The sequence below is a fragment of the Trinickia sp. genome, assembly GCF_051953955.1.
In the GTDB taxonomy this organism is placed as follows: Bacteria; Pseudomonadota; Gammaproteobacteria; order Burkholderiales; family Burkholderiaceae; genus Trinickia.
Genome location: NZ_JBQCIF010000088.1, coordinates 1 through 55273 on the forward strand (window position 1 = coordinate 1; position 55273 = coordinate 55273).

Annotated in this window: 51 protein-coding genes and 3 pseudogenes (1 of these 54 cut by a window edge); 31 read left to right on the plus strand and 23 right to left on the minus strand. The window is 64.2% G+C overall.

What is annotated here, in order from left to right:
• Positions 1-549: 549 nt before the first annotated feature.
• Positions 550-1392, minus strand: a complete 843-nt coding sequence (locus ACTHNZ_RS17140; RefSeq protein ID WP_440543743.1) for an aldo/keto reductase — start codon at positions 1390-1392, stop codon at positions 550-552.
• Between the two features lie 183 nt (positions 1393-1575).
• Here ACTHNZ_RS17140 and ACTHNZ_RS17145 point away from each other — a divergent pair, with 183 nt between their 5' ends.
• A complete protein-coding gene (locus ACTHNZ_RS17145) occupies positions 1576-2325 on the plus strand; it encodes a GntR family transcriptional regulator (RefSeq protein ID WP_440543744.1) in 750 nt (249 codons plus the stop codon).
• 69 nt (positions 2326-2394) lie between these two features.
• On the opposite strand, the gene ACTHNZ_RS17150 is transcribed toward ACTHNZ_RS17145, so the two are convergent.
• Complete coding sequence (locus ACTHNZ_RS17150) at positions 2395-3840, minus strand: CoA transferase (RefSeq protein WP_440543745.1); 1446 nt, start codon at positions 3838-3840, stop codon at positions 2395-2397.
• A gap of 122 nt (positions 3841-3962) precedes the next feature.
• On the opposite strand from ACTHNZ_RS17150, the gene ACTHNZ_RS17155 reads away from it, so the two are divergent.
• Complete coding sequence (locus tag ACTHNZ_RS17155) at positions 3963-5195, plus strand: citrate synthase (protein WP_440543746.1); 1233 nt, start codon at positions 3963-3965, stop codon at positions 5193-5195.
• Positions 5196-5221: 26 nt separating this feature from the next.
• Here the strand turns inward: ACTHNZ_RS17155 and ACTHNZ_RS17160 are convergent, their stop codons facing one another.
• On the minus strand, positions 5222-5539 hold the full coding sequence (locus ACTHNZ_RS17160) for a DUF2917 domain-containing protein (protein WP_440543747.1): 318 nt from the start codon (positions 5537-5539) through the stop codon (positions 5222-5224).
• A 134-nt stretch (positions 5540-5673) separates the two neighbouring features.
• Between ACTHNZ_RS17160 and ACTHNZ_RS17165 the strand changes: the two genes are divergently transcribed.
• A complete protein-coding gene (locus ACTHNZ_RS17165; RefSeq protein WP_440543748.1) occupies positions 5674-7128 on the plus strand; it encodes a PLP-dependent aminotransferase family protein in 1455 nt (484 codons plus the stop codon).
• Positions 7129-7376: 248 nt separating this feature from the next.
• Positions 7377-8651 (plus strand): sensor domain-containing phosphodiesterase, encoded by a 1275-nt coding sequence (locus ACTHNZ_RS17170; protein ID WP_440543749.1) that lies wholly within the window; start codon positions 7377-7379, stop codon positions 8649-8651.
• A 40-nt stretch (positions 8652-8691) separates the two neighbouring features.
• Here ACTHNZ_RS17170 and ACTHNZ_RS17175 read toward each other — a convergent pair whose 3' ends face one another.
• A complete protein-coding gene (locus ACTHNZ_RS17175; protein WP_440543750.1) occupies positions 8692-9654 on the minus strand; it encodes a sigma-70 family RNA polymerase sigma factor in 963 nt (320 codons plus the stop codon).
• 258 nt (positions 9655-9912) lie between these two features.
• On the opposite strand from ACTHNZ_RS17175, the gene clpP reads away from it, so the two are divergent.
• The gene (gene clpP, locus ACTHNZ_RS17180) at positions 9913-10548 is read left to right on the plus strand and encodes an ATP-dependent Clp endopeptidase proteolytic subunit ClpP (protein WP_440543752.1); all 636 of its coding nucleotides are present in this window, start codon (positions 9913-9915) and stop codon (positions 10546-10548) included.
• Positions 10549-10622: 74 nt separating this feature from the next.
• Here the strand turns inward: clpP and ACTHNZ_RS17185 are convergent, their stop codons facing one another.
• The 4 genes from ACTHNZ_RS17185 to xseA form a co-directional block, all read right to left on the minus strand.
• Positions 10623-11426 carry a hypothetical protein gene (locus tag ACTHNZ_RS17185; protein ID WP_440543753.1) on the minus strand — a complete coding sequence of 268 codons (804 nt, stop codon included), beginning with the start codon at positions 11424-11426 and terminating at the stop codon, positions 10623-10625.
• A gap of 113 nt (positions 11427-11539) precedes the next feature.
• Positions 11540-12169, minus strand: coding sequence for a hypothetical protein (locus ACTHNZ_RS17190; RefSeq protein WP_440543754.1), 630 nt, complete (start codon positions 12167-12169; stop codon positions 11540-11542).
• Between the two features lie 302 nt (positions 12170-12471).
• Positions 12472-13050: a superoxide dismutase [Fe] gene (sodB, locus tag ACTHNZ_RS17195; RefSeq protein ID WP_440543755.1), complete on the minus strand. Its 579-nt coding sequence runs from the start codon at positions 13048-13050 to the stop codon at positions 12472-12474.
• 265 nt (positions 13051-13315) lie between these two features.
• A complete protein-coding gene (gene xseA / locus ACTHNZ_RS17200; protein ID WP_440543756.1) occupies positions 13316-14719 on the minus strand; it encodes an exodeoxyribonuclease VII large subunit in 1404 nt (467 codons plus the stop codon).
• A gap of 408 nt (positions 14720-15127) precedes the next feature.
• On the opposite strand from xseA, the gene lpxK reads away from it, so the two are divergent.
• The 5 genes from lpxK to ACTHNZ_RS17225 all read left to right on the plus strand — a co-directional run bounded on the left by lpxK (position 15128) and on the right by ACTHNZ_RS17225 (position 19066).
• On the plus strand, positions 15128-16147 hold the full coding sequence (lpxK, locus tag ACTHNZ_RS17205) for a tetraacyldisaccharide 4'-kinase (protein WP_440543757.1): 1020 nt from the start codon (positions 15128-15130) through the stop codon (positions 16145-16147).
• Positions 16128-16334 (plus strand): Trm112 family protein, encoded by a 207-nt coding sequence (locus tag ACTHNZ_RS17210; RefSeq protein ID WP_440543758.1) that lies wholly within the window; start codon positions 16128-16130, stop codon positions 16332-16334. Before lpxK ends, ACTHNZ_RS17210 begins: the two co-directional genes overlap by 20 nt.
• A gap of 63 nt (positions 16335-16397) precedes the next feature.
• Positions 16398-17216, plus strand: a complete 819-nt coding sequence (gene kdsB, locus ACTHNZ_RS17215) for a 3-deoxy-manno-octulosonate cytidylyltransferase (RefSeq protein ID WP_440543759.1) — start codon at positions 16398-16400, stop codon at positions 17214-17216.
• Positions 17217-17487: 271 nt separating this feature from the next.
• Complete coding sequence (gene adk, locus ACTHNZ_RS17220; RefSeq protein ID WP_440543760.1) at positions 17488-18150, plus strand: adenylate kinase; 663 nt, start codon at positions 17488-17490, stop codon at positions 18148-18150.
• Between the two features lie 157 nt (positions 18151-18307).
• The gene (locus ACTHNZ_RS17225) at positions 18308-19066 is read left to right on the plus strand and encodes a 3-hydroxyacyl-CoA dehydrogenase (RefSeq protein WP_440543761.1); all 759 of its coding nucleotides are present in this window, start codon (positions 18308-18310) and stop codon (positions 19064-19066) included.
• A 14-nt stretch (positions 19067-19080) separates the two neighbouring features.
• On the opposite strand, the gene ACTHNZ_RS17230 is transcribed toward ACTHNZ_RS17225, so the two are convergent.
• Both ACTHNZ_RS17230 and murJ read right to left on the minus strand, forming a co-directional pair.
• Positions 19081-19920: a SirB1 family protein gene (locus ACTHNZ_RS17230; protein WP_440543762.1), complete on the minus strand. Its 840-nt coding sequence runs from the start codon at positions 19918-19920 to the stop codon at positions 19081-19083.
• Between the two features lie 5 nt (positions 19921-19925).
• A complete protein-coding gene (gene murJ, locus ACTHNZ_RS17235; RefSeq protein ID WP_440543763.1) occupies positions 19926-21476 on the minus strand; it encodes a murein biosynthesis integral membrane protein MurJ in 1551 nt (516 codons plus the stop codon).
• A gap of 544 nt (positions 21477-22020) precedes the next feature.
• Here murJ and rpsT point away from each other — a divergent pair.
• The gene (gene rpsT, locus ACTHNZ_RS17240; protein WP_440543765.1) at positions 22021-22299 is read left to right on the plus strand and encodes a 30S ribosomal protein S20; all 279 of its coding nucleotides are present in this window, start codon (positions 22021-22023) and stop codon (positions 22297-22299) included.
• A gap of 223 nt (positions 22300-22522) precedes the next feature.
• Here rpsT and ACTHNZ_RS17245 read toward each other — a convergent pair whose 3' ends face one another.
• Entirely contained in the window at positions 22523-22852 is a 330-nt protein-coding gene (locus ACTHNZ_RS17245) for a DUF3579 domain-containing protein (RefSeq protein WP_440543766.1), read from the minus strand.
• Between the two features lie 225 nt (positions 22853-23077).
• Between ACTHNZ_RS17245 and argF the strand changes: the two genes are divergently transcribed.
• The gene (argF, locus tag ACTHNZ_RS17250) at positions 23078-24007 is read left to right on the plus strand and encodes an ornithine carbamoyltransferase (protein WP_440543768.1); all 930 of its coding nucleotides are present in this window, start codon (positions 23078-23080) and stop codon (positions 24005-24007) included.
• Positions 24008-24034: 27 nt separating this feature from the next.
• Here the strand turns inward: argF and murB are convergent, their stop codons facing one another.
• On the minus strand, positions 24035-25072 hold the full coding sequence (gene murB, locus ACTHNZ_RS17255) for a UDP-N-acetylmuramate dehydrogenase (protein ID WP_440543769.1): 1038 nt from the start codon (positions 25070-25072) through the stop codon (positions 24035-24037).
• A gap of 238 nt (positions 25073-25310) precedes the next feature.
• Here murB and ACTHNZ_RS17260 point away from each other — a divergent pair, with 238 nt between their 5' ends.
• Positions 25311-25796, plus strand: coding sequence for a YajQ family cyclic di-GMP-binding protein (locus tag ACTHNZ_RS17260; RefSeq protein WP_440543770.1), 486 nt, complete (start codon positions 25311-25313; stop codon positions 25794-25796).
• Positions 25797-26010: 214 nt separating this feature from the next.
• On the opposite strand, the gene plsY is transcribed toward ACTHNZ_RS17260, so the two are convergent.
• The 5 genes and pseudogenes from plsY to queG all read right to left on the minus strand — a co-directional run.
• Complete coding sequence (gene plsY, locus ACTHNZ_RS17265; protein ID WP_440543771.1) at positions 26011-26670, minus strand: glycerol-3-phosphate 1-O-acyltransferase PlsY; 660 nt, start codon at positions 26668-26670, stop codon at positions 26011-26013.
• An 80-nt stretch (positions 26671-26750) separates the two neighbouring features.
• On the minus strand, positions 26751-27242 hold the full coding sequence (gene ybaK / locus ACTHNZ_RS17270) for a Cys-tRNA(Pro) deacylase (RefSeq protein WP_440543772.1): 492 nt from the start codon (positions 27240-27242) through the stop codon (positions 26751-26753).
• An 86-nt stretch (positions 27243-27328) separates the two neighbouring features.
• On the minus strand, positions 27329-28321 hold the full coding sequence (xerD, locus tag ACTHNZ_RS17275) for a site-specific tyrosine recombinase XerD (RefSeq protein WP_440543773.1): 993 nt from the start codon (positions 28319-28321) through the stop codon (positions 27329-27331).
• Positions 28318-28803, minus strand: coding sequence for a methylated-DNA--[protein]-cysteine S-methyltransferase (locus ACTHNZ_RS17280; RefSeq protein WP_440543774.1), 486 nt, complete (start codon positions 28801-28803; stop codon positions 28318-28320). Before ACTHNZ_RS17280 ends, xerD begins: the two co-directional genes overlap by 4 nt.
• Before the next feature lie 271 nt (positions 28804-29074).
• Positions 29075-30208: pseudogene (gene queG, locus ACTHNZ_RS17285) on the minus strand (tRNA epoxyqueuosine(34) reductase QueG); the annotation flags it as partial.
• A gap of 17 nt (positions 30209-30225) precedes the next feature.
• On the opposite strand from queG, the gene tsaE reads away from it, so the two are divergent.
• From tsaE to trxA, 5 genes and pseudogenes are all read left to right on the plus strand, one after another.
• Positions 30226-30765: a tRNA (adenosine(37)-N6)-threonylcarbamoyltransferase complex ATPase subunit type 1 TsaE gene (tsaE, locus tag ACTHNZ_RS17290; RefSeq protein ID WP_440543775.1), complete on the plus strand. Its 540-nt coding sequence runs from the start codon at positions 30226-30228 to the stop codon at positions 30763-30765.
• Positions 30747-31299, plus strand: a pseudogene (locus tag ACTHNZ_RS17295) (AMIN domain-containing protein); the annotation flags it as partial. The gene tsaE and the pseudogene ACTHNZ_RS17295, both read left to right, overlap by 19 nt.
• 296 nt (positions 31300-31595) lie before the next feature.
• Positions 31596-32354 (plus strand): annotated as a pseudogene (locus ACTHNZ_RS17300) (N-acetylmuramoyl-L-alanine amidase); the annotation flags it as partial.
• Between the two features lie 74 nt (positions 32355-32428).
• Entirely contained in the window at positions 32429-33322 is an 894-nt protein-coding gene (locus tag ACTHNZ_RS17305) for a pirin family protein (RefSeq protein ID WP_440543776.1), read from the plus strand.
• Positions 33323-33381: 59 nt separating this feature from the next.
• Positions 33382-34230, plus strand: a complete 849-nt coding sequence (gene trxA / locus ACTHNZ_RS17310) for a thioredoxin (RefSeq protein WP_440543777.1) — start codon at positions 33382-33384, stop codon at positions 34228-34230.
• 78 nt (positions 34231-34308) lie between these two features.
• On the opposite strand, the gene ACTHNZ_RS17315 is transcribed toward trxA, so the two are convergent.
• Complete coding sequence (locus tag ACTHNZ_RS17315; protein ID WP_440543778.1) at positions 34309-35181, minus strand: tRNA threonylcarbamoyladenosine dehydratase; 873 nt, start codon at positions 35179-35181, stop codon at positions 34309-34311.
• Positions 35182-35348: 167 nt separating this feature from the next.
• Here ACTHNZ_RS17315 and pdxH point away from each other — a divergent pair, with 167 nt between their 5' ends.
• From pdxH to ACTHNZ_RS17330, 3 genes are all read left to right on the plus strand, one after another.
• A complete protein-coding gene (gene pdxH, locus ACTHNZ_RS17320) occupies positions 35349-35987 on the plus strand; it encodes a pyridoxamine 5'-phosphate oxidase (RefSeq protein WP_440543779.1) in 639 nt (212 codons plus the stop codon).
• Positions 35988-36142: 155 nt separating this feature from the next.
• Positions 36143-37357: a class I SAM-dependent methyltransferase gene (locus ACTHNZ_RS17325; protein ID WP_440543780.1), complete on the plus strand. Its 1215-nt coding sequence runs from the start codon at positions 36143-36145 to the stop codon at positions 37355-37357.
• 56 nt (positions 37358-37413) lie between these two features.
• A complete protein-coding gene (locus ACTHNZ_RS17330; RefSeq protein WP_440543781.1) occupies positions 37414-38607 on the plus strand; it encodes a DUF72 domain-containing protein in 1194 nt (397 codons plus the stop codon).
• A 65-nt stretch (positions 38608-38672) separates the two neighbouring features.
• On the opposite strand, the gene msrA is transcribed toward ACTHNZ_RS17330, so the two are convergent.
• Positions 38673-39224: a peptide-methionine (S)-S-oxide reductase MsrA gene (gene msrA, locus ACTHNZ_RS17335; RefSeq protein WP_440543782.1), complete on the minus strand. Its 552-nt coding sequence runs from the start codon at positions 39222-39224 to the stop codon at positions 38673-38675.
• Between the two features lie 287 nt (positions 39225-39511).
• Between msrA and ACTHNZ_RS17340 the strand changes: the two genes are divergently transcribed.
• Positions 39512-40024 (plus strand): flavin reductase family protein, encoded by a 513-nt coding sequence (locus tag ACTHNZ_RS17340; protein ID WP_440543783.1) that lies wholly within the window; start codon positions 39512-39514, stop codon positions 40022-40024.
• Between the two features lie 146 nt (positions 40025-40170).
• Here ACTHNZ_RS17340 and ACTHNZ_RS17345 read toward each other — a convergent pair whose 3' ends face one another.
• Complete coding sequence (locus ACTHNZ_RS17345) at positions 40171-40662, minus strand: Lrp/AsnC family transcriptional regulator (protein WP_440543784.1); 492 nt, start codon at positions 40660-40662, stop codon at positions 40171-40173.
• 116 nt (positions 40663-40778) lie between these two features.
• On the opposite strand from ACTHNZ_RS17345, the gene kynB reads away from it, so the two are divergent.
• Genes kynB through kynA form a run of 3 tightly spaced genes read left to right on the plus strand, consistent with a single transcriptional unit; the run spans position 40779 to position 43712 of the window.
• Positions 40779-41450 carry an arylformamidase gene (gene kynB / locus ACTHNZ_RS17350; protein ID WP_440543785.1) on the plus strand — a complete coding sequence of 224 codons (672 nt, stop codon included), beginning with the start codon at positions 40779-40781 and terminating at the stop codon, positions 41448-41450.
• 35 nt (positions 41451-41485) lie between these two features.
• Positions 41486-42736: a kynureninase gene (gene kynU, locus ACTHNZ_RS17355; RefSeq protein WP_440543786.1), complete on the plus strand. Its 1251-nt coding sequence runs from the start codon at positions 41486-41488 to the stop codon at positions 42734-42736.
• 25 nt (positions 42737-42761) lie between these two features.
• Complete coding sequence (gene kynA, locus ACTHNZ_RS17360; RefSeq protein WP_440543803.1) at positions 42762-43712, plus strand: tryptophan 2,3-dioxygenase; 951 nt, start codon at positions 42762-42764, stop codon at positions 43710-43712.
• A gap of 97 nt (positions 43713-43809) precedes the next feature.
• Here kynA and ACTHNZ_RS17365 read toward each other — a convergent pair whose 3' ends face one another.
• Together ACTHNZ_RS17365 and prs are read right to left on the minus strand one after the other, a co-directional pair.
• Entirely contained in the window at positions 43810-45570 is a 1761-nt protein-coding gene (locus ACTHNZ_RS17365; RefSeq protein ID WP_440543787.1) for a nicotinate phosphoribosyltransferase, read from the minus strand.
• Positions 45571-45603: 33 nt separating this feature from the next.
• Positions 45604-46452 (minus strand): ribose-phosphate diphosphokinase, encoded by an 849-nt coding sequence (prs, locus tag ACTHNZ_RS17370; protein WP_440543789.1) that lies wholly within the window; start codon positions 46450-46452, stop codon positions 45604-45606.
• A 119-nt stretch (positions 46453-46571) separates the two neighbouring features.
• On the opposite strand from prs, the gene ACTHNZ_RS17375 reads away from it, so the two are divergent.
• Entirely contained in the window at positions 46572-47273 is a 702-nt protein-coding gene (locus tag ACTHNZ_RS17375) for an NUDIX hydrolase (RefSeq protein WP_440543790.1), read from the plus strand.
• A gap of 106 nt (positions 47274-47379) precedes the next feature.
• Here the strand turns inward: ACTHNZ_RS17375 and ACTHNZ_RS17380 are convergent, their stop codons facing one another.
• Positions 47380-50178: a hypothetical protein gene (locus ACTHNZ_RS17380; protein WP_440543791.1), complete on the minus strand. Its 2799-nt coding sequence runs from the start codon at positions 50176-50178 to the stop codon at positions 47380-47382.
• 250 nt (positions 50179-50428) lie between these two features.
• Between ACTHNZ_RS17380 and ACTHNZ_RS17385 the strand changes: the two genes are divergently transcribed.
• The 5 genes from ACTHNZ_RS17385 to dalD all read left to right on the plus strand — a co-directional run.
• Positions 50429-50905 carry a Fur family transcriptional regulator gene (locus ACTHNZ_RS17385; RefSeq protein ID WP_440543792.1) on the plus strand — a complete coding sequence of 159 codons (477 nt, stop codon included), beginning with the start codon at positions 50429-50431 and terminating at the stop codon, positions 50903-50905.
• Between the two features lie 49 nt (positions 50906-50954).
• A complete protein-coding gene (locus ACTHNZ_RS17390; RefSeq protein ID WP_440543793.1) occupies positions 50955-51869 on the plus strand; it encodes a metal ABC transporter solute-binding protein, Zn/Mn family in 915 nt (304 codons plus the stop codon).
• Between the two features lies 1 nt (position 51870).
• A complete protein-coding gene (locus ACTHNZ_RS17395; protein WP_440543794.1) occupies positions 51871-52833 on the plus strand; it encodes an ABC transporter ATP-binding protein in 963 nt (320 codons plus the stop codon).
• The gene (locus ACTHNZ_RS17400; protein WP_440543795.1) at positions 52826-53608 is read left to right on the plus strand and encodes a metal ABC transporter permease; all 783 of its coding nucleotides are present in this window, start codon (positions 52826-52828) and stop codon (positions 53606-53608) included. The genes ACTHNZ_RS17395 and ACTHNZ_RS17400 overlap by 8 nt, the downstream gene beginning before the upstream one ends.
• A 268-nt stretch (positions 53609-53876) precedes the next feature.
• A protein-coding gene (gene dalD, locus ACTHNZ_RS17405; RefSeq protein WP_440543796.1) for a D-arabinitol 4-dehydrogenase crosses the window boundary here: on the plus strand, positions 53877-55273 show its 5' portion. The gene runs 7 nt beyond the window's last position; 1397 of the gene's 1404 nt are visible here — the first part of the coding sequence; it begins with the start codon at positions 53877-53879; its stop codon lies off the right edge, out of view.

The window sequence follows — 55273 nt, forward strand, 5'->3', positions numbered from 1 at the left end:
CCGGCGGTTCCGGCGGTTCCGGTGGCTCCGGTGGCTCCGGTGGCTCCGGCGGCTCCGGCGGCTCCGGCGGCTCCGGCGGCTCCGGCGGCTCCGGCGGCTCCGGCGGCTCCGGCGGCTCCGGCGGCGGACACGGTGGTACCGGTGGCTCGGGCAACGGCGGGCACGGTGGCTCCGGCTGCGGGTGCGGCTCGGGAAGCGGCCAAGGGTCAGGCGGTAACGGTTCGGGCAACGGCAACTCCGGCTCCGGCCACGGTTCCGGCGGAAGCGGAAGCAACGGCAATGGCAGCAACGGCTCGGGCGGAGGCCGGGGCCACTAGCATCGAATCGGGCACGCCGCGTCGTTCATCGACGCGGCGCTGCGCGAGAGCAGCATCCGCCGGCACAACCCCGCCCTCGACAATGCTCCGCTCCCCCTCGAGGTCCGCAACACATCCCCGCTCCGGGCCCGCGTCTCAAAGATGCATCATCACGGACCAACCAAGCAATCCAACGCGCATGGCCGAAATGTCCGCGAACGCACCGACGACCACCAGGCATCGCCGGCATCGATCACAACATTTCGAGCGGCACCTTCCGACGCGGCGGCCTGAACGCGTCGTCGATCATCCTCAACTCTCGTTCGCTCAGAACGACATCGAGCGCCTGGCGATTCGCGCGCACGTGCTCGACGGTGCCGGCCTTCGGAATCGCGCAGACATCGGCCTGAGCTAGCACCCATGCAAGCGCGATCTGCACAGCGGACAATCCCCGTTCGCGGGCAATATCGCCGAGTGCCGAATTCTTGGGCAAACGCATGTGATCGATCGGACTGTAGGCCATTGCGGGCATGCGACGCGCCCTGAGCCAAGGCAGCAAGTCGAACTCCGGCCCACGCCGCGCCACGTTGTAGAGAATCTGATTCGTCGCGCAAGCCTTCCCGCCGGCCTCGACGAGTTCCTCCATGTCGTCGACGTCGAGGTTGCTCACCCCCCAATGCCGTATCTTGCCGTCGCGCCGCAACGCTTCGAAGCCTTCGACCGTTTCCTCGAGCGGGATGCCGCCGCGCCAATGCAGCAGATACAAATCAAGGCGATCGGTTTTCAAGCGTTCGAGGCTCGCCTCGCACGACGCCACGACCCCGCGCCGGCTCGCATTGTGCGGATAGACCTTGCTGACGAGGAACACTTGCTCGCGCAGCCCCGCGAGCGCTTCCGCGAGCAACGCTTCGGTCGCCCCGTCCCCGTACATTTCGGCCGTATCGATCACCGTCATGCCGAGATCGATGCCGGCGCGCAGCGCATCGATTTCGGCGGAGCGGCGCTCGGGCCGCTCACCCATTTCCCAAGTGCCTTGTCCCAGGCGAGCGATGTGCTCACCGTCGGGCAGCGTGACGAAAGCATCGTTGCGCGTCATAGAACCCTCCCTCTCGACGATTGGCTAGCCGATTTAGTTTAGCCACTGCTGACGTCGTTTGCGCCTTCGTCTCCCCATAGTGAGTATCCGCTGCGCGCTGCCGCCGTCGATCCCACCGATAACCGGCCCTGACGATCGCCCGATGACATAAAATTGCCGCTTGCCCCTCGCCGCGCACATTCCATGAACAACGCTTCCGCCGAAGACCGCTGGCGCGATTTACGCCCGGACCCGGACAACGACACGCCGCTTTACCTTCAGCTCGCGCGCAAGCTCGGCCACGCCATTCACGAGAATCGCTGGAACGCCGGCGAAGCGTTGCCGTCCGAGCGCGTGCTATCCGACGCGCTCGGGGTGTCGCGCATTACTGCCCGCAAAGCCATCGCACTGCTCGTCGAGCAAGGGTTGATCCGCCGCACCCAAGGCGCCGGCAGCTTCATCACGCCGCGTTACGACGATCCGCTCTCGCGCCTGTCGAGCTTCAGCGAGATGCTGCGCCGGCGCGGCTTCACGCCGAGCTCGAAATGGATTTCGCGCGAGATCCAACCTGCGAGCCGCGACGAAGTGATCCAGCTCGGGTTGTCGCCGGCCGCAGCCGTCACGCGGCTAAAGCGCTTGCGGCTCGCCAACGGGATCGTCATGGCCGTCGAAAACTCCACGCTACCCGCGTCGATCATCCCCGATCCCCATGCGATCGGCGATTCGCTCTACAGCTATCTCGAACAGCGTGGCCTCGGGATCGTGCGCGCGCTGCAGCACTTCCGCGCCGTGAACGCGACCGAAGAAATCGCGCAGCAGATGAGCATCGCAACGCACGATGCACTGCTGCTCATCACGCGGATCGGCTACACGGCCGATCAACGCGCGATCGAGTTGACCGACACCTATTGCCGCAACGATTACTACGACTTCGTAGCAGAGCTTCGCAAGTAGGCGTGCGTAGAAGGCGGCTCGTGCCGCCTGCGCTAAGCGCTGAGTGCCCAACGCATCGAGGCGCAACCGCTAGGAGGACCAGCTCGCCGCATCAGTGCCGAGCGGCACCGGCGGGCGATCGAATCGCGGCGGCGTGGCCGACATCGATTCGGCCGGCCCGACAGCCAGCACCTTGCCGAACGGCGAAGCCATCGTTTGCATCTGATCGCGCACGTCGTCGAGCGACACGTCGGGGGCCCGCCATCCATCGGCAATCGTGCCGAGCGACTGCAACCACCGTCCGGTCTGAGCCAGCGAAACGCGCACGTGCCAACTGCCGCCTTCGACCGCGCGACGCATCAACGCCACCATCGCGCCGAACGCAGCGAGATAACCTGTCGCGTGATCGAGCGCCTGACATGGTAGGTGCTTGGGCGCCGCTCCCCCGGCCGCCGCGCGCTCAGTCCAGGCGATGCCGCTCGCCGATTGCACGAGGCTGTCGAAGCCCCGCCGCTGTGCCCACGGGCCGGCGTGCCCGTAAGCGCAAATCGACACGTAGACGATTCCAGGACTCGTGCGTGCCAATGCCTCGGGCGAGAACCCGTGCGCCGCCAGCGCGCCGGGGCGATAGGCTTGCAAGAAGACATCCGCCTCGTTCGCGAGTGCGTGCAGCGTGGCCCGCTCGTGCGCTTGCCGCAGATCGAGCACTGCCGAGCGCTTGCCTCGACCGTTATCGATAACGAGCGGCGCGATGTTCGGCAAATGCGGGCCATTGACGAGCAACACGTCGGCGCCGTGCTGCGCGAGCGTTCTCCCCGCCACGGGGCCCGCGATGATCCGGCTCAAATCGAGCACGCGGACGCCCGCGAGCGGTCGCGTGAACGCCGAGCCCGAGCCGCCGCTATCGGCCATGCCGCACGTCGTGCGCCCGATCGGCATCGGCGGTGCGTCAGCTTCATGGCCCGATTGGATCCGTTCGATTTCGAATAGGGGCAGTGCGGCGAGCGCCACCGCTTGCGGCAATGCCGCCCATTCGTCGGGGCTGCGGATCAAGGCTGCACACAGCCCCGCATCCGCGAGGGCTTGATCGAGCGCGGCACCGTCCCAGCCGCGAATCGCTTCGCTAACGCTGGCATGATCGTCGGCACAACCCAGCACGCGGACGACGCCTTGCCGGTGATGCGGAAAATTCGTGTGCAACTGAATCCAGCGTCCGTCTCGCGTTTCGTAAAACCCCATCAACGGGTCGCGCAACTCGGGTGCGGCACCGTCGTCGATACGCAGATAGCGTTCGCTGCGGAACACGGCAAGCGCGCGTCGTTGCTCGACCTCGATGCGTTGCCGTAGCCCCGTTCGCAATCGATGGCATTGCGCGGCGGCCAGCGCTTGCGCGCCGATCGATGCGCCGGCGAGCGCGCCGACACGATAGACCGAAGGCAAGCCCGGATCGTCGCCGATCAAGCGAATGTCATCCAACGCAGTCTCGTCGCAACCGGCCAAAGACCACAGATGTTCGAGTGCGCTAAAAGCGGTCATGGTGTGAAAAGAAGTGAGTGGAGGTGTCGACGAGTCTAGAATCGGGTCCGATGTCGATCAATCTTGATTCAGATAATCAACATATATCGATTTCTTTGAATTATTCTCGGCAACCCACGCCTATGCCCACTTACCTGACCGCGGCCGAGGCCGCCGCTGCCCTCGGCATCAGCGTGCCGACGTTGTACTCCTATGTGAGCCGAGGCATGCTGCGCTCGGCACCCGAGGATGCCGGCAAGCGCCGGCTCTATGCGGCAGACGAAGTGCGACGGCTCGCGCGCCGCAAAGCCGACGGTAAGCGGGCCGGTAAAGTGGCGCAGAAGGTACTGGATTGGGGCGTGCCCGTGCTGGAATCGAGCATTACCTTGATTTCGCAGGGCCGCCTGCTGTATCGGGGGCGCGACGCCATCGAATTCGCTCGCGGCGCCACACTGGAACAAGCCGCCTCGCTTCTATGGGACTGCGATCCCGCGCGTTTCGATGATGCGCCCGACGCTACGATCTCGCCATCGCTATGGCAGAGTTGGATCAGACAGACGCGGGCCAGCGCACCGCATGATCGCGCGCTCGTGATGCTATCGGTGGCCGCCGCACACATGCCGCGATTGTATGCCTCGGGCGAGCAGGCGCAAGTCGATCTCGGCGTGATGCTGATGCGGATTCTCGCGGCCGCATTGGCGGCGGCACCGCTTTCTCGCGAGCCGCTGCACAAGCAGCTTGGCACCGCGTGGGGCGTCACTCGGCGGCGGCATTTCGACTTATTGCGCGCGGCGCTCGTCGTCTGTGCGGATCATGAACTGAATGCGTCCACGTTCACGGTTCGATGCATCGCCTCTACCGGGATGCATCTCGTCGGCGCTGTCATCGGGGGGCTCGCTGCGCTCGCCGGGCCGCGTCACTGTGGAGAGACGATGCTCGTGACGGCGCTCTTTCACGAAGCGCAGGAAGCCGGCGATGTCGATCGCTACATGGCGGCACGACTCGCGCGCGCGGATGCGCAGCAACGCACGATCTTGCCCGGCTTCGGCCATATGCTGTATCCCGGCGGCGACCCGCGCGCGGCCGTGCTGCTCGAGCGACTGGCGGATCAGGCCGCCACACGCGCCGAGCGCAACGCCCTCGCTCGAATCGATGCGATCGTGCAAGCCGCGCGCGACGCGACGGGGCTCGCTCCCACGATCGACTTCGCTTTGTCCGCCCTCGAACGGGTGCTTGCGTTGCCGCAAGGTGCGGCCTTCTCGCTGTTCGCGTTGGGCCGGGCGGCTGGCTGGATCGCGCATGCGATGGAACAGATGGAAGACGGCCGGCTCATTCGCCCGCGCGCCCGCTACATCGGCCTGGAACCCAGAGACTGATCGGCGATGCCGGCCCGGCGCAGCCATCAAGCGGCGGCCAAGCGCCAGCGAGAACCGGACGCCGGTAGCCGCGGCCGCGCCAACGCTGCCTGCAGGCCAACGTCCCTGCGCGTGCCGGCGCCCACGACGATCAAGCGCACGTCGCCGCGCCCCGAGCCGATCCATGCGCGCGCCCCCGCAGGCAAGAGGAACGACTCGCCTGCGTCGAGCCAATAGTCTTCGGCATCGCCCTCGATCGTCAGCCACAGCGTGCCTCGTGCCACTTCCACGACGAGTGAGCGGTCCACGCGCCAGGCCGTGGCGGGTTCGTCGTAGCCCATTTCGAATGTCCGGATCTCGCGCATCGCCGTACTCCTTCAAAAATATTTCGTCTAGCCATTATTGCGATGCGCCGACTACAATCACATGCACAGTACCGAACAGTTTTCCCCGAACTGTTCAGTCGAAATGCCGAACAGTCGGAGAACGAGGGACGCGCATGAAGATCGAGATCGACCGCGAAAGCGGCGTGCCGATGACCGAGCAGATCGTCGCGGCGATGGACCGTTGGATTCGCTCGCGCGACGCGCACGCAGGTGCCAAGTTGCCGTCGATCCGCCAGCTCGCGCACGATTGCGGCATCAGCCGATTCCCGGTGATCGAAGCCTACGATCGGCTCGTGTCGCTCGGACTCATCGAGTCGCGCCACGGCTCGGGTTTTTACGTGAGCGCTCGCGCGCATGCCGCCCTCGATCGTTGCGGGGCGTCGGACCCGCGCCGTGCCGAGGAAGAATCGAACTACATCCTCGAGCAATTCAATCACCCGGGCGGCACGCTGAAGCTCGGCAGCGGATTCATCCCAGAGGCTTGGCGCGACATGGACGGCATCGCGCAGGCCGTCCGTCACGTCGCGCGAACCGATCCCGGATCGCTGATCGACTACGCCACGCCGCTCGGTAACGCCTCGCTGCGCGAACACTTACAGTCGCGTATCGCCCCGCTCGGCATCCGCGCCGACGCTACACAGATCTTGATCACCTCCGGCGCGAGCCAGGCGATCGACCTCATCGTCCGGTACATGCTGCGCGCCGGCGACACGATGTTCGTCGAGGATCCCGGCTACTACAATCTATTCGGACTCCTAAAGTTGCACGGAATCAACGTCGTGGGTATTCCGCGCACGGCCACCGGGCCCGACATCGAAGTCTTGCAAGCTGAGCTCAAGCGCCACCGCCCGCGTGCGCTGTTCGTCAACTCGGTTTTTCATAACCCGACGGGAACCGTCGTGGCGCCATCGGTTGCCTTTCGGCTGCTGCAGCTCGCGCACGAGCACGACTTCACGATCGTCGAGGACGACATCTACGCCGATTTCCAAGCCGACACGACGGACCGCCTCGCCGCCCTCGATCAACTCGAGCGTGTCGTCTACATCGGCGGGCTATCGAAGACGCTGTCGTCGTCGCTGCGCATCGGCTTCGTCGCCGCAAGCCGCAGGACGATCAAGGACCTCGGCGACGTCAAGATGCTCACGAGCATCAGCGGCTCACAGTTCGCCGAAGCCGTCACATTGGCCATGCTCGAGCGCGGCGCGTATCGCAAGTTCCTCGAGCGGCTGCGGCGGCGCATGGACGACGCGCTCGGCGCAACGACGCGCACGCTCGAGGCCCACGGCTGGCAATTGTTCGCACCGCCCGCCGGCGGCAAGTTCGTGTGGGCGCGCGTGCCGCATATCGACGATTCGCAGATGCTGATCGATTGCGCGGCCGCATGCGGCGTGACGATCGCGGCCGGCAGCTACTTCCGGCCGCACGGCGAATCGAGCCCGTGGATTCGCATCAACGCGGCCTATGCGCACGATCGGCGCGCTCACGCGTTCTTCGCGCGCGCGAGACAGTTGGCGTCCGTCGACGCGATGCCTGCCCGGGACGGCAACGACCGCACCCTTGCCGCTTGACGCGCCTCCCAACCGATGCCGTTCACCGTGAGCCGAGCCGCCCAAACGCCGCAACGGGGCGTGCACCGCACCGGCGTTGTGCGCCCACGCCTCATGCTCGAGGCGCGGCGCCCCGCGCATGCTCGTCACGCGGCGCTTTGACATCTCGCATAGATCTTGCTGTCGTATGCTGTACAGTTAGCAGTTGACGTTGACGTCTCGCATGACGGCGCACCATAGCGCTCGTATTCACCTCCGTCCGATTCCCCATGAGCATGATCGACCTCGATCCTCCCGGCTTTCAACCGCCTCGCCCCGTCGCGGACGACGAGGGCAGCCGCCGCACCGTCGTCTACGGCGGCTATACCGTCTTCAGCGTTTTCCAGCCGGTGTTCTCGGTCTCGCATCGCCGCGCGATCGGCTATCACGCCTCGCTGCGCGCGCACGACGAGCACGCCCGCCAAGTGCCCTCGCGCGAGGTCTTCGCGCAGGCCGCGCGGCGCGGCGACCTGCTCGAGCTCGGGCGTCTGGCCGAGTCGCTCCATTTGGGGAATTTCAGCGCAATCGACGGTCACGACGAATGGCTCTTCCTGAGCCTGCATCCGGCCGCGCTGATGGACACGAGCTACGGCGATGCGCTCCTCGCCAATCTGAAGTCGCTGGGCCTGCCGCCGCAGCGCGTCGTGCTCGAGGTTCCCGAGCAAGCGGGCGGCGAGACGGGCCGCTTCGCAGAAATCGTCGACGGCCTGCGCAAATCGGGCTTTCTGATCGCGCTCGGCGGCTTCGGAGCGAAGCACTCGAACATCGACCGCGTATGGCATCTGCATCCGGATATCGTCTCGCTCGATCGCGGTATCCTCGCGCAAGCAAGTGAGCACTCACACTTCGAACGCGTGCTGCCGCAACTCGTTTCGCTGCTGCACGAATCGGGGCAACTCGTATTGATGGGCGGCTTGACGACCGAGCGCGATGCGTTGATCGCGCTCGAATGCAACGTCGACTTCGTGCAAGGCGGCTATTTTGCCGAGCCGAGCGCTCAACCGGTGGAGCCGCAGGCTGCGGCCGGACTCGTCGACGCGTTGTCGGCGGCCTTGCGCAAGCGCATCGCCGCCCGCGAGCAGGCTCAAGCCGAGCGCCTTGCGCCGTATGTGAAGTCGCTGGAAGAAGCGTGCGCGTGTTTCGTGGCAGGCACTGCCGTCGAGGCGGCATGCGACGGGCTGTTGAAGCTATCGGACACGGCGCGATGTTTCGTGTTGGACGCTCAAGGCCGGCAGATCGGCGACAACGTGGTGCCCAGTGGCCGCGTCTCGCGTCGGGCAAAGCGTTTCAAGCCGCTCCTGCATTCGGAGGGCGCGAATTGGGCCCATCGCCCGTACTTCACCGCAGCGGTTCATGCGCCGGGGCCCGTGCATGTCACGGCGCCGTATCTCTCGCTGAACGAAGCGCACTTGTGCGTCACGGCGTCGGTTGCCGCGCAAACCGGGCAGGGGCTGCAGGTGCTGTGCGTCGATATCGATTGGGAAGCGGCGTCGCATGGGCGGTGACCCCGTAGCCCCGTAGCTGCCCTGTGCCGTGCCGGCAATGTTACGCCGCGCATAGGGTTGCGGTCGACGACGCGCCTGCGATCCCCGCCAGCAATCGCGAGATCGCACGCGCGCCGAAACGTCGATTCAATTCATCCACTTCCGCACCGCTCGTCACGAGCGTAAAGGCGCCGCGCGGATCGCCCGAGCTTCCATCGCCGGCATGGAAGCGAACCACGCCCACCACTTCGCAGGCACACACGAGCGCGAACGCGGCGCCCCAATCGGGAGGCAGCGCATGCGCTTCGATCGCGGCATCCGCATCTGCGCTCGCTGCCGCGGCGAACCGCATGGCCGCGCCCGCCCGCCCGCCCGCGGCGGCATCGCTCATCGCGCCATCGGCGAGCCACCGCATCGCGAGGGACGCGTCGGCCCCATGAATCGCGGCGCGCAAGCCCTCGACGTTGCCCATGCGTCGTTCGTCCGCCTCGATTCGATCGCGAGCCTTCTGGCTCGGCATGCCCTCTTGCCCGCTCGCCAAGCGTTGCCGCGCCCGGTGGGCGAGTTGGCGGCAATGTGTGGCGGTTTTGCCCACCACCTCCGCGATTTGCGCATAGTCGAATTCGAACGCTTCGCGCAATACGAACGCGGCGCGCTCGTCGGGCGACAACCGATCGAAAAGCAGCGCCACCGCTTCAGACACCGATGCGGTGTGCAGCACTTCGTCCTCGGCCGACGGCGCGAGCTCGTCGAGCCACGGCTGCATCACCCATTCGCCCGTGCGCGCCGCTTGTTCCGATTGCAGGCGCCGGATGCGGTCGATGGCAAGGCGCGTCGTCACGGTCGTCAGCCAGGCGAGCGGTGTGCGTAGATCGCCCGCCGCGGCGGCGTGCCATTTCAGCCATGCGTCTTGGACGACGTCCTCGGCTTCGGCACGGCTGCCGAGCATCCGATAGGCGATCGACGTGAGCCGCGCACGGGCGGCCTCGAAACCCGATGTTTTCTCTTTTTCTTCTTGCGTCATTGATGAGCTCCCAAAGTCGAGCAGTCGGCGCGCCGTGCGCCTCCGCTATCTTGACGGCCGAGCGCGCCAAGATGTGACGCGCGCCTCGACGTTTTTTGCGGCAACGAAGAGGAGGTCGGCGGACGCACGCCGGTTCCCGTCAGTTCGTCAGGGCCACCCGTCACATCGCTCCTCGGCCGTGCGTCAACACAGCAAAGACCGCTTGCGAAGCGTATGCTCGATCAGCGGCCATCGTCGATTCCCCACGCGAGGAGCGCCATGTCTTCCTACCCCCATAGCCAGCTCGTGCCGACCGTCATCGAACAATCGGGGCGCGGCGAGCGCGCTTACGATATCTACTCGCGCTTGCTGCGCGAGCGCATCGTGTTCCTGGTCGGCCCTGTCACCGACGACACGGCGAGCCTGATCGTCGCGCAGATGCTGTTCCTCGAATCCGAGAATCCCGACAAGGATATTTTCTTTTACATCAACTCGCCGGGCGGTTCCGTGTACGACGGCATGGCGATCTACGACACGATGCAGTTCGTCAAACCGCAAGTGTCGACGCTCTGTACCGGATTTGCGGCCAGCATGGGCTCGTTCTTGCTCGCCGCCGGCGCGAAGGGCAAGCGCTTCGCGTTGCCGAATGCGCGCATCATGATCCACCAGCCGTCCGGCGGCAATCAAGGCACCGCCGCCGATATCGAGATACAAGCCAAAGAGATGCTGTTCCAGCGCGAACGGTTGAACCAGATACTGTCGGAAAGGACGGGCCAACCGATCGAGAGGATCTCCAAGGATACCGATCGCGACAACTTCATGTCGGCTACAGCGGCGAAAGAGTACGGCCTCATCGACGACGTGTTGACCGATCGCGTCGCGCTGGCGGATGTGGCGCGGCGGACGTCGCTTTGACGCCAGTAAGGTCGTCCGCGGTGCCTGTTACCCGAGACGCGCATGCATCCGGCCGATGCACGCTTTGCAGCGGTCTACATGGTTGGGCGTGCAGCGACTGTCGGCGCCGGCGTCGGTGCTTCGATCTGGTGCTGGGCTAGATCCACGGTCGGCGTCGCCGCGGTATTTACCGTATTGAAGGTCGATGTGGACGACGACGCAATTTCGTAAATCGCCATGTTGTAACGGCTCATGCGCGTGTCGGCCGCACGCGCGTTGGCTTGCGCATAGGCGGTGTTGTCGATGTAAGCCTGGATATCGTCGACGGTTGGCACGTTTACGACCGGTAGTTTGCCACCGCGCAAATTTACCGGCTCCCCGCACAAATAGGCCAGCATCGAATTGGAGGTCGGCTTTTTATCGTCAAGGCCGGACAGGCCGAATTGATTGATGTAATCCACCAGGGAGAGCTGAAGATCAGGACTGTTTTGAATCGCAGCCGCTGCTGCGGCGTTCCGGCTCTTTACGAAATCGACTACTGAGCTGAGTTTTTCGACGTAGCCGAGAATTTGGGCGTCGGTGAACTCCTGCAGTTCATCTTCGTGGCTTTTCAGTCTAGCGTCATATTCGCGAAGTGCAGATGCCGTAACAGGTGCTTGCTTGGATAACCCCTTGATCTCATCGTCCTTGAAACCAATACTCGACAGAAAGATGCGAGCTGCTGAATTGTTGCCGACATCGAACTGGAGCACGCCGAACGAATACGTGCTACCGCCTAACCCCGCATTGGAAAAACTCGCTATTTTCGTGGCGTCCGCGCTGAGCTCGGTGTGAAAAAGCATCGTCCGGATATCGGCAACCAGTGCGGCTTGGTACTTGGAATCGAAATTGGATGGCATCTTTACTTAGTCCGATGCATACGCGCCTACGCATTTGGTTTCCCGCATTCGATAAGCGCGCTGCCTCAACACGGGTTCCCGACCGGCGATGCGATCGGGTCTTCTTGTCTTCTTCACTGAGTCTCGATGGCGTCACCACACTTTATCGGCTCGTAGGGAGAATCCCTTCTGGCGGCACGCGACAGCACGACGTGGTCGGGGAACAAATCCTCGCTTTTCAATCCCTTAATTTTGGTCCAGATCAGCGTGTCACCGACCCGTCTGAGCGTGGCCTCACCCAAGTCGCTATCGTCATCGGATCGAGCACTCTTGAAACGAACCGTCGCAACACCGTTCTTGACGACGCCGTACACCGAGATAGACTCCGCGTCATCGACACGTCTCGTCAAGTCTGCCGTGGCAACATGCATGCCGCAAATGCGGCTCCCGTCCTGTGTGAGACCATAGAGCTCGAACGAATCGGCCGTGCCCGCTTTCTTACATTGCTGGACGGCATTAGGCGTCGCGCTGAGTTCTTCGCACGAGTACTTGTGCACCCAATCGCCGTCGAACGGACGCTCCGGACGCCTCGCTCCCGCCGCAAAACCCGATTGCACGACAGTCAAAAATAGGCCGCTCAACAAAGCGCGGGCAATACGTTTATTCATGTAGGTCAGCCCTCTATTCCAATTTCGAACAATCGAATAACCAAGCTTACGAGTATGAGAATGCAATACCATCGCACCGCGAATTTTGACTACCAAGCAAAAAATCGAAAATCCGAAGCTCGTAATTCAATTTCCGATTAAATATACGCGACTGCCAACACTGTCAAGCGCAGTGCACACGAAAGCGTTGCGTGCCGCCAACGCCTTCGCGTGCATGACAAACAGATGAACGAGCATGCAAGGCTCGAGGCATTCGACATGCAGCCTATCCAGATCGTCAGAAGTGGACCGCGGCCATACGCGCGGCCCAGAGAAAAACCCTCGCGCATGGCGAGGGTTTTTCGGCAATCCGAGCCCTCACGTGGAGGACGCTCGTTGCTGCAGCGAAGCAGCGGACTTTAAGCGAAGTTCTTCGCGGCGAAGTCCCAGTTCACGAGGTTCCAATACGCTTCGACGAACTTCGGACGCGCATTGCGATAGTCGATGTAGTAAGCGTGTTCCCACACGTCGATCGTCAGCAGCGCCTTGGCGTCGGTGGTCAGCGGCGTGGCGGCGTTGCTCGTCGACACGATGTCGAGCGAGCCGTCAGCCTTCTTCACGAGCCACGTCCAGCCCGAGCCGAAGTTGCCCACGGCAGCCTTCGAGAAGGCTTCCTTGAATGCATCGAACGAACCCCACTTCGCGTTGATCGCGTCGCCCAGCGCCCCCGCCGGCGCCCCACCGCCTTGCGGCTTCAGGCAGTTCCAGAAGAACGTGTGGTTCCAGACTTGCGCGGAATTGTTGAAGACACCGCCCGACGACTTCTTGACGATCTCTTCGAGTTGCAGGTTTTCGAACTCGGTGCCCTTGATCAGGTTGTTCAAGTTCGTGACGTAGGCTTGATGGTGCTTGCCGTAGTGAAACTCGAGCGTTTCCTCCGACATATGCGGAGCGAGCGCGTTCTTCGCGTACGGCAGCGGCGGGAGCGTATGTTCCATGGTGCTGATCCTTCTGTGTTATGGGGAAGTAGGCGACTAAAGCTGTAGAGCAATGGATTGTAGGCGACTTGGAATAACCCCGCAAACCAGCGGCCTTTATGCGCAGCATTGACCGCCGCGCGCCGGAATCGGCGTAAAAAATGCTCCCGCATTCGTGCCTTTCGTCGCACGGATCGGCGAAGATGACCGACGATGAGGGCTGCACACCCGGTTTCGAAGGGGATCGATGAACGACGCATCGGGGCGCCGTCATCGAAAACGCGGCCTAGAACCCGTCCGTCAGTCGCGGCTGCACATCCTTCAGCGTCACGTCGGCCGCCCCTTCTGCGACGTGCACCGTCAGTCGCCGCTCGCGCATCAAGGCCGACGGCGAGCGGACGGCGCGCCCCGTCTGCGCGTCGATCAGCGCCGCGTAGCCACGCTCGAGCGTGCGCTGCGGGCTCAACACCTCGAGGCGGGCCGCGAGCGTGCCCACCTGCGCCGCACGGCGCTCGCGTTGCCGCTCGATGCCGGCGTCGAGCCGTCGCGAAAGCGCGGCCAACGCCGCCCGCGGCGGCGCGAGATCGGGCCGCCAGCGCTGCCAGGAAAGCCGCACGAGCGCGAAGCGCGCCCGCGCGTCGCGCACCGGCCGCGCGCCGGCCGATGCCAACCGCGCCTGCAGTTGCTGAAGATGCATACGCTGGCGCCGCAGCCGCTCGGCGGGACTCACGAGCCTGCGCGCCAGCCAATCGAGCTGCTGCGCGCGCCGCTCCATGAGCCGCCCGAATCCCCGCGCGAGCGCAGCCGTCCGCTGATCGAGCTCGCGCAGCAGCATCGTGCGCTGAGGGCTCACGAGTTCGGCCGCGCCCGTCGGCGTCGGGGCGCGCACGTCGGCCGCGAAATCCGCGATCGTGAAATCCGTCTCATGCCCAACGCCGCTCACGACCGGCAACGTGCTCTGCGCGATCGCGCGGGCAACGCCTTCTTCGTTGAACGACCAAAGATCTTCGATGGAGCCGCCGCCGCGGCAGACGATCAGCACGTCCACTTCCCGTCGCGCATTCGCTGTCTCGATCATCGCCACCAGCTTCTCGGCCGCCCCCGCACCCTGCACGGGCGTCGGATAGACGATGACCGAAACGTGCGGCGCGCGGCGCGCGAGCGTCGTCAGCACGTCGCGCAGCGCAGCCGCCTGCAGCGACGTCACGACGCCGATCGCCCGCGGGTGCGTGGGCAACGGCCGCTTGCGCTCGGGCGCGAAGAGCCCCTGGGCTTCGAGCTGCGCCTTCAGCTTCAGGAATTGCTCGTAAAGACGGCCCGTGCCCGTGCGGCGCACGGCCTCCACGTTGAGCTGCAGTTCGCCGCGCGGCTCGTACATCGTCACGAGCGCGCGCACTTCGATCTTGTCGCCCTCGCGCGGCGTGAATTCCGCGTACTGCGCACGGCCACGAAACATCACACAGCGCATCTGCGCCCCGGCATCCTTGATCGAAAAATACCAATGGCCACTCGCGGCCCGCGTGAAATTCGAGACTTCGCCGGCCACCCACACGAGCGGAAACGAGCGCTCGAGCATCGTGCCGATCGCACGGTTGAGCACTGAAACGGGCACAGCCACGTCGGCATCGAATGCGGCGGCGGAATGCGGCGCCGCTGGGCCGCTTGGCGAAAACGGAGGACGAGATTGCATGCAGAACCTTTTTTGAGCCGCTCAGACGATAGACCGCCGCGCGGCCGCCGTCCAGTGCACTCGCCATCGCGTGCAAGGTTTCCCACATACAGGAGCGCCGCGCCCGATGGCCGAGAATGACGAAGAGAACCGCCGAGAAGCGCGAACGTGCGTCACAAGTATTTGATTTTCAAAGTAAATTTATCCACATAACATTGGACGTAGCCGATAAGAAGTCCTATTTATCGGCCTTCCGGACCCTGGCAGCAGAAGTTCTTCACAGAGTTATCCACAGGTGCGCCATGACGGTGCGAAGCGCGCGGAAGGGCTCGCATGCGCGGGGCCGCTTGCCGCGGTCTCGCCCGGCACGCTACAGTGCCGGTCCATCCTCCGATCATTCGACCTCCCGACGCCGCATATATGGATCGCATGGCCGACCGACTCAAAGCACGCGCCGAAGCTTACGTCACGCGCGAATGGCAGCGCCGCGGCGCCTTCGCATGGTCCTTGGCGCCGCTCGCCGCCCTGTTCGGCGCAATCGCGGCGATCCGGCGCGCGACGTTCGCGCTCGGCTGGCGCCGGCGCGTGGACGTGGGGGTGCCGGTCGTCGTCGTCGGCAATGTCACCGTCGGCGGCACCGGCAAGACGCCGACCGTCATCGCACTCGTCGAAGCGCTGCGCGCGGCGGGCTTCACACCGGGCGTCGTCTCGCGCGGATACGGCTCCAAGGCCCACGAGCCGAGACCCGTCACGTCGGCCTCGTCGGCAAGCCAGGTGGGCGACGAGCCGGTTTTGATCGCACGCCGCACGAGCGCGCCCGTTTGGGTGTCGCCCGACCGGGCCGCATGCGCGCGAGCGCTGAGGACGGCGCACGTCGACGTCGACGTGATCGTCAGCGACGACGGCCTGCAGCATTACCGCCTCGAGCGCGACGTCGAGCTCGTCGTCTTCGATCAGCGCTTGGCCGGGAACGGCTTCTTGCTGCCCGCGGGCCCGTTGCGCGAACCGCTGTCGCGGCGCCGGGACGCCACGCTCGTCAACAACCCGTTCGAGCGCGCGCTGCCGCCGTGGCCCGACACGTTCGCACTCTCGCTTACTCCCGGCGACGCATGGCATCTCGACGATCCGAGCCTGCGGCGCCCGCTCGCGCAATTCGCCGGCACGCGCGTGCTGGCCGCCGCCGGCATCGGCGCGCCGGAGCGTTTCTTCGCGACGCTGCGGGCGGCCGGGCTGTCGCCCATCACCCGATCTCTGCCCGATCACTATGCGTTCCGCGACAATCCCTTCGTCGACGAGACCGTCGATGCCATCCTGGTGACGGAGAAGGATGCGGTAAAATTGGGCGCTTGGCGTGACGCTCGCATCTGGGTCGTTCCGGTCGAAGCCACGCTGCCCGCTCGCCTCATCGCTCTGGTTGTGGAGAAACTCCGTGGACGCTCGCCTGCTTGAAATTCTCGTTTGCCCGATCTGCAAGGGGCCGCTCACCTACGACCGAGCTCAGCAAGAACTGATTTGCCACGCCGACAAGCTGGCCTATCCGATTCGCGACGGCATTCCCGTCATGCTCGTCGACGAAGCGCGCCAAACCGTCGAAGGCACGCCCGTCGAACCGCTCGATCCCGCGGGCGGCGCGTAAGCGCATAGCAAGCACGACGCGCGCTTCTCGCGCGCACTTCATTCAGCTTTTTCTCGTCCCTCGATGACCGCCAACGCCCGTCGCGACGCGCCGCCTTTCATCGCCGTCGTCCCCGCTCGCCTTGCTTCCACCCGGCTGCCCGAAAAGCCGCTTGCCGACATCGCCGGCAAGCCGATGGTCGTACGCGTGGCGGAGCGTGCCCGGCAAGCCGGCGCGCAGCGCGTGCTGATCGCCACCGATGACGCCCGCGTGCTGGCAGCCGCGCAAGCGCATGGCTGCGATGCGCTGCTCACGCGCGCCGATCATCCGTCCGGCACCGATCGGCTCGCCGAAGTCGCGACGCAGCTCGCTCTTGCCGACGACACGATCGTCGTCAACGTGCAAGGCGACGAGCCGCTGATCGATCCGGCTCTCATACGCGACGTTGCGTCGCACCTGGCCGAGCATCCCGACTGCGCGATCGCGACGGCCGCGCATCCGATTGCCGATGCAGCCGATGTATTCAATCCCAACGTCGTGAAGGTGGTGCTCGACGCGCGCGGCGTGGCGCTCTACTTCTCGCGCGCGCCGATCCCCTGGCAGCGCGATGCGTACGGGCCGCAATGCGGCGCGCATGCGATCGACGTCGCGGCGATGCCCGCGCCGCACGCGGATACCGTGCTGCGCCATATCGGCCTATATGCTTATCGTGCGCGCTTTCTGCGCACTTACCCCACGCTTGCCCAGGCTCCGATCGAGCAGGCCGAGATGCTCGAGCAGTTGCGCGCCATGTGGCACGGCGAGCGCATTGCCGTACGCGTGACGCACGAGGCACCGGCGCCCGGGGTCGACACGATGGCCGATCTCGAGCGCGTGCGGATGCTTTTTCTGACGAACACCTGACGTTCAAAGCGCTAACGCCCGCTGACGCATGGCATAATCAGGGCCGATTGCGCGAGCATTCGCACTCTTCGCCTCCGGTCCCCGTTTGCCTGCTTCATTCCCCGCCGGCTGCCGGCTGCGTCGTTCCGACGATGCGCCGAGCCCCGCGGGCGCGGCCGATGCGCCTTTGCGCCGCCAGCGGCGCCACGGTCGGAAGCACGATGCCGTCGGCATTTCGGATGTGCGCTTTGCGTTTCGCGCCGCAGCATTCACATACGATTCGGAGAACAGCATGCGTTTGATCCTGTTGGGCGCGCCGGGCGCCGGCAAGGGTACCCAGGCGAACTACATCAAGGAAAAATTCGGGATTCCGCAGATTTCGACCGGTGACATGCTGCGCGCAGCCGTCAAGGCTGGCTCGCCGCTGGGCGTGGAAGCCAAGCGCTACATGGACGCCGGCGAACTCGTCCCCGATGCGCTCATCATCAACCTCGTGAAGGAGCGGCTGCTCGAGGCGGACTGCAAGAACGGCTATCTGTTCGATGGTTTCCCGCGCACGCTGCCGCAGGCTGAAGCGATGAAGGAAGCCGGCGTCGCGATCGACTACGTGCTGGAAATCGACGTGCCGTTCGACGAGATCATCGTTCGCATGAGCGGGCGCCGCACGCATCCGCAGTCGGGCCGCACCTATCACGTCAAGTTCAATCCGCCGAAAGCGGAAGGGCTGGACGACGTCACGGGCGAGCCGCTGATTCAGCGCGAAGACGACAAGGAAGAGACGGTGAAAAAGCGTCTCGACGTCTACGTGGCGCAAACGAAGCCGCTCATCGATTACTACCAGCAATGGGCGCAGCGCGGTGTCGAAAACGGTTTGAGCGCGCCGCAGTATCGCCGGATCTCGGGGCTGGGCAGCGTGGACGAAATTCGTCAGCGCGTGTTCGAGGCGTTGAAGTAAGACAATCGGTTCGGCACAACCCGCCCCAAGGGCGGGTTTTTTTACGCCCGCGAAGTGCGGCAGCAGCGATTACAATCGTCCGCGGTCCGCACGCCGGCCGGTCACGAGCTGAACGGCGGCGGGACCCTACTTCTTAGACAACGAAAGGAGCCCCAGCATGGAGATTCGCGGCAACGCATTTTTGATCACCGGCGGCGCGTCGGGCCTCGGCGCGGCAACGGCACGGCTTTTCGCCGAACATGGCGGCAAAGTCGCAATCGCCGATTTGAACGAAGATGCGGGTCAAGCGCTCGCGAGCGAGCTGGGCGGCGCGTTCGTCAAATGCGACGTGAGCCGCGAGGCCGACGCTCGAGCGGCCGTCGAAGCGGCGACGCGGCTCGGAAAGCTCGTCGGGCTCGTGAACTGCGCGGGTGTCGCGCCGGCCGTCAAAACCGTCGGCAAGGACGGGCCCCACCCGCTCGACAAGTTCCAGCGCACGATCGAGATCAACCTGATCGGCACGTTCAACATGCTGCGGCTCGCGGCCTTCGAAATGTCGAAGAACGAGCCGAACGCGAACGGCGAGCGCGGCGTGATCGTCAATACGGCGTCGGTTGCGGCTTTCGACGGACAAATCGGCCAAGCGGCCTATGCGGCGTCCAAGAGCGGCGTTGCGGGCATGACGCTGCCGGTCGCACGCGATCTTTCGCGCAACGCGATCCGTGTGATGACGATCGCCCCCGGCATCTTCGAAACGCCGATGCTGCTCGGCATGCCGCAGGAAGTGCAGGATGCGCTCGGTGCGATGGTGCCGTTTCCCCCTCGTCTCGGCAAGCCCAGCGAATACGCGATGCTCGTCAAGCAGATCTTCGATAACCCGATGCTCAACGGCGAAGTGATTCGCCTCGACGGCGCGATTCGGATGCAGCCGAAGTAATCGGCCCGGCGCACTCAATCATCGCCCTGATTGGTGCGCTGGCGCAGTTCGTTCAACTGCGATTCCACCGCCATCGCATCTTCGGCGTCGGGCCGATCGTCCAGATAGCGCTCGAGATCCTCGAGCGCCGGACGCAAATACTCTAGCCGCGCATAGGCGAAGCCGCGGTCGCGCACTTCCTCGATGTTGCCGGGCAGCAGGACCACGAGTCGCTGCTGCACCGCCAGCAGCCGCTGCCACCGCTCCGACTGCACATAGACCGATTTCAAGTTGCGCAACATGCGCGCGACGATCTCCCGCGCTGTTGCGGGCTGCAGCAACATGCGCAACGCGTTGCCGACCGACTGCTCCGTGTGCGAGATGTACGGCTCGAGCATATCGACCATCTGTGTCTCGGAGAGAGACTGGCCCGTCGTCGGATCGAGCATGACGTCGCCCTCGGGCAACGTGACGCGCAGCAGGAAATGTCCAGGGAAAGAGACGCCTTTCACGGGCACCCCGATTTGCTCCCCGAGCTCCAAGTACAGCACCGCCAGCGAAATCGGAATGCCGCGCCGGCGCTTGAGCACGACGTTCAGATGGCTGTTGTCGGGATCGTAGTAGTCGTTCAGGTTGCCGGCAAATCCGAGCTCGCGGAAGAAGAAGCGGTTCAGCGCGCCAATTCTCTCCGTCAAATCAGCACCCTCGGGCAGGCGCCGCCGCAAGCGCAGCGCGAGTTCGTCGAGCTCCGCGAGCACGCCTTCGAGGTCGAGATCGGGATACGCATCCTGAGCGAGCGAAATCGCCGTCTCCGTGAGAGGCAGGCTGTCATCGTCGGCAACGAGGGTGGCGAAGTAATCGATTACGGATGTCATGGCCGTCACTTGGCACGCCTTCTGAAGTACGCGTATTTGAAGCCCATCAGCCAAAGCATACTGAAATATAGCGCCGCAAACAGAACGAGACAGGCCGCGAGCAGCGCAATCCGCGCGAACGGATGTGCACGCATGCCGATCCAGTCGAAATTGATCGCGCACCAGTGCATCGCACCGGCCAGGATCAGCGACGCCCCCGCCAGTTGCACGAGAAAATGCAGCCACCCGCTCGATGGAGTATAGATCCCGCGCCGGCGCAAACCGATGAACAACAATGAAGCGTTGACGCAAGCGCCGAGCCCGACGCTGAGCGTAAGCCCCGCATGCGCGAGCAGAGGCACGAACGCATAGTTCGACAACTGCGTGACGATCAGCACGGCCACGCCGATCTTCACCGGCGTCTTGATGTCCTGCTTGGCGTAGAACCCCGGTGCCAAAATCTTGATGAGGATCAAGCCGATGAGCCCGACCCCATATGCGGCCAGTGCGCGCCCGACCATGATGACGGAATGCGCGTCGAAGCGGCCGTAATCGAATAGCGCGGCCGTGAGCGGTACGGCGAAGACGAATAGCGCGAGCGCGCTCGGCGCGGCGAGCAAAAACGTCACGCGCAACCCCCAATCGAGCAGCGACGAATATTCGTGCGGATCTTCGTCGGCATGCGCCTTGGCGAGGCTCGGCAGCAAGATCGTGCCCAGCGCGACCCCGAGCAGCGCCGTCGGAAACTCCATGAGGCGATCGGCGTAGTAGATCCACGAGACGGCGCCGGGCCCGAGATGCGACGCGATATTCGTATTGATGATGAGACTGAGCTGTGCGACGGACACGGCGAACGTTGCCGGTACCATCTTGACGAGCACGCGCTTCACGCCGCGGTGCGCAAGCGCGGCAAACGGGTTCAGGCCGATGCGCGGCGCCATGTCGATCTTGCCGAGCCCCGGCAACTGCACGACGAATTGCAGCACGCCACCGACGATGACGGCCCATGCCAGCGCGTAGACAGGCGTCTTCATGTGCGGCGCGACGAACGCGGAGGCAACGATGAAGACGAGATTCAGCAGCACGGGCGCGAAGGCCGGCAGAGAGAACTTGCCATACGTGTTCAGAACGCCGGCCGCAAGCGTCGTCAGCGAAATGAAGATGATGTACGGGAACATGATCCGCGTCATCGTCACGGCGAGCACGAACGCCTGGCCGTCGGTGCGCAAACCCGACGCGACGACGTAGACGACCCACGACGAGCCCAACACCCCCAGCACGGAGACGACAGCCAGCCCCCACGCGAGGACGGTCGACATCGCATCGACGAGCGCTTTGGTCGCACCGTGCCCCTGCTGCCCCTTGAACTCGGCCAGAATCGGCACGAACGCCTGCGAAAATGCCCCTTCGGCGGACAGGCGCCGCAGCAGATTCGGAATACGGAAGGCGACGTAGAATGCGTCGGTGTATTGGCTGGCGCCGAACGCGCGGGCGATCAGCGTTTCGCGGGCCAGACCGGTCACGCGCGACAGCAGCGTGAAGCCGCTGACCGTCAGCAGGGCTCGGAAAAGATTCATGATGGGGCGCAATTATACGGGCACCGGCGGCCCGCCCCGCGTCAATGACTGGTCGGCCGCGCCGCCGCCGACGAGGCGGGTTTCGAGGCTTCGGCCTCGCGGCCGAACGGATATCCGGCCCTCTTCGACCAGCCTCGGCGCGCTGCGTTGCAGCGACGCGCATTCTTGCGCCGGGGCGACGCCGGTGCACGCCGGACGCTTGCCATCTATCTGATTTTGTTGCTATACTCGCGCGTTTCGAAGCTCGACTTCGAGCTCAACCTCGGTCTGAAGCCGGCCTTTCCTCGTTTGTGGTCGGCCCGGGTTGCTGGCTGAGAGGGCGGCTTAAGAGGCACAAAAGGCACGCCAAGGCAGCCCCAACGGCGGGCGTCAGGCTAAGTGGCTTGCTTGCCGCCGTGTTCGCGGCGAATTCGCGAAAACCACGAGCACGCTACGCCGGTTGTATTTGCACTTTCGGGCAATCGCTTCCGGAAGTTTGGACCAAAAGCGGCACTCGATCGGCCTACCGGCCGGGCGCCGAAACAGTACAGGACAAGGAACTTTCATGGCTAACTCCGCACAAGCACGCAAGCGCGCCCGTCAGGCCGCCAAAGCGAACTCGCACAACTCGGCCCTGCGCTCGAAGTACCGCACGGCGGTCAAGGCTGTCCGCAAGGCGATCGAAGCCGGCGACCAAGCCAAGGCAGCGGAGCTTTTCCGCGCATCGTCGAAGACGATGGACATCATCGCCGACAAAAAGATCGTTCACAAGAACAAGGCCGCTCGCCATAAGAGCCGCCTGGCTGCAGCCATCAAGGGCCTGCAAGCCGCAGCGGCTCAGTAAGTCGCTTAAGAAGCCAAGCCGGCGAGGGGCGAGAGGCGCATGCCGGCCCTCGCTTGACCAGCGGCGCCATCGGCGAACTCGCTGTCGGTAGCTGCTGCCCGCCAAGAAAAAAGCCCGCATATTCGTTGCGGGCTTTTTTGCGTTCGCCTTGCGTGCGCCTATTGCGTACGCCCGTGCGCCTGTTTCCAGGCGCCTCTCTTTCCGCGCATCTACCTCCGCGCACCTATCTCTTCTGCACCGCGCCGTGGTCGTCGGGCAGTTCGCACGCCTCGGTCACGACGAGGTCGTTGTCCTTGGCGAAATTCATGACGAAATCGAAGGCCATCGGCTCGATGTCGCGTAGCCGCGAATCGACGATGACGCATTTCAGATCACCGAGAAGGGTGGGACGCACGTAGCGCGAGTACTGCAGCCGCGCATTGGGGCCTTGAGCACCGGGTCCATAACAGGACATGACACCCGCGAGACGTTCTGACCAGTCACTCGGGCGGAACTTCTTTCCGCTCTTCGTGATGCCTTGAATGAAGTATTCAGTGTGGGATGCTTCGGCCATGTAAAAAACCCATGTGACTTGCCCGAAGCCTGCCCGCCGGGCTTGGGAAAACTCGTCGATTATACCACTGGAAGCGACTTTTGCCGCACTGCACACAAACGGGGCATGGCCGCCCGACGGCCTCGTCAAACGGAAAAAAATCCTTTATGCTGCCTGTAGTTACCACATCCGACGGCGGCGCCGTCCGGTGCAGGCGCACCGGGTGAAGCCCGCCGTATTTGTTTTATGGCCGCCAAACAGATCCGACACTACCTGCAGTTCAACGACTTCTCCCGGGACGACTACGAGTACGTGCTGGAGCGCGCCCGCATCCTCAAGCGCAAATTCAAGAATTACGAGACCTATCACCCGCTGCACGACCGCACGCTCGCGATGATCTTCGAGAAGAACTCGACGCGCACGCGGCTCTCATTCGAAGCCGGCATCTTCCAGCTCGGCGGCCATGCCGTGTTCATGAGCACGCGCGATACCCAGCTTGGCCGCGGCGAGCCGATCGAAGATGCAGCCCAGGTGATTTCGCGGATGGTCGACATCATCATGATCCGCACCTTCGGGCAGGACATCATCCGCCGCTTCGCCGAAAATTCGCGCGTGCCCGTCATCAACGGCCTCACGAACGAGTACCACCCGTGTCAGGTCCTGGCGGACATCTTCACGTTCTATGAACACCGGGGCCCGATCGCGGGCAAAACGGTGGCATGGGTCGGCGACGCCAACAACATGCTCTATACGTGGATCGAGGCCGCGCAAATTCTCGGCTTCAAGCTGCGGCTGTCCACGCCGGCCGGCTACAAGCTCGATCCGGCGCTCGTGGCGGCCGACAGCGCGCCGTTCTACGAAGAATTCGAAGATCCGAACGAAGCCTGCGAAGGCGCCGATCTCGTCACGACCGACGTTTGGACCAGCATGGGCTTCGAAGCCGAAAACGAGGCGCGCAAGGCTGCCTTCGCGGATTGGTGCGTCGATGCCGACATGATGAGCCGCGCACGCCCCGACGCCCTGTTCATGCATTGCCTGCCGGCGCACCGCGGCGAGGAGGTCAGCGCGGACGTGATCGACGGGCCGCAAAGCGTCGTCTGGGACGAAGCCGAAAACCGGCTGCACGTTCAGAAGGCCCTGATGGAATTCCTGCTGCTCGGCAAGCTCAATCACTGACGGATCGAACCGCCGCGAGCCCGAACGTTAGATGACGACGGGCTCCGGCTCCAGTTGAACGCCGAACCGCTCGCGCACGTCTGCTTGGATTGCCTGCGCGAGCGCGAGTACCTGTGCTCCCGTCGCGCCGCCGCGATTGACGAGCACGAGCGCCTGCCGCTCATGGACGGCGGCTGCTCCCATCGCACGCCCCTTCCAGCCGCAACGATCGATGAGCCAGCCCGCCGCGAGTTTCACGCGGCCATCGGGCTGTGCGTACGAGACGATCTGCGGCTCGCGCGCGCGCAAGGCTTCGAACGTTGCCGCATCGACGATGGGATTCTTGAAAAAGCTACCCGCATTGCCGAGCACGGCCGGATCCGGCAACTTCGCGCGACGCACGGCCACGACCGCATCGAAGATCGCCTGCGGCGACGCGCCGGCGGCACGCGAGTCGAGCGCACGCGCCACGTCGGCGTAGTCGGCACGCGCGGCCCAGGCCTTGGGCAAACGAAACGTCACCGACGTAATCACGAAGCGGTCCCGCCCTTCCCGCTTGAAGACGCTGTCGCGGTAGCCGAAGCTGCACTGCGCGGCATCGAACTGGACCGTTTCACCCGTCGCCCATTCGATTGCACGCAGCGAATGGAAGCGCTCTGCCATTTCGAGGCCGTACGCACCGATGTTCTGAATCGGCGCGGCACCGACGGTGCCCGGAATCAGCGCGAGGTTCTCGAGGCCCGGGAAACCGTTCGCGAGCGTCCAGGCCACGAACGCGTGCCAGTTCTCGCCGGCGGCCGCTTCGACGTACCAAGCCGCCTCGTCCTCGCTCACGAGACGTTTGCCGGTTAGCGCGACGAGCAAGACGACACCGTCGAAATCGCGCGTGAGCACAATGTTGCTACCGCCGCCGAGCACGAGACGCGGCAACGCGGCCCAGCGTGCGTCGCGCGGGACGGCAACGAGCTCTGCCGCCGATTCGATGCGGCAGAACCAGCGCGCACGCGCGTCGAAGCCGAACGTGTTGTACGCACGTAGCGAATAGTCGGGCAATAGCAATGGCGATAGCGGATCGGAAGAAGACATCGGCGAAAGGAGGGGTTGCCTGCACGGCCGGGGCAACCATCGCACAATGCGAACATGGCTCGCGGCACGTTGGAGGCTCGGCGTTTTCTCGGAAGAAAGGCGTCGGTAAAATAGCGTTCGGTCGTGATTATAGCGAGTGCCCGCGGCGCAGCGCCTGCGCGCGGGTACGAAAGCCATGCATGCGGCAGCCGGCGTTGGTGCGCGGCTGCCGTCCAAAACATAGTCGGGAGAAATGAATATGCCGTCGTTCGATGTCGTCTGCGAAGCCAACATGATTGAAGTGAAGAACGCGATCGAGCAATCGAACAAGGAGATTTCCACGCGCTTCGATTTCAAAGGGTCCGATGCGCGGGTCGAGCAAAAGGAGCGCGAACTGACGATGTTCGCCGACGACGATTTCAAGCTCGGCCAAGTCAAGGACGTCGTCTTGTCGAAAATGGCGAAGCGCAACGTCGACGTACGCTTTCTCGACTACGGCAAGATCGAGAAGATCGGCGGCGACAAGGTCAAGCAAGTCGTCACGATCAAAAAGGGCGTGTCGGGCGATCTCGCGAAGAAGATCGTCAAGCTCGTGAAAGACAGCAAGATCAAGGTGCAAGCCAGCATTCAGGGCGACGCCGTGCGCGTGACGGGCGCCAAGCGGGACGATCTGCAAAGCGTCATCGCGATGCTGCGCAAAGACGTGACCGATACGCCGCTCGACTTCAACAACTTCCGCGATTGAGTCCCTGCGGGCGGGGCCTCGGCCAGCACGCATTGCCGGCAGGACCGCCCCGCCTCATCGCAGACCTGACTCCGGTTTGAAACCCCGCCCTTCAGAGCAGTGAGCCGGGACCCCGGCCTGAACGCCGGTTGTAGACAGTTGCTGAGCGGCGCTCGAGCTAGCGCTCCCCCCATTAGGTGGATGGAGGCGTGGGTGCCTGTTTTCCTTCCCTTTCTCAGTGCTTGCGCGCGTGCGTACTGCTCGTGCCCGATTTCGCACCGGCTTGCGCGCCGCCCTTCTTCTGGCCGATGCGGCTTTCCGTGCCGGCGATCAGTTTCGCGATGTTGGCGCGATGCCGCCAAACGAGCAGCGCGCTCATCGCGAACACCGCCCACGCAATCGGATTGGGGCCGAATAGGAAGATATCGAACAGCGGCGCGAACAAGGCCGCCACGAGCGCGGCAAACGACGAGTAGCGGAAAAAGAAGGCAATGATGAGCCAGGTCAGCGCAGTCGCGAGGCCGAGCACGGGATGGATCGCGAGCAGCACGCCGGCAGCCGTCGCCACCCCCTTGCCGCCTTTGAACTTGAAGAAGACCGGGTAGAGATGCCCGAGGAAGACGGCGATCGCGGCCAACGCGACGGCCGTATCGTCGAGGCCGAAGCGCGGCCCGAAGCGCGCGACGAGCCAGACCGCCAGCCAGCCTTTGAACGCATCGCCCAGCAGCGTGAGGATGGCGGCGGTCTTGTTGCCGCTGCGCAGCACGTTCGTCGCGCCGGGGTTCTTCGATCCATATGACCGAGGATCGGCCAGCCCCATGGCGGCACTGACGATCACGGCGAACGAGATCGATCCGATCAGATAGGCGGCAACGGTGGCGATCAGCAATGACATGGGCGGGACTCTTTCTATTTCGACTTGGCGGACATCGCGCAGGACGTGCGCGGGCGGCTCATTCTACAGAACGGTGCGGCTCATTCGCTGCTCGCGCATTGCACGGGGCGTGCGCCGAGCAGCGACGTCAGCACGGCAGGGGCGAGACTGACGAGGTACCCCCGGCGCCCGCCGTTCAGATAAATGCAATCGAGTTCGAGGATGCTCGATTCGACGTAGAGGGGCATCGTCTTTTTCGTGCCGAACGGCGATGTGCCGCCGACGAGATAGCCGGAGTGGCGATTGGCGACCTCGGGCTTGCACGGCTCGACGCGCTTGGCGCCGATCTGACGGGCCAGGTTCTTCGTCGAAACGGTGCGATCGCCGTGCATGAGCACGATCAGCGGCTTTCCGTTTTCGTCTTCCATCACGAGCGTCTTCACGACATGATGCTCGTTCACGCCGAGCTGGCGCGCCGATTCGGCCGTGCCGCCATGCTCGACGTACTCGTAGGGGTGCTCGCCGAAGCGTACTTCGTGCCGGCGCAAGAACTGCGTGGCCTGGGTCTCCGAAACATGTTTGGTTTTGCTCATCGGCGCATTGTAAGGTAAGCGCAACCGCCCCGCGCTCTTTCACGCTGCCTCGCGCGCGAGCCGCCCCCTGCCTCGTGCGTGTGTCCTCACCCGCGCGGATGATGGGCCGCATGCAGCGTCTTCAGGCGCTCCCGGGCAACGTGCGTGTAGATTTGCGTGGTGGAGATGTCGGCGTGACCGAGCAAGAGTTGCACGACGCGCAAATCGGCACCGTGATTGATGAGGTGGGTCGCGAACGCATGCCGCAGCGTGTGCGGCGACAACGGCGTTTTCACGTCGGCCGCGCGCGCATGGCGTTTGATGATGTTCCAGAATTGCTGGCGCGTCATGCCCTCGCCGCGCGCCGTGACGAACAGCGCATCGGCCGCCCGTGCGCCGATCAACCCCGGCCGTGCATCGCGCAAATACCGGCTGATCCAGCCGTGCGCCTCCTCGCCGAACGGCACGAGGCGTTCTTTCGAACCTTTGCCCATCACGCGCACGACACCTTCGTTCAGGCCGACCTCCACCGTCTTTAGGTCCACGAGCTCGCTCACGCGCAGCCCGCTCGCATACATCAGCTCGAGCATCGTCCGGTCGCGCAGGCCGAGCTCGGTAGCGACGTCGGGCGCCGCCAGCAACGCTTCGACCTGCGCCTCGGTCAACGTGGCGGGGAATCGCGGCGCTTGCTTCGCCGACCGGATTCGCATCGTCGGATCGGCGCTCACGCGATGCTCGCGCAACGCCCACCCGTAGTAGCGGCGGAATACGGAAAGGCGACGATTGGCGGACGTCGGCTTGCCGTCGCTGCGCGCGGCAAGGTAGCCGTTGACGTGCCCCTCGTTCGCCGCGTCGATGCCGACGCCATGCGTGCGAGCGAGCCAATCGGCGAACAACCGCAAATCGCGGCCGTAGGCATCGAGCGTATTGCGCGCGAGGCCGTGCTCGAGCCAAAGAGCATCGCCGAACGCGTCGATCGATCGAACGTTGGCAGCCTGCAGCGCAAGGAACGCAGGATCGGCCGGCGCGTCATCGCGCGCGCCCGCTGCCGGGGAGGCATCCGCCGTATCGATCGCGGCGAAATCGTTTGTCTCGCTCATAGCGCGAGCGCCAACTGGCTGCTTTCGTGCGCGAGCAGCCAACGCTTGACGCGCGGATAGAAGCCGTCTCCCGCATGATGCGAGAACCCGCCGAGGCCGTTCGCCGCGACGACGCGATGACAAGGAATCACGAGCGGAAACGGATTGTCGCCGCACGCCTGCCCGACCGCGCGGGCCACGCCGCCCACCTGCGCCGCGAGCTTGCCGTAGGTCATTACACTGCCGAGCGGGATTTCGCACATGGCCTGCCAGACTCGGCGCTGAAACGGCGTGCCGGCATCGGCGAGCGGCAAGTCGAACGGCGCGGCCGCATCGGCCAGATAACGCTCGATCTGCCGCGCGGCGCGTTCGGCGATCGCTGACTCGGGCGCGCGCACCGGCACCGCATCCTCGAGATAGCAAATTGCACGGACGACACCGGCGGCGGCATCGACCTCGATCCCCACTTTGCCGAACGGCGCACTGACCACGGCGTCGTACATCGATCATCCTCTCCGAAAAGTGACTAGGCGCTGCCCCGCTAGCTTACGCCGCTTGCAACGCCCATTGCACGTGCTCGCGCACGAGCGCCGACGGATCGTCGGCACGCGCGCGCAAGGCGGCGACGATGCGATCGCGCGCCTGCGCATCGAGCGCGGCAGGCGAGTGCGCACCGCGCCCTCGCACGGCGCCTCGTTCAGCGGACGGCGTGCTCGGGGCATGCGGTGGATTCCGTTGATTCCGTGGATTCAGCGCGTTCGGCTCGGCACGCCCCGCACGCAAGGCATTGCCCATCGCCACGGCCAGATTGCGCAGCCATCGCTCGTAGCCGATGCGCCGGATCGCACTGCCCTGCATGCGCGCATCGAACGTTTCGGCGCTCCAAGCGAACAGCTCGACGAGCGTTGCGCGATCGAGCCCGTGCCGCACGTCGAAGTCGTCGACGGGCGCTGCCTGGGCGAACTTGTTCCACGGGCAGACGAGTTGGCAGTCGTCACAGCCGTAGACGCGATTGCCGATCAACGGCCGCAGCGCCTCGGGAATGCTGCCCGCAAGCTCGATCGTCAAATAGGAAATGCAGCGACGCGCATCGACGCGGTACGGCCCGACGATCGCGCCGGTCGGACACGCATCGATGCAGCGCGTGCACTGCCCGCAATGAGCGCCGGCGTCGCGCGACGCGCGCTCGGGTTCCGTTTGGGCGTCGGGGGGCAACGGAATGTCGACGTAGATCTCGCCGAGAAAAAACAGCGAGCCCGCATCGCGTTCGAGCAGCAGCGTATGCTTGCCGCGCCAGCCGATACCGGCCTTTTGTGCAAGCGCGACCTCGAGCACCGGCGCCGAATCGGTGAAGACGCGGTACCCGTATGTGCCGATCTCGCGCTCGATCCGCTCGGCCAGCCGCTGCAGCCGCGCCCGCATGACCTTGTGATAGTCGCGCCCGCGCGCATAGATCGAGATCACGGCCGCCTGCGGATCGGCAAGACGTGCCAGCTCGCGCGCACGCCAGGTGTCGCCTGCGCCGGGGGCCGGGTCTGACGATGCGCTTTCATCGAGGTTTCGAATCGGCGTCGCCGCGGGTAGATAGGCCATGCGAGCCGTAATGACGCGTCGCGTACCGGCCACAAGCTCGGCGGGCCGCGCACGTTTGACGCCATGTTTGGCCATATAATCCATTTCGCCGTGGCAGCCCGCCTCGAGCCATGCGGCGAGCGCCGCTTCGGCATCGGAGAGGTCGGTGTCACTGATGCCGACGGCGGCAAAGCCCAACTCGCGGCCCCACGCTTTGATCTGGCGCGCGAGTGCCGCGAGCGCGGCATCGGGCAGGCGCGCGGCAGTATCGTCGGCACGATCGGCTTCACGTTGCGCGTGCGTGCCGAGCGCAGCCAGTTCCGGACTTCGTTTCATCCCGCTATTTTACGAGAATGCCTGCCGTGCCCGCTTCGCCGTCTTTCCCGCTTGCGAAAGCGCAGCTCGAACGCAGCTTTGCGCTCGACGATCTCGCGGCCACCGACGCGTTCGGCGCGCGCTTGGCGCATGCGATCGACGAGGTGCGTGCGGCGCCCGGATTCAGTGGCCTGCACGTGCAGCTTCTCGGCGACTTGGGTGCCGGCAAGACGACGCTCGTGCGGTCCACGCTAGCCGGTCTCGGCCATACCGGCCGCGTGCGCAGCCCGACCTACACGCTCGTCGAACCGTATTCGCTCGCGCGCGAAGCGGGGGAACTCGAGCTCTACCATTTCGATCTTTATCGCTTCGCCGATCCGGCGGAGTGGCTCGACGCCGGCTTTCGGGAATATTTCGACAGGGGTGCGATCTGCCTCGTCGAATGGCCGCAAAAAGCCGGTGCGCTGCTCGGCACGCCCGACCTCGTGCTCGCCCTGGAGCCCCAGGGCGACGACCGGCGCCTGCTCGATGCCCGCGCGTACAGCGAATCAGGAAAAGCATGTCTCGAAAGATGTTGATCAAACCGTTCAAGTCGATCGAATCGGCCGCGACGGCGACGCATAATTGGCGCCGCCGCCAAGTGCTCAGGGCAGGCGCCTCGTCGATCATTCTCGGCCTCGCCGCTTCACTCGCGCTGCCGCGCCTCGCGCATGCGAGCTCCGTGCTCGGCGTGCGCGTGTGGCCGGCGCGCGACTACACACGCGTCACGATCGAATCGGACCAGCCGCTCGCGACGACACAGCAACTGCTGCAGGGCCCCGATCGCCTCGTCGTCGACCTGAACGGTCTCGATCTCGATCAGGCGCTGCGCGATCTCGTCTCGAAGATCACGCCGAACGATCCGCAGATCAAGGCCGTGCGCGTCGGGCAATTCCAGCCGCACGTCGTGCGCCTCGTGTTCGACCTGAAAGCTTCGGTCAAGCCACAGGTGTTTTCGTTGCCGCCGGTCGGCAGCTATCGCTACCGGCTCGTCCTCGATCTGTATCCGACCGTCGCCCCCGATCCGCTGATGGAGTTGCTGGCGGAGACCGAGCGCAAGGAAAAGCGCTTGGACGAGAACGCCGGCCGCGAGGACTCGCTGCAAAACGCACCGGCGCCGCTTGCCGGGCCGAACGCGGCGCCGACGGCTCCACCTTCGCAGCCCGACAACAGCGACGCGTTCTTCGAGCGCTACGCGCAGAACACGCCGCCGGGGGCGCCGGGCACTTCCAGCGCCCCGGCGGCGCCCGGTGAGAGCCGCTCGCACAAGGCACCGAAGCCTTCGGCCGCACCGCCGGCGCTCGCTCAGCGCAAGAGCCCGCCATCCGAGCCGAGCGCCGGCGCGGCCGACGACGGCCTGTCCCGTCGCGGCGACGGCGAAGCCTACGCGTTCACGACGCCGAAGTCCGGCAAGACGGTGCGCCTCCTGACGGTCGCGATCGATCCGGGCCACGGTGGGGAAGATCCCGGCGCAATCGGCAGTTCCGGCACCTACGAGAAGCACGTCGCGCTCGACATCGCCAAGAAATTGCGCGCGCTGATCGACGCGCAACCGAACATGCGATCGATGATGACGCGCGACGCCGACTTCTTCGTGCCGCTGAACGTGCGCGTGCAAAAGGCACGGCGCGTCGGCGCCGATCTGTTCGTATCGATCCACGCCGATGCGTTCACGACGCCCGAGGCGCGCGGCTCGTCCGTCTTCGCCCTGTCCGAGCACGGTGCGACGAGCGCCGCGGCGCGTTGGATGGCCAACAAGGAGAATTCGTCGGACCTGATCGGCGGCATCAACGTAAAAACGCAGGACGAGTCGGTCAACCGCGCGCTATTCGACATGTCGACGACGGCGCAGATCCGCGACTCCCTGCGCTACGGCTCGTTCGTGCTGAAAGAGGTCGGCGAGATCAACAAGCTGCACAAGGGATCGGTCGAGCAAGCCGGGTTCGCCGTGCTCAAAGCGCCCGATATTCCGTCGATCCTCGTGGAAACGGCGTTCATCAGCAACCCCGATGAAGAGAGGAAGCTGAACGACGACGGCTACCGTGCCGAAATGGCCAGCGCCATCCTCAAAGGCATCAAGCGGTATTTCGCGGCGAACCCGCCGTTGGCGAAAAATCGGATGGCGTGAGACGGACGCGCATCGGTGTCCCGATCGATCCGGGGCAGTACAATGATCAGCCCCGATCCCACAGGGAGTGCGCCGTGCCGCCATCCGTCAAAGCCATCCTCAAGCCGACGCTGCGCGACATCGGCAGCCTCGAGGTCCGCCGCGTTCTGCCCGCGCTCGCGGCTCGCCTCGTCGGCCCGTTCATCTTCTTCGACCACATGGGCCCCGCGAACTATGCGCCGGGGAGAGGGGTGGACGTCCGGCCGCACCCGCATATCGGGCTCGCCACCGTCACCTATCTGTTCGAGGGCGCGATGCTTCATCGCGACAGCCTCGGCTCCGTGCAAAGGATCACGCCCGGCGACGTCAATTGGATGACGGCCGGCCGCGGAATCGTCCACTCGGAGCGCACGCCCGACGACGAACGGCGCCGCGGCCAGACGCTGCACGGCATTCAGACGTGGGTTGCACTGCCGCTCGCGCATGAAGCGGACGAGCCGTCGTTCGAGCATCATGCGGCCGCCAGCCTCCCGCAGTTCGAGCGCAACGGCGTCGCACTCACCGTCATCGCCGGCAGCGCCTTCGGCGCTCGAGCGCCCACGCGCACCTTTTCGCCGACGCTCTACGTCGCAGCCCGCTTCGACCCGGACGGCGCGCTCGCGCTCACGCCCGAGCACGAAGAGCGCGGCGTTTATCTCGTCGACGGCGATCTCGCGATCGACGGCGAGCCGCTCGACGTCCATCATATGGCCGTGCTCGTACCGGGCGAAACGGCGACGCTCGCGAGCCGCGCCGGCGCGACGGTCATGCTGCTCGGCGGGGCAAGGCTCGACGGCGAGCGCTTCATCGAATGGAATTTCGTGGCGAGCTCGCGCGAGAAAATCGCGGAAGCCAAGGCCGCCTGGAGTGCCCAAACTATGGGATACGTACCCGGCGAGACCGAATGGATCCCGCTGCCCGAGCGCCCGGCGCATGCGCCGAAAGGTTGAAATGGCGCATGCCGCACCCATCTGCGGGATCGGTAGGATCGGTAACCCATGAGGATGCGATGAACACCACTTTGGCCACTTTCGAGAAAGACGTGATCGAGGCTTCCAAGCATGCGCCCGTCGTGGTCGATTTCTGGGCGCCGTGGTGCGGCCCCTGCAAATCGCTCGGCCCGCTGCTCGAAAGGCTCGAACACGAATACGCCGGCCGCTGGCGGCTCGTCAAAGTCAACGTCGACGAAAATCAGCAGCTTGCCGCGCATTTTCAGGTACGCAGCATTCCGCATGTCGTCGCGTTCGTGGACGGCCGGCCGGTCGAACAGTTCACGGGCGTGCTGCCGGAGAGCCAGTTGCGCGTTTTCATCGAGCGGCTCGTGCCGAACCCGGCACAGGCCGAGCATCGCGCCGCGCTGCTCGCGCGCGACGAGGGCCAGCGCGACGTGGCGCGCGACCACCTGCAAGCGGCGCTCGCGCTCGACCCCGGCTACGACGAGGCTCGGCTCGATTTGATCGAGCTCCTGCTCGACGACGATCTAGTCGACGACGCGCGCCGCGAGGCCACGCTGCTCTCGCCGAAAACCACGCAAGGCATCGACGTGCGCTACAACGCACTGAAAACGCGGCTCGATGCGCTCGACGCAGCCACGGATCTGCCGCCGACTGACGCTCTCGAGGCCGCCGTGGCGAGCGATCCCGGCAATCTCGAGGCGCGCTTCGACCTGGCCAACGCGCTGATCGCGCGGCGGGCCTACGAGCCGGCGCTCGAGCATTTGCTCGAAATCGTCAAGCGCGATCGGAGCTTCCGCGACGACGTCGGCCGCAAGACGATGCTCTCCGTCTTCGATTTGGCGGCACATCAGCCCGAACTCGTTTCGGAATGGCGCCGCAGGCTCAGCGCGACCTTGCACTGACACACCGCGCCGGCAAAGGCCGGTGGCGGGCGGCTTGCGCGACCGACGCGCCGCGCAAGCGGGCGACCGAGCCGCCGCTCAGCTCGCCGCCTTCGCCAGCGCGCGCAGCACGTGCGCGGCAGCGGCAAAACCGAAGCTCGCCGTCACGCATACGCTCGAGCCGAAGCCGGCGCAGTTGAGCCCGACGGGGCCGGCATGTCCGGGCGACGTATCCAAGTGCTGGGCGACGTCGTCCATGTCGCAGACGGCCGCCTCCGGATAGATGAGCGGCTCGTCGGAATAGACGGCGCTCACCTTGAATTTCGCCTTGGGTCCGCGCGGGAACCCGTGCTGCTTGCGCAACTGCGCGCGCACCTTCGAGAGCAGCGGATCTTGGATCGTCAGCGCTAGATCGTCGATGCGGATGCGCGTCGGATCGAGTTGCCCCCCGGCGCCGCCGACCGTGACGAGCGGCTGCCCCTGGTTCACGCACCAAGCGATCAGCGCCGTTTTCGTGCGCACGCTGTCGATCGCGTCCACGACATAATCGAAGCGGCCGCCGAGCAGCGCGTCGAAATTGCCCGGTTCGACGAAATCCTCGATGCGGCGCACGTCGCAGGCGCGATCGATCAGCGCGATGCGTTCGGCCATGGCGTCAACCTTGGGCTTGCCGTAGTTGCCGTCGAGCGCATGGATCTGCCGGTTGGTGTTGCTTTCGGCCACGTTGTCGAGGTCGATCAAGGTCAGCGCGCCGACGGCGCTGCGCGCGAGCGCCTCGGCCACCCACGAGCCCACGCCCCCGATCCCGATGACGGCCACGTGGGCCCGCTCGAACGCGGCAAGCGCATGCGGGCCGTACAGCCTGGCGATGCCGCCGAACCGGCGTGTGCGGTCCGCTTGAGCGAGGTCATCTATGCCGCTGCGCGCGGGAGTAAGATCGGAATGGATCGCGGTGGCGCTAGGGCTTGACATGATGCGTACGAATCGGGCGAGCAAGGCCTGTATTGTGCCTCATCGAGGCCGCACGGGCCGCAATGCTCGAGCCCGCTCGCCGGCTGCAATACGGCCTGCGCGACACCCGGCACGTTTTTCGCGAGTTGGCTATACTGACCCCGACTGTGTAGCGGTCGCATAAGAACATGACTACTCTCGCCGATCTCCGTAAAGACTACGCACGCGGCTCGCTCGATGAAACGAGCGTCGACGCCGACCCGTTCCGCCAATTCGAAGCCTGGTTCAAGCAGGCCCAAGACGCGCGGCTGCCCGAACCGAATACGATGACGTTGGCCACCGTCGATGCGCGCGGCTATCCGTCTGCGCGAATCGTGCTGATCAAGGGGGTCGACGAACGCGGCTTCGTCTTTTTCACGAACTATGAAAGCCGCAAGGGACGAGACCTAGCGGCCAATCCGCATGCGAGCCTGCTCTTTTATTGGATCGAGCTCGAGCGCCAAGTGCGCATCGAAGGCACCGTGGTGAAGACGAGCGCCGAGGAAAGCGACGCCTATTTCAACTCGCGCCCGCTCGGCTCGCGGATCGGTGCTTGGGCATCCGATCAAAGTAGGCCAATCGAAAGCCGCGCGCTGCTCGAGGCCCGCGAGAAGTCGTTCGCCGAGCGTTTCGGTGATGAGCCGCCGCGGCCGCCGCATTGGGGCGGCTACCGCCTCATGCCCGAAACGATCGAATTCTGGCAAGGACGCCCCTCGCGGCTGCACGACCGGATTCTGTATACACGTCAGAGCGCCGGCAACTGGCGCCTCTCGCGGCTATCGCCGTGACGGCAAGCTGACGCGCTGCGCCGGCCCGATGAATGCGCCGCCCGTGCAGCGCCCTGCGGTGCCGTCCGGGCAGGAACTCGCCGTACGCGGCTCACGTGGGCCGCGCACGGCCGCTTTGCTCTGCTTTGCATTTTCAACGTACACGGAGAAAACGCATGTTCTGGGAGAAAAAGCTGGCGCAGTGGGTGGACGACGTGCGCAACAAGACGAACCTGCCGGCACGCCTCGTCTTATGGAATGGACAGCAGCTCGATTTCGGCAGCTTCGCGGCGCCGCAGGTCACGCTCAAGGTCAACTCGGCCTCGGCCCTGCCGCTGCTGCTCGAGCCGAGCCTCGACAACCTCGGCGAAGCCTACGTCAAGGGCAAGATCGACATCGAAGGCAAGCTCTCCGACATCATCACGATCGGCTACTCGCTGGCCCGCAACACCGTGACGAGCGCCGGCAGGCTTGCCCGCGTGCGGCGCTACTTCAATCACACGAAGACGTCCGACAAAAAGGCGATCCAATATCACTACGACGTTTCGAACGAGTTCTACAAGCTGTGGCTCGACGAAAACATGGTCTATTCATGCGCCTACTTCGAAAACGGCGATGAAGACATCGGCACGGCGCAGCTCAAGAAGATCGATCACATCCTGAGAAAGATTCAGCTGCAGCCCGGCCAGCGCCTGCTCGACATCGGCTGCGGCTGGGGTGCCCTCGTCCTGCGAGCGGCGAGCAAGTTCGGCGCGCACTGCGTCGGCGTCACACTGTCCCAGAACCAGTTCGACCTCGCCACCGAACGCGTCAAGGCAGCCGGCTTGGCCGACAAGATCGAAATCCGCTTGCAAGACTATCGCGAGATCGACGGACAATTCGATCGCATCACGAGCGTCGGCATGTTCGAGCACGTCGGGCGCAAGAACTTGCCCTTGTACTTCGGCAAGATCCGCGAGTTGCTCGCCGAAGACGGCATCGCCATGAATCACGGGATCACGTCGACCGACTACGATAGCGGCGAAACGGCGCTCGGCGGCGGCGAGTTCATCGATCGGTACGTGTTTCCCGACGGCGAGTTGCCCCACATCAGCCTCGCGCTCGAATCGATGCAGCGCGGCGGGCTCGAACCCGTCGATATCGAAAGCCTGCGCCGTCATTACGCGCACACGCTCGAAATCTGGACGGAGAACTTCGAAGCGCATGCCGACAAGCTGAAAACGCTCGTCGACGACGAGAAATTCCGCATCTGGCGCGTCTACCTGGCGGGATGCGCCTATGCGTTCGAGCACGACGACGTGTCGCTGTTCCAGATCGTATGCCGCCGGGCAGGACGGAGCGCACAGACGTTGCCTTGGTCGCGCCGCTACATGTACGATCGGCCGCTCTAGCGCGCAGCGCCCACTCGTTCCTAGGCCAAAAAATCAGCCTAGGCGCACCGTATTCGATGGCATCGAGCAAAGACAGCAACGACGATTCGCAATTCGATCTGTTCGGGGGCATGGACGCCGGCTCGCCGCAGCCGGCGCCCACGTCGCCCACCGCATCGAACGAAACCGGCTCCGAGACGGCCGGCGCGGCCCCTCCTGCCAAGCCCGCCCGCCGCGCGCGGGGCGTGCTGCCCGCAGCGCCCTCGCCCGAGGTGCTCGACTGCGCCGAGGCATTGCCGCGCGAGGTGCGGCTCGGCACTTCATCGTGGTCGTTTCCGGGCTGGGAGGGAATCGTCTACGGCGAGGCCTATAGCGATTCGAAGCTCGCTCGCGACGGTCTCGCGGCCTACGGCGCGCATCCGTTGCTGCGCACCGTCAGCATCGACCGGTCGTTCTACGCGCCGCTTTCGGTCGCGGACTACCTCCGATACGCACAGCAAGTTCCTGACGATTTCCGTTTCATCGTCAAGGCGCCGGCCTCGGTGACCGATGCGACGCTGCGGGCCGAACGCGGCGAGCCGATCGCGCAGAACCCTTGCTTTCTCGATGCTGAGCTCGCCGCGAGCGAATTCGTCACGCCGTGCTTGGAGGGACTGGGCGCCAAAGCGGGCTCGCTCGTCTTCCAGTTTCCGCCGCTGCCCGAGCGCATCCTGGCCGACCCGGCCGCATTCGTCGAACGGCTTGCCGCGTTTTTCGACGCGCTGCCGCGGCTTTCCGCCCACGGTAAGGACGAGGGCGGCGAGCCAGGCCCCTGCTACGCATTGGAAATTCGCGACGCTTGCCTCCTGACGCCACGGCTCATCCGCATGTTGCGCGAGCGCGGCGTGCGCTACTGCGTCGGGCTCCATGCGCGCATGCCCGATCCGTTGCGCCAAGCGGCGGCCCTCGCCCTGCTGGACGGCGATGCGCCGTGCGGACCGCTGATCGTGCGTTGGAGCCTGCACGGCGGGTTCAAATACGAGCAAGCGAAAGCGAAATACGAGCCGTTCAATCGGCTCGTCGACGAAGATCCTGCAACGCGCTCGGCGCTAGCGGAATTGGCCGCGCGTTACGCCATTGCGGGACAACCGGTGCTGATCGTGACCAACAACAAAGCCGAGGGCTCCGCCCCGCTCACGTGCGCGGCACTCGCGCGTGAAATCGCCGCGGCCTGCGCCCGGCTGCGGGAAGAGGCGCCGCCCTCGGGCGGCGCCACCGCGGCTGCGGCTTGACCGCCGCTCCGCGCTCGTCGAGGCTCGAAGCGCGCAACGCACCGGCTGCCGCCTCGCGGCTGCGCCTAGGCTCCCGGGCGCATCCAGCTCGCGAACTTGGCGCGGAATTTCGCGACTTTCGGCGCGACGACGAACGCGCAATAGCCTTGCTCGGGATGCTGGGCGAAATACCGCTGGTGATAAGCCTCGGCCGGCCAATAGTTACCGTTGAGCGGCTCGATCTTCGTGACGATCGGTGCATCGAATACGCCGTCACGCTCGAGCTCGCGAATCGATTCGAGCGCAATCTCGCGCTGCCGGTCGCCGTGCGTGAAGATGACCGACCGATACTGCTCGCCGACGTCGTTGCCCTGCCGATTGAGCTGGGTCGGGTCGTGAATCGAGAAAAAGATCTTCAGCACCTCGTGATAGCTGATTCGGGCCGGATCGAATTCGACTTTCACGACCTCGGCATGACCGGTGCCGCCGTCGCAGACCTGCTCGTAAGTCGGCCGCTCGAGCTTGCCGCCCGCGTAGCCTGATTCGACGCCGACCACGCCCTCGACGTCGAGATAGACGGCCTCGAGGCACCAGAAGCATCCGCCGCCCAGCGTGGCCGTTTCGGTTGTCTGACTCATTGCTTTCTCTCTCCTCGTTCTTGCGCGTGGATCCGGCGGCGCCTTCCCGCGCGCATTGCGCTCCAAAAAACAAGCTTAGTGCGTTTCGGGACAAGATGTGAGCCGACGTATTTCCCGCCGGCCAGCCGGCCGTTAAGATCGGCCCGGCACGGCAACCTCGGCCGATTCCATTAGAATCTCCACTACTCGATCACTTACGCCACCGTTTCGATTTTGGATTCATTCTTTTTGCCCGCCGGCCGGCATAGGCCGTGCGCGGCCGTGGCGCTCGGCGCCGGAGCCGCGGCATGACGAAGCGCGCAAGCCCCCCGAACTTCGACGCCGCCGCTTTTCGCCGTGCCCTCGGTCAATTCGCCACGGGCGTAACCGTCATCACGACGCGTGCCGCCTCTGGACAATTGATCGGCATCACCGCAAGCTCGTTCAACTCGGTATCGCTCGACCCGCCGCTCGTGCTGTGGTCGCTGGCGACGAAATCGGCGTCGATGCCCGTCTTTCAGACGAACAGCCACTACGTCGTGAACGTGCTCGCCGCTTCGCAGCTCGACCTGTGCCGGCGTTTCGCGACGGTCAAGGGCGATCGTTTCGCGGGCGTCTCGCATGCGGCGGGCGATACGGGCATGCCGGTGCTCGAGGGAGCGCTCGCGTGGTTCGAGTGCCACAACCGCAGCCGCTACCAAGAGGGCGATCACGTAATTTTCGTCGGCGAGGTGGAACGGTGCGGCGTACGCCCGGATGCCGAAGAGATCGCGCCGCTCATTTTTCATGGCGGCGCATTTCACGGGGTTAAGCCGCTCTGAAGCGCGGCCTGAGCCGAACCTGAGCCGAACCGCAGCCGCGGAGCTCGGCGAACCCGCCCGTGCGGCGGAATCCGCCGTCTGCGCAGGTTCGCTCCCTCAATCGATCAATCGCTCACTCGCTCAGCCCAAGTCGACGGCGGCGCAACTCAGCGCGCCGCCGCCGGCGTCAAGACGACCGGCACACCCGAATCCTCTTTCAGCGTCTCCAAGACGATGTTCGAGCGAATGTCCATCACGCCGGGCGCCTTATAGAGCTTGGTCAGCACGAACTCGGAGTAGTGCTTGAGGTTGTGCGCGAGCACGCGCAGCACGTAATGGCTCTCCCCTGTGACGACGAACGCACCCATCACCTCCGGCCACGATCGGACGGCCTCGGCGAAGCGTTCGTGCCAATTTTCCTGATCATTGCGCATCGAAACCTGGACGAAAGCTTCGAGCTCGAAACCAAGCGCTTCGCGATTCAAGCACGCGCGATAGCGTTCGATGACCCCTTGTTCTTCCAACAGCCTCAGCCGGCGCAAACACGCCGACGGCGACAGCGAGATGCGATCGGCCAGATCGAGGTTGCTGATGCGGCCTTCGTTCTGCAGAACGCTCAGAATACGGCAATCGGTGGCGTCGAGCGTGATCGCGTTCATTTTTGGCCCCCTTTTTAGGTTTATCTCGAATTATGTTCTAGTCTGCTTCTTTTGTGGCGAGAATTTCGCAAGCACTTTGCGTGTGAAGTTGCCTATCATCGTCGCAAGGAGGAACCATGCAGCAGACGATCTGGGACATCTCACCGCCGATCGAGCCCGGGACGCCCGTGTGGCCGGGCGATACGCCTGTCGGAATCGAGCGCGTGTGGCGAATGGAGGCGGGCTCGCCCGTCAATATCGCACGCCTGACGTGCTCGCCGCATACGGGCGCCCATGCCGACGCCCCACTCCACTACGACGCCGAAGGCGCCGCGATCGGGCTCGTGCCGCTCGCGCCGTACCTCGGGCCGTGCCGCGTCGTTCACTGCATCGGCACCGCGCCGCTCGTCTTGCCGGAGCACGTGGCACCGTTTGCCGAAGGGCTGCCGCCGCGGGTGCTGCTGCGCACCTATGAGCGGGCGCCGGTCACGCGCTGGGACGAAGCGTTTTGCGCCGTCGCCCCCCAAACGATCGACTTTCTTGCCGAACGCGGCGTCGTGCTGATCGGCATCGATACGCCTTCGCTCGATCCGCAGGAATCGAAAACGATGGATGCGCACTCCCGCGTGCGCGCGCATCGAATGTCGATCCTCGAAGGCCTCGTGCTCGATGCCGTCGCGCCGGGCGACTATGAGCTGATCGCTCTGCCGCTGAAGTTCACGACGCTCGACGCAAGCCCCGTGCGAGCGGTACTGCGCGGCGGCCCCGGTTCCGTGGCGACCGCGCCGGCCCAGCCGAACCGAGCCTAATCCATTTTTATTGCACCATTCTTTCCAACGATTCCATGAAAACTCGTGCCGATGCGATCGCGCTCGATGGCGACGATCCCCTTGCCCACTTACGCGCCCGGTTCACGTTGACACCGGACGTCATCTACCTCGACGGCAACTCGCTCGGCGTGCCGCCGGTCGCCGCCGCCGCGCGCGCGCAGTCCGTCATCGCCCACGAGTGGACCGAAGGGCTCATCCGTAGTTGGAACTCGGCAGGCTGGTTCGCGCTGCCGCGCCGCCTCGGCGACAAGCTCGCGCCGCTCGTGGGCGCGGCTAGCGACGAGATCGTCGTCACCGATACGATCTCCGTCAATCTGTTCAAGCTGCTTTCAGCGGCGCTGCGGATGGCCCATGAGCGCGACCCGAGCCGCTGCGTGATCGTCTCCGAGCGTGCAAACTTCCCGACCGATCTCTATATCGCGCAAGGGCTCATCGATCAACTCGATCGCGGCTACTCGCTGCGCCTCGTCGACGATCCGGCCGATCTTCCCGAGGCCATCGGCGACGATACGGCATTGGCGATGATCACGCACGTGAACTACCGCACGGGCTACATGCACGACATGGCCTCGCTCACGCAGGTCATCCAGCGCGCGGGAGCGCTAGCGCTATGGGATCTCGCGCACTCGGCCGGCGCCGTCCCGGTCGATCTGAACGGCGTGCATGCCGATTTCGCCGTCGGCTGCACCTACAAGTATTTGAACGGCGGGCCGGGATCGCCGGCGTTCGCGTGGGTCGCCAAACGGCACCAAGACGCGCTCGCCCAGCCGCTGTCGGGCTGGTGGGGACATGCGGCGCCGTTCGAGATGAACCCCGTCTATGCGCCCGGCAACGGCATCGGCCGCTTCCTCTGCGGCACGCAGCCGATCGTCTCGATGTCGCTCGTCGAAGCGGGGCTCGACGTGTTTCTCGAGACCGACATGCAGATGATCCGGCGTAAATCGCTCGCGCTGACCGACGCATTCATCGATCTCGTCGAGGCGCGCTGCGCCGGCCACCCGCTTACGCTCGTCACGCCGCGTGCTCATACGCAGCGCGGATCGCACGTGAGCTTCGAGCATCCGCACGGCTATGAAGTCATGCAAGCGTTGATCGCGCGCGGCGTGATCGGCGATTATCGCGAGCCGCATGTGCTGCGCTTCGGCTTTACGCCGCTCTATACGCGCTTCGTCGATGTCTGGGATGCGGTGGAGACGCTGCGCGACATCCTCGAAACCGAAGCCTGGCGCGCGCCGGAATTCGCGGCACGTCATTCCGTTACCTGAGGAGTCCAAGATGACCACGGGACACATGCGCTTGCCCGATGCACCGGGAACGGCCGAGCCCACGCCGCAGGCCTCTCGAGGCTGCCCGTTCGGACACGGCAGCGAGCCGGCTGGCGAGGCATCGGCCCAAGCGGCACCGCACGTGCCCACGGGCGAGGCGGGCTGGCACGACGCGCAGTTGGATTTTTCAAAATCGATGAGCTACGGCGATTACCTTTCGCTCGATTCGATTCTGCACGCGCAGCATCCGCATTCGCCCGACCACAATGAGATGCTGTTCATCGTCCAGCATCAAACTAGCGAGTTGTGGATGAAGCTGGCGCTTTACGAGTTGCGCGCGGCGCTTGGTTGCGTGCAGCGCGACGAGTTGCCGCCGGCGTTCAAGATGCTCGCGCGCGTCTCGCGCATCCTGGAGCAGCTCGTGCAGGCCTGGAACGTGTTGGCGACGATGACGCCGTCCGAATATACGGCGATGCGGCCGTACCTAGGGGCGTCATCGGGCTTTCAGTCGTATCAGTATCGGCAGATCGAGTTCGTGCTCGGCAACAAGAACGCGCAAATGCTCAAGCCGCATGCGCATCGGCCCGACGTGCTCGCCGAAGTGAAGGCGACACTGGAGGCGCCGTCGTTCTATGACGAAGTCGTGCGGCTACTCGGGCGGCGTGGTTTCGCGATTGCGCCGGAAAGGCTCGAGCGCGACTGGACGCTGCCGACGACCTACGATGCGTCGGTGGAGGCCGCATGGCTCGAGGTGTATCGCAATCCGTCGCAGCATTGGGAACTGTACGAGATGGCCGAGGAGCTCGTCGATCTCGAAGACGCCTTTCGTCAATGGCGATTCAGGCACGTCACGACGGTTGAGCGGATCATCGGCTACAAACAAGGAACGGGCGGAACGAGCGGTGCGCCGTATTTGCGCAAGATGCTCGACGTCGTGCTGTTTCCGGAGCTTTGGCACGTGAGGACGGTGTTGTAGGATCACCGCGCGGCCCAGCGCACCTAACAAACGGTTCGTTGCATCCATCATCCAAGCAAGCGGCGCCTCACCGACATGTGAGGCACCGCTTGCGGCATCACATCGCCAAGCTGCCCGGTTCGGGGCAAACCCACGAAGCCTTGAGGCGCGCGCGAATTTGAGCCAGCGTCGTCGTGACGAGCAACTCTCCGTCGCGGAAGACGGGCTTCAATTCGCCTGCCTCGAATTGCTCCAGCGTCTGTTGCTCGTGAAGGACGTAATCGCTGCCGTCCTTTTCGACGCGCAGCAGCCCCCGCGCCGATTTCTTGGTGCCGTCGTCGGTCGCCGGATCTTTATAGATATCGACTTGCTCCTCACCGACTTCCGCGTAGATCGCCTTCATCGCCCAGCCGAAGGTATCGCGCGAAAGCATGTTGTAGGTGTACGAGCCGATGCCGAATACGACGTTGCTCGAAGCGAAGCCTTTGGCCGCCAAGCGATTCATGATTTCGTAAGCACGCGGCAGCGAAATGGAATCGCCGTAAATCAGGCCGACCTTGTCGTTGAGCATCTTGTATCCTTTCTCCGTCACAGTGCCGCCGTAGATGTCCCACAGGCATTGCACGGAGCCTTTGCGTTCGGCCTCGGTGATCGCGAGATTCGATGCCGCCACCACGTATTTGTCGCCTTCCTTCCGGAACGTACCGTCCGCGTTGCGGGCAAGCTCTCCGTCGTCGTAGCCGGCCAGAATGCGGATGGGATCGCCGGAATCGGGGCGGAACACCACGCGGCTCTGCCCCAATGCGTTCGGCTTGCGGGCCAAAATGTCGTCCTTCAATTCCTTGGCGATGACCGTGATGACGTTCCAGTAATCGAAGGAATCCGACACGAGCGACACCATTCCCGCCGGATAATCGCGCGTGACGAACTCGCGGATCACCTCGCGTTCGGCCAGTCGCCGCAATCCCTTTTCCTCGTACCCCGTCGCGGCCAATTCCTTCCTAAGGCGCGCCACTTCGGCCGCGGCCTCGTCCTCCGACAGCCCTTTGAATGGCGACGCTGTCAGCGCGGCATCGCTCGTCGCTGCGGCCAATCGCTTGAGCGTGAACAAAATGCGCAACGTCATCACACTGTGCTCGGATGCCGGAATCGAGCCGCCGACCAGTTCTTTATCGGCGTCGGCACCGTAGTAGTCTTCGGCGTAGTCGATCGCGGGAATCGTGTCCGTGCCCGTGAAGGAAAGCAAGTGTCCGGTTCCGCAGCGCATGGCGTCGTGCACGCCGCTCATGCCGCGCATGGAAAAGTCATGACCTTGCCAGTCGACGAACGCTTCCGGTGCGCCCGTCAATTTGGCGAAGTACGTCAAAAGCTTGCGGAATTCGAACGCAAGAGTCGCCACTGTGGAAGGCTTCCAGAGTTCCGCGCTGAAAAGCGTTTCGAAATACGTGGAGACCCACGGAAAATCCGCGTGCGTATTGACGAACACGACGGGCGGCACCTTGACGTTGACACGCGAGCCTTCGGGAAGCGAGCGTAGCTCGAGCGGCAGATAGCCCAAATCGTGCAGGGCGGCGAGCCGATCGACGGGGACGGCATCGGGGCCCAACGCCGTATCCATGCGACGCTTGTATTTGCGCAACGCTTCGGCCTTCGGCGCTTGGAAGAACTCGCGCTGGAACACGCCGAGGAAATACTCCTTGATGAAACCTTGCAAGCCGAACCAAACGATCTTGTTGTCATAGAACTGCGGCAAGACGGGCGCGTATTTCGCCGAACGCGGCGTGAAGTTCGCCACGAGTTTCGTCGTTTCACGCGGATACATCGCGGGGTGGCCGGTTTTATAGAAATCCGCGAGATTGAATGGGATGAGTCCGTTCATGCTATTTCTCCTCGGTGCGATGTCGTTGTGGGTTCAAACTTGGATGGCGCGCGCGTCGCTCGTCCAGTTGTTGCGGGTGAAGACGATCTCGTAGCCCTCGAGCAAGGCATCGAGCCCCTTGCTGAAAATACCGTGCGTCACATACAGGTAAAGCGGTTGGCGGGTGCCGCCGCCGCGCTGCTTTTCACGCATAGCCTGAGCGAGTTCGGTGAAGGTCCGGCCGCCATCGCAGATGTCATCCACGACCAGCAGCGCACCATCGGGCAGATCGCCCTGAATCTCGGTGCCCGTAATCGCGCCTGTGCGGGTATCGCGGATTTTGTCGGCGAAAACGACAGGCAACGCGAGCTGCGCGGCGAGCTTCAAGACGCGCTTGCGCGCACCGGCATCGGGTGCGACGAGCGCGACGTTCGCACTCGTCGCGCGAATCCGATCGAGCGCACGACGCAAGGCCGGCAGCGGGTCCTCGATGGTCACGCGATCGAGCAGGGCAGGCGTTACGTCGCTATGCGGATCCTGGATCACGACGCGGCGGTAATGCTGCGCATTGATCAGATCGCCAAACACCCGCACGCTGAGCGCCTCGCCCAAATTCGCGACACGGTCTTGTCGCGCGTACGGGACGTAGGGCAGATGCAAATCGATCGGCGCGCCCGGATAGGCCCGGCGCAGTGCGTCGGTCGTCAGCAGCAGCGTCATCACCGCATCGGCATCGCGAAGATGAGCCTTCAACTCGAACTCGTCGGCGCGAACGCCGGTTTCGATCGTGACATGCAATTCGCCGCCCGGAAACTTCAAGACCTTCATTTCCACGGGATTGCGAGCGGGCCCGGTAGTGTCCGGGGACTGCTTCGTGTTGGCCACCGCGGTGATGCTGATCATCGCCCTCTCCACATAGTTATAAACATCGACTAACTTGGATCGCAGTATAGGCCGACATAGTCGGTGTTTGCAACTATCATTGCTAAAATATTTGCATGGTATCGAAGCAAGGAGGAAACATGATGACCAGGGCATACCCGAAGCCGGATGTCAGCGTCGATGTAGTGTTGCTGACCCTGACGGATAAACGCCTGATGGTCGCGCTGCACCGGCGTGCCAACGAGCCATTTCGCGGCGCATTGGCGCTGCCGGGCGGATACATCCATGCGGACGAGGACGATTCGCTCGAAGACGCGGCACGGCGCACGCTGCGAGGCAAGACAGGGCTCGCGCCGCGCTATGTCGAGCAATTGCGGACGTTCGCCGGCCCGCGGCGAGATCCACGCGGGTGGTCGGTTGCGGTCAGCTACGTCGCACTGGTGCCGTTCGAGGAATTGGAGGGCGTGCCGTCCAACGTCTTCGAGTTCTATTCCGTGGACGATATTCCCAAACTCGCGTTCGATCACTCCGATCAAGTGGGCGCGGCCGTCGAGCGCGTGCGCAACAAGTCGAGCTACTCGACGCTGCCATGCTGGCTGCTGCCCGAGAAATTCACGCTCACTCAATTGCAGCACACCTATGAAGCCGTATTCGGCGAAACCGTCACACGCGCGACCTTTCGTTCGAGGCTCGGCATCAAAGTGGGGGATGTGCAGGCCGGACACGCCGTCGACGAAGCCGGAGTCTTGATCGCGACCGATGAATATCAGGGAGGCAATCAAAGGCCGGCTCGCTTATTTCGCGCCGATAAGCTCGGGCTGTTCAAGCGGGCGAGTTGGTGATCGGGGCTTGCACATTCCGCAGGGGCCCGCATCGGTCCGCATCCGAGGACCGCTCTTCAGCGGTGCTCGGCACCTGGCCGGACACCGCTCGCGTCACATCCGCAGCTCAATCCGCCCCCGGTCTCCGAACGACGTATTTCCTGCCCCTGGACAGGGTGTCCCTGACCCGATTCCAAGCGCCGCCCCCGAATCTTTCCGCGAGTTCCGGAAACTCTTGCAGGAGCGCCAAATTGCCGTTCACGATCTTTCTCACGGCATGTGAATGATCTCGCACGAGCTTCGCCAAGAACGCCTTGTCTTTTTCCGCAAAATACCTCAAGAATTTCGGGTTGTTCTCGAGTAGCTTCTCCACGATTTCCGGTTTCTGCAACAGCTCCAACGGCACGTTTTCCGGGTGCTCTCTCAGGGCGTTCAGCGTTCCGCTTCCGAGTGCACTCCTTTGCTTGGCCTCCAATACCTTTTTGGCTGCTTCCTGCTTCTGCTTTAATACCCCCACTTCTTCCGGTCTTTTTTTGGCGTTCCGATACCACTCAGGTTCGCCGGCCACCTCTGCGCCCACGGGGGGATCGAGTGGATCGGCGGCTAGCGCGTTGGTGTGGCTGAATTGACGCGTCGCATCCGAAGCGTTGTCATACACCCCATAGATGAGCACCGGCTTTTTCTCGGAGGATACGATCGTACGCAACCATTCTTCCTTCGTCCCGACAAACGGCCCAGTAAAACCGTATTCACGGAATTGACCCGCGGTGGGATCGATGACATGCTCAATGCCCTCGACGTTTATCAGCGTCGCGAAATGATTTCCCGTGCTTTCAGCGTTCGTGCCGGCGACCAAGAAGCTCCCCACCGCCCTCGGCTCGTAGCCTGCTCTACGCGCCAACTCCATCGTGCGGCCCAACGCAGCCTCGCAGCGCCCGCGCGGCGTCTTGATAAACGTGACGAGGTTGGGATCGGATTCGATTTTATCGATCAAGTTGGACACCCTCCCCTCCGCCGTTTTAGAAATCGTCGATCGATGCCAACTCAACACAGAGCAGGCGGATCGCCGACCGCGGCCCCCTTTCCATCCGTTGGTCGTAGGGCAAAACATCCGTTCGATTCGCGTCGTCTCCTGGTCGATCGCCCGAGCTTCTGCAATCGTCTCCCTCGCCTCAGCCTCTTCGGCGTTTCGGGCCATTGCGTTCGCTCCGAGCGCTTCCGCCTCTCTGGCGAGCCCCTCTTCCGCGAGCGCGGCGACGCCCTTGAAAGCCTCCGGGCCTCCCGCTGCGGCAAGGTCGATCGCCAGGTCCATGAGCAAGTGCTCATAATCGCCGTCCTCCCAGTCCAGGATTTCCGACACTCCGGGAATCAGTCTTTCGACCATGTCGGTTTTCTTTTCCAGCTCCGTCATTTGAAATTTTTCATGACGCCGATGATGCTGCGCGGTTTGCACGATTTTATGACTCGCATCCCCTACGGCATCATGAAGGTTTCGCTCACCCTTGTGCACCAAGCGAAGATGAGCACGCCCAAATGATCGCGAAACGAAATTACGCCAAAGATCCCTCTCAAAAAGCCATATGATGTTGTGCTTGTTACCGAGCCAAGATAACGCATTGTGCTTCGACGTGCCAAAGAAATGCACGGGCGCTTTTCGATCCGGCACGATGGCGGCCCACATAGATCGATCGCCAGAAATGGGTATTTCCAATAATACGCACTTGCTCGCCTCCAGCCAGAGCACAGGCATGATCAATGGATCTCCCAGCAGCGAGCGGCGTTTGATATTAATCGAATATTCGATTACACCATCCTTCGCATTGAATCCCTGCTCACGAAACGCCTTCAGAATTTCGTCTGACATGGATTGTGAAGCGAAAGATATTTTTTCGGTGACACGCCCCGCAAAACGATCATTCACGTCATCGCCATCCACCTTTCTCACGTAATCCGGAATTCCATTACAATCCCACATTGCATTGATGATGTTCGTGTTCTCAACGACCGCAACTTTATTCGACTTGCGCGAATGGCTGCCCAATGGACTCGGAATCCCATTGTCGCTCACGTACTTATCGAACAACACGGAACCCGTAATAAAATTACAGACCTGCTCGTGAGATTCATCTGGATCGACATCATTTTCGGCTAAAATCTCGCCGGCGAAATCCATTCGATAGGGGAATGCGTCCACGGCCTGTCTGAATAGCGTTCTCGGATCGGTTCGCGAAAACCCGAATTGCCGCTCACGTTCCGCCGCATCACCGCGATGATGGTGATGTCCGCGAGGCGGGTGGTGCTGGTGGTGCGGGGCGAATCTACGCGCCCTATCGTTCGGGAATGGCACGCCGCCAACCGGATACATGCCCGCATCGGGTTGCCGCGGCGCGAGATCCGTATCAACTGCCCCAACGTCGGCATTCGGGGGCCATCGGGCAGCGTCATCATCCGTCCCAAATCCCGGGCGCTGCCACGAATCGTTATCGCGACCGTCGGCGAATGCCGATGGCGCGAAGGCGGCCAGCAGCAGGATTTGCAGCGCGGGACCGCTCCCCGCCAAGCGCAGCAACGAGTAGAACGTCACCCCCATCCACGAGCCGCGCACCATGCTGTCACCGGGGCGCAAGCTCAAGCTAGCCACATTCCGATCGAACGTCATCCAATCCGGGATATCGAGGTCCCGCGGCCGAATCCAATGCGGCGTGTCCGGTTGTGTCCGTGGCCCGGCTGGGCGGCCCAGGCCAGAACGATTGCGGCCGTAGCTCATCGCATTGGCACGGTCGGCTTGACGCGCAACTTTCTTGGTCAATTGAACCAAGTATTGTTGATTGTCGTGCCCATTGCTCCATTTCCCGTTACCCGGGCGGCTTTTTGTTTTCCCCGTCTGCCTATATCTGGACTGCCGCGGGTGGAGTTTACCGCTCATCTTTTCGTATCCATGAGTGGCCTACTGCGGGGGTTCCTGCGTCCGTTCGCCCAGCCCCGTTCCCATTTGAGCCGGATAGCGACCGCCAAAGGATAAGCCGGGGCGCTGGCGCGTGGAGGGGTGTTCATCACCGCACTGTCCACTGCGCGCACACTTTGAGACAACAGCGGACGGGGCCCCTCTCTCGCCTCATCACCCTCAACGGAAAGATATGTTATATCATCGCAGCATCGACTCTCGTGACGACGCCATGTCCTCCGACACCCACGCTTTGAACGCTCGCCTTGCCCGCGCCGACGCCTACGCCGCCGAGCACGGCTTGGCCCTCACGCAGTTGCGCCGCCAGGTCTACGCGCTCGTCGCCGCCGCCGGCAAGCCGATCGGCGCCTATGATTTGCTCGCCGCTCTCGAGCCCGAGCGCGGCCGCGTGCCGCCCACGACCGTCTATCGCGCGCTCGATTTTCTCGTCGAGCACGGATTCGTTCATCGCATCGAATCGCGCAATGCGTTCGTCGCGTGCTGCGAAATCGGCAAGCCGCATCAAAGCCAGTTCCTCATCTGCGAGCGTTGCGGCGACACGCTCGAAATCCCCGGTGAAGAACTCGCCGAACGGCTTTCGTCCACGCCGCCGGCCCATGGCTTCGAAGTTCACAAGCAAGTCGTCGAACTGAGCGGACTGTGCGGCGACTGTCAGCACAAGCGCGGCGAACACACGCACCGGCGATGAGCGCTGCCGCATCGAATCGCTTCCTCGAAATCAATAATCAGGAGAACGAATGAAATCGATCGACCATACGGGTCGCGTGGCAACGCTCAGCCGCCGATTGCTCGCGTGTGCATCGCTGGGGTTGGCCGCGCTCGCGTTCAGCGGTGCCGCGCTCGCGCAAAACGCCCCGATTCCAGTGGTCGCGGCCGAGAATTTCTACGGCGACGTCGTGAAGCAATTGGGCGGCACCCACGTAGCCGTGACGAGCATTCTCAGCAACCCGGATCAGGATCCGCACTTGTTCGAAGCGAGTCCGAAAACCGCGCGCGATCTGCATCGCGCGGCGATCGTGGTCTACAACGGCGCCGACTACGATCCGTGGATGGAGAAGCTGCTCGCCGCGTCGAAGAACGACAAACGCGTCGTGATCGTGGCCGCCGCTCTCGTCGGGAAAAAAGCCGGCGACAACCCGCACCTTTGGTACGACCCACAGACGATGCCTGCGGTGGCAAAGCAAGTCGTCGATGCGCTCGATCGCGTCGATGCGGCGCACAAGGCCGAATACGACGCGAACCTAGCAAAGTTTCTGACATCGCTGCGCCCGATCGGCGAGAAGATCGAGACATTGAAGGCGAAGCATCCCGGCACGGCCGTCACCGCCACCGAGCCTGTCGCCGGCTACCTATGCGATGCCATCGGCCTGACGATGCGCAATGCTCGGTTTCAGTTGTCCGTCATGAACGATACCGAACCGGCGGCGTCGGACATCGCCGCATTCGAGCAAGATTTGCGCGGCAAGCAGGTGCGCGTGCTGATCTACAACGCGCAAGCCGTCAGCAAATTGACGCAGCGAATGCTCGCACTGGCTAAGCAATCGCACGTGCCCACCGTCAGCGTGACCGAAACGGAGCCCGCCGGCAAAACCTATCAACAGTGGATGAGCGCGCAAGTCGATGCGCTCGCGCAAGCGCTCGGAGAGCATTGACATGAAAGACGAGAGCGAGCGCAGCGGGTCCTTGCCGGCCATCACAGGCCTTCACGCGCATTCGCCCCGCCCTGCGCTCGAACTGGACCGCGTATCGCTCGAGTTGGCCGGCCGCACGATTCTCAGCGACGTGAGCCTCACGATCGGCGAAGGCGAATTCATCGGCGTGCTCGGACCGAACGGCGCCGGCAAGACGACCATGATGCGCGCCGTGCTCGGCCTCGTGCCCGTGGCAAGCGGTGCCATTCGCATCGGCGGTCTGCCCGTCGCGCGCGGCAATCCATCGATCGGATACATGCCGCAGACGCGCAGCGCGCTCGCGAGCCGGCGTGTGCTCGGGCGCGACTTCGTCGCGATGGCCGCGGACGGACACCGCTGGGGCCTGCCGATCGCGAACGCCGCCACGCGCGATGACGTCGAGCGCGTCCTCGATCTCGTCGATGCGGGCAAGCTCGCCGCGCGGCCCCTGTCGGAACTCTCGGGCGGCGAGCGCCAGCGCCTGCTGCTCGCGCAGTGCCTGCTTGGCAAGCCGCAACTGCTTCTGCTCGACGAGCCGCTCATCAGCCTCGATCCGCACCACCAACGCAGCGTCGTGGAACTCGTGAGGCGCGTGCAGCGCGAACTGCACATCACCGTGCTGTTCTCGGCGCACGAACTGAACCCACTGCTCAATGCGATCGACCGTGTGCTCTATCTCGGCCGAGGCAGCGCCGCGCTCGGCACCGTCGACGAAGTCATCACGCGGCCCGTGCTGTCGCGGCTGTACGGTTCCCCGATCGACGTCATGCGCGTGAACGGCCGCATTTTCGTGATGTCGGGCGACGTCGAAGTCGAAAAGCACGACCACGAACACGAGAACGACGCCGACGGCGGAGGGCATCACCCGCATACACATGCGCACGACCACGGCAGTCACGGCGATCATGGCCACGGTCACTCACACGGACACACGCACGATGCTTGAATACGACTTCATGGTGAACGCATTCGCGGCGTCCGGCATCGTCGCCGTACTTGCGGGCATCGTCGGCTACTTTCTCGTGATGCGCGGGCAGACGTTTGCCGGCCACGCGCTGTCGCACGTCGGGTTCACCGGCGCGACGGGCGCCGTGCTCCTCGGAATTTCGCCGCTTTGGGGAATGATCGGTTTCACGCTCGCGGCGGGGGTGTCGATGGGCGCGCTCGGCGAGCGGCTCGCCGGCCGCGACGTCGCGATCGGCGTCGTGCTGTCGCTCGCCCTCGGCTGCGGCTTGCTGTTCCTCCACTTCTTCACGGCCTATGCCACGCAAGTCACGGCGCTGCTGTTCGGCAACGTGCTCGGCGTCACGCATGCGACACTGTTCGTGCTGGCCGGCATCGGCGCGGCGAGTCTCATCGCGCTTGGCGCGATCACGCGGCCCCTGCTGTTCGCGACACTGCAGCCAGAGTTGGCCGAGGCCAAGGGCGTTTCGCTGCGGCTCGTCTCCATGCTGTTTCTGGCCATCGCGGCACTGGCGGTCGCAGCTTGCACCCAAATCGTCGGCGTATTGCTCGTGTTCACATTGATGGTCGGTCCCGCCGCCGCGGCGCAGAACCTGTCGACGCGGCTCGCGAGCGGTGTCGCGCTGGCGGCCTTGTTCGCGCTCGCTCAGGCGTGGCTCGGCGTGACGCTGGCGTTCTACACCGATTGGCCGACGAGTTTCTGGATCACTGCCCTTTCCGCCCTCGTCTACGGCGCCAGCTTGTTGCGCCGCCGTTAACCCACGTTTAGCCGCGGCCCGATATACGGGGGTGCGTTCGCGCCCTCACCGCTTCCGCCCCGCCGCCGCAACCACGACTCCGGTGACTTGCCTGCGCCCTGCGTTGCAGCGCGCCTTGACATTCGCGCGCCACGAACCGATCATTCGCTCAGTCGAAGAACAAAAGATCATATCGGATGCGGCGGTGCCTCGGCCGTCGCACTCAACGTTGTTGAGGCGCAAGCCGGCCCTCGGGGCCGATTTCGCGTCCACACAGGAGACGAACACCATGAGCACCGGCTCGAACGTGATCTTGCATTTGGGCGTAGGCTCGTTCCATCGCGCTCACCAAGCCTGGTATCTGCATCGGTTGTCTGCCGCCACGGCCGCTGGCGAGCCGCGTTGGTCCTTGACCGTCGGCAACATTCGCGGCGACATGAACGCGACGCTCGACGCGCTCGCGAAACAGCACGGCGTCTACACGCTCGAAACGGTGACCCCGCAGGGCGAGCGCGCCTATGAGACGATCCGCTCGATCGAACGCGTGCTGCCGTGGTCGCCGACGCTCGAATCGATCGTCGAAGCGGGCTCCGATCCCGCCTGCAAGATCATTTCGTTCACGGTGACCGAAGGCGGCTATTACCTCGATGAGCACGATCGGCTCGATTCGTCGAACCCCGATCTGGCCGCGGACTTGGCCGGGGGGCGCGCGACGATCTACGGCGCGCTGGCCGCGATTCTCGACGCGCGCCGCGCGAGCGGTGCGGGCCCGGTGACACTGCAAAGCTGCGACAACCTGCGCAGCAACGGCGAGCGCTTCGAAGCCGGGATGCGCGCGTTCCTCGCCGCGCGCGGCGAAACGGCGCTCGGCGAATGGTTCGAGGCGAACACCACCTGCCCGAACTCGATGGTCGACCGGATCACGCCGCGCCCGACCGACGACGTCCGCGCACGCGTGCTCGAAGCGACGGGCACCCCCGATGCCTGCCCCGTCATGGGCGAGGCGTTCATTCAATGGGTCATCGAAGACCGTTTCAAGGCAGGCCGGCCGGCATGGGAGCGCGTGGGCGCGGAGCTAGTCGAATCGGTCATGCCGTATGAAGAAGCGAAGATCCGCATTCTGAACGCGAGCCACAGCTGCATCGCATGGGCTGGCACGCTCGTCGGGCACGCCTACATTCATGAAGGCACGCTCGACGCGGACGTGCGCCGCTTCGCCTACGATTACGTCACGCAGGACGTCATCCCGTGCTTGACGCCGAGCCCACTCGACTTGGCCGGATATCGCGACGTCGTCCTCGATCGCTTCAGCAACCCCTACATCCAAGACACGAATCAGCGCGTGGCGGCCGACGGCTTTTCGAAGATCCCGGGCTTCATCGCGCCGACGCTGGCCGAGAGCTTCGCGCGCAACGCTCAGCCGAACGCCACCGCGATTCTGCCCGCGTTGTTCTTTCGCTTCCTCGATCGGTGGAGGGCAGGCCGTCTGCCCTACGTCTACCAGGACGGCTTGCTCGACGAAACCGCCGTGCACGCATGGTTCGATGCACCCGATCCGCTCGCACGGTTTTGCGCATCGCGCGCGCTCTGGGGCGGCATGGCGCAAGATCCGAGGCTCGAACGCGTGATCGAGGCGGCGCTCGAACGCGTCGACGCCTGGCTAGCATCGCGCGACAAAGGGCCTGC

What these genes read in the sequence shown, in the direction of transcription:
- ACTHNZ_RS17140 (WP_440543743.1), bottom strand. Translation starts at nt 1,392, where the DNA reads ATGACGCGCAACGATGCTTTCGTCACGCTGCCCGACGGTGAGCACATC.
- ACTHNZ_RS17145 (WP_440543744.1), top strand. Translation starts at nt 1,576, where the DNA reads ATGAACAACGCTTCCGCCGAAGACCGCTGGCGCGATTTACGCCCGGAC.
- ACTHNZ_RS17150 (WP_440543745.1), bottom strand. Translation starts at nt 3,840, where the DNA reads ATGACCGCTTTTAGCGCACTCGAACATCTGTGGTCTTTGGCCGGTTGC.
- ACTHNZ_RS17155 (WP_440543746.1), top strand. Translation starts at nt 3,963, where the DNA reads ATGCCCACTTACCTGACCGCGGCCGAGGCCGCCGCTGCCCTCGGCATC.
- ACTHNZ_RS17160 (WP_440543747.1), bottom strand. Translation starts at nt 5,539, where the DNA reads ATGCGCGAGATCCGGACATTCGAAATGGGCTACGACGAACCCGCCACG.
- ACTHNZ_RS17165 (WP_440543748.1), top strand. Translation starts at nt 5,674, where the DNA reads ATGAAGATCGAGATCGACCGCGAAAGCGGCGTGCCGATGACCGAGCAG.
- ACTHNZ_RS17170 (WP_440543749.1), top strand. Translation starts at nt 7,377, where the DNA reads ATGAGCATGATCGACCTCGATCCTCCCGGCTTTCAACCGCCTCGCCCC.
- ACTHNZ_RS17175 (WP_440543750.1), bottom strand. Translation starts at nt 9,654, where the DNA reads ATGACGCAAGAAGAAAAAGAGAAAACATCGGGTTTCGAGGCCGCCCGT.
- clpP (WP_440543752.1), top strand. Translation starts at nt 9,913, where the DNA reads ATGTCTTCCTACCCCCATAGCCAGCTCGTGCCGACCGTCATCGAACAA.
- ACTHNZ_RS17185 (WP_440543753.1), bottom strand. Translation starts at nt 11,426, where the DNA reads ATGCCATCCAATTTCGATTCCAAGTACCAAGCCGCACTGGTTGCCGAT.
- sodB (WP_440543755.1), bottom strand. Translation starts at nt 13,050, where the DNA reads ATGGAACATACGCTCCCGCCGCTGCCGTACGCGAAGAACGCGCTCGCT.
- xseA (WP_440543756.1), bottom strand. Translation starts at nt 14,719, where the DNA reads ATGCAATCTCGTCCTCCGTTTTCGCCAAGCGGCCCAGCGGCGCCGCAT.
- lpxK (WP_440543757.1), top strand. Translation starts at nt 15,128, where the DNA reads ATGGCCGACCGACTCAAAGCACGCGCCGAAGCTTACGTCACGCGCGAA.
- kdsB (WP_440543759.1), top strand. Translation starts at nt 16,398, where the DNA reads ATGACCGCCAACGCCCGTCGCGACGCGCCGCCTTTCATCGCCGTCGTC.
- adk (WP_440543760.1), top strand. Translation starts at nt 17,488, where the DNA reads ATGCGTTTGATCCTGTTGGGCGCGCCGGGCGCCGGCAAGGGTACCCAG.
- ACTHNZ_RS17225 (WP_440543761.1), top strand. Translation starts at nt 18,308, where the DNA reads ATGGAGATTCGCGGCAACGCATTTTTGATCACCGGCGGCGCGTCGGGC.
- ACTHNZ_RS17230 (WP_440543762.1), bottom strand. Translation starts at nt 19,920, where the DNA reads ATGACATCCGTAATCGATTACTTCGCCACCCTCGTTGCCGACGATGAC.
- murJ (WP_440543763.1), bottom strand. Translation starts at nt 21,476, where the DNA reads ATGAATCTTTTCCGAGCCCTGCTGACGGTCAGCGGCTTCACGCTGCTG.
- rpsT (WP_440543765.1), top strand. Translation starts at nt 22,021, where the DNA reads ATGGCTAACTCCGCACAAGCACGCAAGCGCGCCCGTCAGGCCGCCAAA.
- ACTHNZ_RS17245 (WP_440543766.1), bottom strand. Translation starts at nt 22,852, where the DNA reads ATGGCCGAAGCATCCCACACTGAATACTTCATTCAAGGCATCACGAAG.
- argF (WP_440543768.1), top strand. Translation starts at nt 23,078, where the DNA reads ATGGCCGCCAAACAGATCCGACACTACCTGCAGTTCAACGACTTCTCC.
- murB (WP_440543769.1), bottom strand. Translation starts at nt 25,072, where the DNA reads ATGTCTTCTTCCGATCCGCTATCGCCATTGCTATTGCCCGACTATTCG.
- ACTHNZ_RS17260 (WP_440543770.1), top strand. Translation starts at nt 25,311, where the DNA reads ATGCCGTCGTTCGATGTCGTCTGCGAAGCCAACATGATTGAAGTGAAG.
- plsY (WP_440543771.1), bottom strand. Translation starts at nt 26,670, where the DNA reads ATGTCATTGCTGATCGCCACCGTTGCCGCCTATCTGATCGGATCGATC.
- ybaK (WP_440543772.1), bottom strand. Translation starts at nt 27,242, where the DNA reads ATGAGCAAAACCAAACATGTTTCGGAGACCCAGGCCACGCAGTTCTTG.
- xerD (WP_440543773.1), bottom strand. Translation starts at nt 28,321, where the DNA reads ATGAGCGAGACAAACGATTTCGCCGCGATCGATACGGCGGATGCCTCC.
- ACTHNZ_RS17280 (WP_440543774.1), bottom strand. Translation starts at nt 28,803, where the DNA reads ATGTACGACGCCGTGGTCAGTGCGCCGTTCGGCAAAGTGGGGATCGAG.
- tsaE (WP_440543775.1), top strand. Translation starts at nt 30,226, where the DNA reads ATGCCTGCCGTGCCCGCTTCGCCGTCTTTCCCGCTTGCGAAAGCGCAG.
- trxA (WP_440543777.1), top strand. Translation starts at nt 33,382, where the DNA reads ATGAACACCACTTTGGCCACTTTCGAGAAAGACGTGATCGAGGCTTCC.
- ACTHNZ_RS17315 (WP_440543778.1), bottom strand. Translation starts at nt 35,181, where the DNA reads ATGTCAAGCCCTAGCGCCACCGCGATCCATTCCGATCTTACTCCCGCG.
- pdxH (WP_440543779.1), top strand. Translation starts at nt 35,349, where the DNA reads ATGACTACTCTCGCCGATCTCCGTAAAGACTACGCACGCGGCTCGCTC.
- ACTHNZ_RS17325 (WP_440543780.1), top strand. Translation starts at nt 36,143, where the DNA reads ATGTTCTGGGAGAAAAAGCTGGCGCAGTGGGTGGACGACGTGCGCAAC.
- ACTHNZ_RS17330 (WP_440543781.1), top strand. Translation starts at nt 37,414, where the DNA reads ATGGCATCGAGCAAAGACAGCAACGACGATTCGCAATTCGATCTGTTC.
- msrA (WP_440543782.1), bottom strand. Translation starts at nt 39,224, where the DNA reads ATGAGTCAGACAACCGAAACGGCCACGCTGGGCGGCGGATGCTTCTGG.
- ACTHNZ_RS17340 (WP_440543783.1), top strand. Translation starts at nt 39,512, where the DNA reads ATGACGAAGCGCGCAAGCCCCCCGAACTTCGACGCCGCCGCTTTTCGC.
- ACTHNZ_RS17345 (WP_440543784.1), bottom strand. Translation starts at nt 40,662, where the DNA reads ATGAACGCGATCACGCTCGACGCCACCGATTGCCGTATTCTGAGCGTT.
- kynB (WP_440543785.1), top strand. Translation starts at nt 40,779, where the DNA reads ATGCAGCAGACGATCTGGGACATCTCACCGCCGATCGAGCCCGGGACG.
- kynU (WP_440543786.1), top strand. Translation starts at nt 41,486, where the DNA reads ATGAAAACTCGTGCCGATGCGATCGCGCTCGATGGCGACGATCCCCTT.
- kynA (WP_440543803.1), top strand. Translation starts at nt 42,762, where the DNA reads ATGCGCTTGCCCGATGCACCGGGAACGGCCGAGCCCACGCCGCAGGCC.
- ACTHNZ_RS17365 (WP_440543787.1), bottom strand. Translation starts at nt 45,570, where the DNA reads ATGAACGGACTCATCCCATTCAATCTCGCGGATTTCTATAAAACCGGC.
- prs (WP_440543789.1), bottom strand. Translation starts at nt 46,452, where the DNA reads ATGATCAGCATCACCGCGGTGGCCAACACGAAGCAGTCCCCGGACACT.
- ACTHNZ_RS17375 (WP_440543790.1), top strand. Translation starts at nt 46,572, where the DNA reads ATGATGACCAGGGCATACCCGAAGCCGGATGTCAGCGTCGATGTAGTG.
- ACTHNZ_RS17380 (WP_440543791.1), bottom strand. Translation starts at nt 50,178, where the DNA reads ATGAGCGGTAAACTCCACCCGCGGCAGTCCAGATATAGGCAGACGGGG.
- ACTHNZ_RS17385 (WP_440543792.1), top strand. Translation starts at nt 50,429, where the DNA reads ATGTCCTCCGACACCCACGCTTTGAACGCTCGCCTTGCCCGCGCCGAC.
- ACTHNZ_RS17390 (WP_440543793.1), top strand. Translation starts at nt 50,955, where the DNA reads ATGAAATCGATCGACCATACGGGTCGCGTGGCAACGCTCAGCCGCCGA.
- ACTHNZ_RS17395 (WP_440543794.1), top strand. Translation starts at nt 51,871, where the DNA reads ATGAAAGACGAGAGCGAGCGCAGCGGGTCCTTGCCGGCCATCACAGGC.
- ACTHNZ_RS17400 (WP_440543795.1), top strand. Translation starts at nt 52,826, where the DNA reads ATGCTTGAATACGACTTCATGGTGAACGCATTCGCGGCGTCCGGCATC.